Here is a 56,348-nt window from a genome sequence, read left to right on the forward strand (position 1 = left end):
CGCCGGGGAACTGCTCCAGGCGGTCCGGCGCGCCCACGCCCGCGAGGTCGTCCTGCTGCCCAACGACGCCGACCTGCGGCACACCGCCGCCGCGGCCGCCGAACAGGCGCGCGGCGAGGGCGTACGCGTCGCCCTGATCCCCACCCGCTCCCCGGTCCAGGGCATCGCGGCGCTGGCCGTCCACGAGTCCGGCCGGCGCTTTGACGAGGACGTCGTCGCCATGACCGCCGCCGCCGGCGCCACCCGCTATGCGGAGCTGGTCGTCGCCGAGCGCCAGTCCTGGACCATGGCGGGCGTCTGCCAGGCCGGCGACGCACTCGGCCTGATCGACGGCGACGTGGCCGTCATCGGCGCCGAGCTCGCCCGGACCGCCGAGACCGTGCTGGACCGGATGCTCGCGGCCGGCGGCGAGATGGTCACCCTCGTCCTGGGCGCCGACGTCCCCGACGCCGTCGCCGAGCGCCTGCAGCGGCACGTCCGCGACGGCCACCTCGCCGTGGACACCGTCGTCTACCGGGGCGAGCAGCAGTCCCCGCGGCTGCTCATCGGCATCGAATAGGCGCCGACGGGCACCGAATGGGCCCGGTTGTCACAGGCGTGGTGTGCAATGGAACGCGTGCCCGCGCTCGAAACTGCAGTCCCCTGGGGGATGACCCCCAGACCCCCAGCCGGAAACCCGTGCCGCCGGGCCTGGAGGCAAAGTGCTGGATGAATCCCTGAAGAAGACTCTCGGCGGCAACACCGCGAAGGTGATGGCCGAGCACCTCGACCTGCACACGGTCGGCGACCTGCTGCACCACTACCCGCGCCGCTACGCGGAGCGCGGCGAGCTGACCCGGCTCGCCGACCTGCCGCTGGACGAGCACGTCACGGTCGTCGCGCAGGTCAGCGACGCCCGCGTGCTGAAGTTCAACAACGGCAAGGGGCAGCGCCTGGAGGTCACGCTCACCGACGGCAGCGGACGGCTGCAACTGGTCTTCTTCGGCCGGTCGATCTACCACCACCAAAAGGAGCTTGTCCCGGGCCGCCGCGGCATGTTCGCGGGCAAGGTCGGCACCTTCCGCAACATCCGCCAGCTGTCCCACCCCGCCTACGAGATGCTCGGCAAGGACAGCGGCGCGGACGCCGTCGAGGCGTGGGCCAACCAGCTCATCCCGCTCTACCCGGCCTGCTCGCAGATGGAGTCCTGGAAGGTCTCCAACGCCGTCGACGTGGTGCTGGCCTCCATGGAGGCCACCGGCTGGCAGAGCGTCGTGGACCCGCTGCCGGAGGCGCTGCGCACGGGCCGCGGCCTGCTCCCGCTGCCGGAGGCCCTGCGCAAGGTGCACCGCCCGCGCACCAAGGCCGAGATCGAGGACGCCCGGTCCCGGCTGAAGTGGGACGAGGCGTTCGTCCTGCAGGTGGCCCTCGCCCGCCGCCGCCACGCCGACTCCCAGCTGCCGGCCGTGCCCCGCAAGCCCCTGGCGGGCGGCCTGCTCGACGCCTTCGACGCCAAGCTGCCCTTCACGCTCACCGACGGCCAGCGCAAGGTCTCCGCCGAGATCTTCGACGACCTGGCCACCGAGCACCCCATGCACCGCCTGCTGCAGGGCGAGGTCGGCTCGGGCAAGACCCTGGTCGCCCTGCGCGCCATGCTCGGCGTCGTCGACGCCGGCGGCCAGGCCGCCATGCTCGCCCCCACCGAAGTCCTCGCCCAGCAGCACCACCGCTCCATCACCGAGATGATGGGCGAGCTCGCCGAGGGCGGCATGCTCGGCGGCGCCGAACAGGGCACCAAGGTCGTCCTGCTCACCGGCTCCATGGGCACCGCCGCCCGCCGGCAGGCGCTGCTCGACCTCGTCACGGGCGAGGCCGGCATCGTTGTCGGCACGCACGCCCTCATCGAGGACAAGGTGCAGTTCCATGACCTGGCCCTGGTCGTGGTGGACGAGCAGCACCGCTTCGGCGTGGAGCAGCGCGACGCGCTGCGCTCCAAGGGCAAGCAACCCCCGCACCTGCTGGTGATGACCGCGACGCCCATCCCGCGCACGGTCGCCATGACCGTCTTCGGCGACCTGGAGACGTCCGTGCTGGACCAGCTCCCGGCCGGCCGCTCGCCGATCGCCACCCACGTGGTGCCCGCCAGGGACAAGCCGCACTTCCTCGCCCGTACCTGGGAGCGGGTGCGCGAGGAGATCGAGGGCGGCCACCAGGCGTACGTGGTGTGCCCGCGCATCGGCGACGAGGAGGAGCCGAAGAAGAAGCAGGCCGGGGAGGACGCCGAGCGGCGTCCGCCGCTGGCCGTCCTGGAGATCGCCGAGCAGCTCGGCGCCGGGCCGCTGGCGGGCCTGCGCGTGGAGGTGCTGCACGGGCGGATGCAGCCCGACGCGAAGGACGACGTCATGCGCCGCTTCGCGGCCGGCGGGATCGACGTCCTGGTCGCCACGACCGTCATCGAGGTGGGCGTGAACGTGCCCAACTCCACGGTCATGGTGATCATGGACGCGGACCGGTTCGGCGTCTCCCAGCTGCACCAGCTGCGCGGCCGGGTCGGCCGCGGCTCGGCGCCGGGGCTGTGCCTGCTGGTCACCGAGGCGTTCGAGGCCAGCCCGGCGCGGGCCCGGCTGGACGCGGTGGCCAGGACGCTGGACGGCTTCGAGCTGTCCCGCATCGACCTGGAGCAGCGCCGCGAGGGCGACGTGCTCGGCCAGGCGCAGTCCGGCGTCCGCTCCAGCCTGCGGATGCTCACCGTCATCGACGACGAGGAGGTCATCACGGCCGCCCGCGAGGAGGCCACGGCGATCGTGGCGGCCGACCCGGAGCTGGCCGGACTGCCCGCCCTGCGCACCGCGTTGGACGCGCTGCTGGACAAGGAGCGGGAGGAATTCCTCGACAAGGGATGAGTCCCGGCCGCACCCGCGCGGCCGCCGCGGCGCCGACGCCATACGCTGAAGGGGCGGCGGCCACCGCCGCCCGACACCACCCGACACCGCGCCACCCCACCGCGAAGGACCCAAGACCCCATGACCCGCGTGATCGCCGGCGCCGCCGGCGGACGCCGCCTGGCCGTGCCGCCCGGCACCGGCACCCGTCCGACCTCCGACCGGGCGCGTGAGGGCCTGTTCTCCACCTGGGAGTCCCTCCTCGGCACCCTGGACGGCACCCGCGTGCTGGACCTCTACGGCGGCTCGGGCGCGGTCGGGCTGGAGGCCCTCTCGCGCGGCGCCGCGCACGTCCTGCTGGTCGAGGCGGACGCCCGTGCGGTGCGGGTCATCCGGGAGAACGTCCGGGCGATCGGCCTGCCGGGCGCCGAGGTGCGCAGCGGCAAGGCCGAGGCGGCCATCGCCGGCCCGCCGCCGGCCGGCCCGTACGACGTGGTCTTCCTCGACCCGCCCTACGTCGTGAGCGACGACGCTCTCCGCGAGATCCTGATCACACTGCGCACCGGGGGCTGGCTCTCGGACGACGCGCTGGTCACCGTGGAGCGCAGCACCAGGGGCGGGGCCTTCGACTGGCCGGACGGCTTCGACGCACTGAGGGCCCGTCGTTACGGCGAGGGGACGCTTTGGTACGGTCGCGCCGCCTCGGCGTGCACTGCCGACACCCCGTCAGGCACGTCATGAATGGACCGGAGAGCGAGGAACCACCGTTGCGCCGCGCCGTCTGTCCGGGGTCGTTCGACCCCGTCACCAATGGACACCTCGACATCATCGCCCGCGCGTCCAAGCTGTACGACGTCGTGCACGTGGCCGTGATGATCAACAAGTCGAAGCAGGGCCTGTTCACCGTCGACGAGCGGATAGAGCTGCTGCGGCAGGTCACCGCCGAGTACGGCAACGTGCGGGTCGAGTCCTTCCACGGCCTTCTCGTCGACTTCTGCAAGCAGCGTGACATCCCCGCCATCGTCAAGGGCCTGCGGGCGGTCAGCGACTTCGACTACGAGCTGCAGATGGCCCAGATGAACAACGGGCTCTCGGGCGTCGAGACCCTGTTCATCCCCACCAACCCCACCTACAGCTTCCTCTCCTCCAGCCTCGTCAAGGAGGTCGCGACCTGGGGTGGCGACGTCTCCCACCTGGTGCCGCCGCTGGTGCTGGAGGCGCTCAAGGAGCGGCTGGGACAGCCGTAAGCATCTGACGCGTCGTCAGTAGCTGCGGGGCGCCTCCGGCGGCCGTACAGTCGTCTCGTTCGTTACGTCGGCCGGAAGGCCCCCCGGATTCCAAGAAGGCGGCGACCGTCAAGGTGGACGTCCAGAAGAAGCTCGACGAGATCGTCACGACCGTCGCCGGTGCCCGTGCCCTGCCCATGTCGGCCTCCTGCGTCCTGAACCGGGCCGAGCTGCTCGCCCTGCTCGAGGAGGTGCGCGGCGCCCTGCCCGGCTCGCTCGCCCAGGCGCGGGAGGTCATCGGCGGCCGGGAGCAGCTCGTGGCGGACGCCCGCGAGGAGGCCGAGCGCATCCTGGAGTCGGCCCGCGCCCAGCGCGGCACCCTGATCTCCGACACCGAGGTCGCCCGCCAGTCCCAGGAGGAGGCCGACCGCATCCTCGCCGAGGCCCGCCGGGAGGCGGCGCGGATCCGCGCGGAGGCCGACGACTACGTCGACAGCAAGCTCGCCAACTTCGAGGTCGTCCTCACCAAGACCATCGGCTCCGTCGACCGGGGCCGCGAGAAGCTGCTCGGCCTGCCCGGCGCGGACGCCGCGGGGGACGACGGGGACGCCCCGGAGCGCAGCGCCGACCCCACGGCCCAGCGCCACCGCGCCGACGAGTACGTCGACGCCAAGCTGGGCGCGGTCTCGGCGGTGCTGGCCAAGACGCTGGAGGCCGTCGGGCGGGGCCGCGAGAAGCTGCTCGGGGCCCGGCCCGCCGACGAGCTGGGGGCCCACATGGCCGCCCAGGACGGCCTCGGCGCCGGCCGCCCCACGAGCGACACCGAATACCTGGCCGAGCTGGCCGCGCCGCAGGAGGCGCCACAGCCCTTCTCCGCGCCCCAGGAACACCGCCGGCCCCAGCAGCCCGCCTGGGACGACTACGCCGCCCCCGCCCCGGCCTACGCCGCGCAACAGGACCCCTACGGCTACCCCCCGCAGCAGGCCGCCCCCTACCCGCCCCAGGCCGACCCGTACGCCGTCCAGGGCGGCTACCCGCAGCCCGATCCGTACGCCTGGCAGCCCCAGGACGGCGGGCACGGCTACGGCGCCCCGGGGGGCTACGGCGAGTCGCAGCAGTACTCCCCGACGCAGCAGCCCCAGCACGCCCAGCAGGGACATCAGGGGCAGCAGCCGCAGGGCGGGGCACTCGACGAGACCAGCCTCTTCGACACCTCGATGATCGACCTCGATCAGCTCAGGCGGTACGAGCAGGGGCGCTGAGCCCCTCCCGCCACCGCCCCACCGCCGGTCACCGGGGTGCGGATTGGGTCCAGGGCGGGCCGTCCAGTATCCTGGCTCTTCGGTCGCGTGTACGTCCGCGATCCAGGCTGCCCTCCGTGCGTCAGAGCCCGGGGGTCGTCGTCACCGCAGCGTAGAAAGCAGGAAGCCCTGAACGCCCGCCTTGATCCCCGTAACCCTCTCGTGTTCGACACACGCGAGCTGGGCCGGCGACCCGGCGCGCTGAAGCGGGTCTCCCGCTCGATCCCCGCCCCCCAGGACCTCGGCATCGAGGTCATCGGTGTGGCCGAGGGCGCCGCGGTGGAGCTGGACCTCCGGCTGGAGTCGGTCATGGAAGGGGTGCTCGTCACAGGCACCGCCCGTGCGCCGCTCACCGGGGAGTGCGTAAGGTGTCTGGAGCCGCTGGAGCGAGAGCTCGAAGCGGACTTCCAGGAGATGTTCTCCTACCCCGACGCCGACGCCCGGGGCCGCCTCGCGGCCGCGGACGACGACGCCGAGGACGACGAGGAGGACATGCTCTTCCTCGAGGACGACATGTTCGACCTCGAACCCGTGCTGCGGGACGCGGTGGTGCTCTCACTGCCGCTGCAGCCGGTGTGCCAGGAAGACTGCCCTGGCCTGTGCTCCGAGTGCGGGGCACGGCTGGCGGACGACCCGGACCACCACCACGACGCCGTCGACATCCGTTGGGCGGCACTGCAGGGACTCGCCGGTTCCGACCAGGACGGCGAGAAGGAAAACGCACCCCGTGCCAACGGGGATGACTCACAGGAGAAGTAGCCGTGGCTGTTCCGAAGCGGAAGATGTCGCGCAGCAACACGCGCCACCGCCGGTCGCAGTGGAAGGCTGCGGTCCCCACCCTGGTGGCATGCGCTAGCTGCCACGAGCCGAAGCTGCAGCACATCGCGTGCCCGAGCTGCGGCACCTACAACAAGCGCCAGGTCATCGCGGTCTGATCGGCGGGTGACAGGCTTCATGTCAGATGCCACTACGCCGTCCCGCAGCCGCGGGAATGGATCGGCGCCGGCGGACACGGCCTCGTCTCACACGCTTCTGGAAGGGCGGCTCGGGTACACACTCGAGACCGCCCTTCTGGTGCGTGCGCTGACGCACCGGTCCTACGCGTACGAGAACGGCGGTCTTCCCACCAACGAGCGGCTGGAGTTCCTCGGGGACTCCGTCCTGGGTCTGGTGGTCACGGACACCCTGTACCGCATCCACCCCGACCTGCCCGAGGGCCAGCTGGCCAAGCTGCGGGCCGCGGTGGTCAACTCGCGGGCGCTGGCGGAGGTCGGCCGCGGCCTGGACCTCGGCTCCTTCATCCGGCTGGGCCGGGGCGAAGAGGGCACGGGCGGCCGGGACAAGGCGTCGATCCTCGCGGACACCCTGGAAGCGGTCATCGGTGCGGTCTATCTCGACCAGGGCCTGGAGGCCGCGGCCGAGCTGGTGCACCGGCTTTTCGATCCGCTGATCGAGAAGTCCTCGAACCTCGGCGCCGGCCTGGACTGGAAGACCAGCCTTCAGGAGCTGACCGCCACCGAGGGGCTCGGCGTTCCGGAGTACCTGGTCTCCGAGACCGGTCCCGACCACGAGAAGACCTTCACGGCTGCTGCCCGCGTCGGTGGTGTCGCGTACGGCACCGGCACCGGCCGCAGCAAGAAGGAAGCGGAGCAGCAGGCGGCGGAGTCCGCCTGGCGCGCCATCAACAGCGCGGCGGAAGCCCGCGTGGCGGCCGAGAAGGCCGCCGCCGAATCCGGTGTGGTGCCGGAGGACGACAAGCCCTCCGACAGCGTGCCGGGTACGGCGAGCTGAACCCGGAGCCGGCCCGCGGTGCGTACGCGCACCGCGGGCCGGCCCATTTTCTCTTCCCGTCTTTACCCCGGAAGGAACGCCGTGCCCGAGCTGCCCGAGGTCGAGGTCGTCCGCAGTGGCCTGGAGCGCTGGGTCTGCGGGCGCACGGTCGCCGCGGTGGAGGTCCTGCACCCCCGGGCCGTGCGCCGCCACCTCGCGGGCCCGGACGACTTCGCCGCACAACTGACCGGGCACCGCCTCGGCCTCGCCCGGCGGCGCGGCAAGTACCTCTGGCTGCCCGTCGAGCCGCCCACGGGCGCGGCCGGACCGCCGGCCCGCGCCGTCCTCGCCCACCTCGGCATGAGCGGTCAGCTGCTCGTCCAGCCCCAGGGCTCGCCCGACGAGAAGCACCTGCGCATCCGCGTCCGCTTCGCCGACGCCCAGGCCACCGAGCTCCGCTTCGTCGATCAGCGCACCTTCGGTGGGCTCTCCCTGCACGACGCGGTGCCCGGGGACAGCGAGGGCCTGCCCGACGTCATCGCGCACATCGCCCGCGACCCCCTCGACCCCGCCTTCGACGACGACGCCTTCCATGCCGCGCTGCGCCGGCGCCGTACGACGATCAAGCGGGCGCTGCTCGACCAGTCGCTGATCAGCGGCGTGGGAAACATCTACGCCGACGAGGCGCTGTGGCGCACCCGGCTGCACTACGACCGGCCGACGGCGGGCCTGACCCGGCCGCGCACGGCCGAGCTGCTCACCCACATCCGCGAGGTCTTGAACGAGGCCCTCGCCGCCGGCGGTACCAGCTTCGACGCCCTCTACGTCAATGTGAACGGCGAGTCGGGCTACTTCGACCGCTCGCTGGACGCCTATGGGCGCCAGGACGAGCCCTGCCGCCGCTGCGGCACCGCCATCCGCCGCCGCGCCTGGATGAACCGCTCCAGCTACTTCTGCCCGCGCTGCCAGCGCCCGCCGCGCGTCGCCGCCTGAGCCGGGCCGCGGTCAGCGGTCCCCGGCGTCGTAGCGCTCCTGGGCGGCGAGGATGTCCGGCATCCGGACCTCCAAGAGTTCGATCAGCTCCATCAACCGCCCGCTGATCTCCTGCCCCAGCGGCGTCAGCCGGTAGTCCACGCGCGGGGGATTGGTCGGCTGGGCCTCGCGGTGCACGAGTCCGTCGCGCTCCAGGGCGTGCAGCGTCTGGGAGAGCATCTTCTCGCTGACGCCGTCGACGCGGCGGCGCAGCTCGTTGAAGCGCAGCGTGTCCTCGCGCAGCGCGCCGAGCGTCAGGCTGCCCCAGCGTCCGGTGACATGCCCGAGGGTCTCGCGCGACGGGCAGGCGCGCGCGAAGACGTCGAAGGGCAGCTGCGCCTCGGCCCCGCTGTCGCCCGCTCCGTCGGTGATGCCGTCGGTCCTGGTCATAGCAACACCATACTCCCGCACAGCGCTGTCCGCAGGGTTGCGCTTTCCAAAAGTTAGTGCTCTCCTTTAGTCATCGCACGCCCCGCCCATCACTCGAGGAGCATCCCGCCGTGACCACGCCTGTCGTCTCCATCGCCTACCACTCGGGCTACGGCCACACCGCCGTCCTCGCCGAGGCCGTCCGGACCGGCGCCGCCGAGGCCGGCGCGACCGTCAGCCTGATCAACGTCGCCGAGATCACCGACGCCCAGTGGGAGCAGCTCGACGCCTCCGACGCGATCATCTTCGGCTCGCCCACCTACATGGGCACCGCCTCCGCCGCCTTCCATGCCTTCGCCGAGGCGACGGCACAGCGCTGGGCCACCCGCGCCTGGCAGGACAAGATCGCGGCAGGCTTCACCAACTCCTCCTCCAAGAGCGGCGACAAGCTGAACACCCTGCAGTACTTCACGGTCTTCGCCGCCCAGCACGGCATGCACTGGATCGGGATGGGCGGCCTCCCCGGCTGGAACAGCTCCACGGCCTCCGAGGACGACATCAACCGCCTCGGCTTCTTCCTCGGCTCCGCCGCCCAGACCGACAACGACGCGAGCCCGGAGGGCGTGCACAAGGCCGACATAGCCACGGCCGAGGTCCTCGGCCGCCGCATCGCCGAGCAGGCGCGCGTCTACGTGGCGGGCCGCGCCGCCCTCTGACGCACCCCGCCTGTCACCACCCCGCCCCGGCCGGACGGCATCGATCCCGTCCGGCCGGGGCGGCGGCGTTCAGTAGCCGAAGTCCTGTGTCCAGTAAGGCCCGTTCCCGCCGTGGTGCACTCCGACGCCGATGCTCCTGTAGTCGCAGTTGAGGATGTTCGCCCGATGGCCGCTGCTGCGCATCCAGGCGTCCATCACCGTGTGCGCGTCCGGGTGGCCGCGTGCGATGTTCTCCCCGCCCAGGTTCTTGACGCCGCGTTTGGCGGCCCGGTCCCACGGCGTCCGGCCCTCCGGGTCGGTGTGGTCGAAGAACCCCCGCCGGGCCATGTCGTCGCTGAAGGACTGGGCGAGGCGATTGAGCTTGCCGCTCGCCCGCAGCGGACGGCAGCCCGCCTTCGCCCGCTCGGCGTTGACCAGGGACAGCACCAAGTGCGCCGCTGTCGACCGGGGATCGGCCAGCGTGCCGCGCACATGCGCCGTGCCGTCGTCGGCGGCGACCGCGGCCGCCGCCGCGGAGTGCGGCTTCGCCGCCGTGCGGGCCGGCCGCGAAACGGGGGCGCCGTGCCGTGGGCCGGCGGCGGTGAACCCGTCGTCCGTCGGAGTGGGGTCCGCCGACGGCGGCGCCGAGGACGGGGCGGACGGCGGGCGCTCGGCCCCCCGGCTCGCCGGTACGGACTCGCGCAGGCCGGCCTGGTCCACGCCGCCCGCGCGCACCGCCCGGGCCCGCTGCTCGGGCTGCTCGCGCTGGTCCGCCGGGGCGGCGGCCGGGCGCGAGCGCTGCTCGGAAGCCTCGGGCGGGCCGTCGGCCCGCACCTGTCCACTCGTGCCGGCGCCGGGGGAGTGCCCGGCGCCGCCGCCGGCCGAGAAGACCCCGGCGGGCAGCAGGCCGGAGACCACCGCGACCGCGCCCATGGCCACGGCGGCGGACGCGCCGAGCAGGCCCGTGCGCCGGCCGGGCGGCACCGACTTGGCGCCCTTCGTCGCCGTGGCCGTCTTACCGGCCTTACCGGTCTTGCCGGCCTTCCCCGCCGCGCCCGCTCTGCTCCGCTTGGCGCGGTGCGGGCTCCTGTGCCGTCCGACACCGGTGGGGCCGGAGCGGACGACGGGGATGGGCTGGGTTACTGCTTCGGCCGGATCCTCGAGCTCGAACACTTCGGCCGACTCGCTCGTGAGGGGTGCCCGGGCTTTCCGGGCATTCGCCACCGCTTCATCAGCGGTCGCGCGGGCAGAGCGTCGATGGCGACCCATCCGCTGCCTTCCTTACGTGTTCGGCGTGAAAGTGCGTCACTCGTACGGGGGAGCCTTATTTGGGCGCGACTGTACGGCACGGCGTGCCGGGTCGAAGTGCTGCTTATGTAATTGGCCGGTTAACGTGCAGACATGAACGAAGATGTCCGCCTCACTGCGTGGGTCCGTGGTCAAGTGCAAGGTGTCGGCTTCCGTTGGTTCACCCGGGCCAACGCATTGCGCATCGGGGAGCTGATCGGCTTCGCCTCCAACCTCGCCGACGGCCGGGTCCAGGTCGTCGCCGAGGGGCCCCGCCAGGGCTGCGAACAATTGCTCGACTGGCTCCGCGAGGGCGACACGCCCGGCCGCGTGGACGGTGTCACCGAGATCTGGGACACACCCAGGGGTGGATATGACGGCTTCGAGATCCGCTGACCGCATGACCGGGAAATCGGATTCCGGCTCGATTCCGAAGGCCGGTGGCGGGGGGTGACCTGGGAACGCATATGCCATTGGCCTATGCGTTCATGGGAAATCGCCTGATGGTTGCCAACTCGGCCGCATCGTGCAAGGCTGCCTCTCAACGGATGATCTCTACGCCCCTCGGGCCCCGGAAGCGGAATGCGGCGCGGATTACCCAGCGCGCACCCCGGGACGCCCGCGGATACGGGGTGTGATCGTGTTGACCGTCAAACCATTTGGTGAGACTCTGGAAGCCCCGCGCACCTTAGCTGTTTGGCATTGAAACACCGCAGTAGTGATGGCAGACACCGCGGGTGCGAATCCCTCACGACCCACACCGCTACGGTCGGTCACTCAGTGTGGAGGACCATCCATCATGGCAAAGGCGCTTCTCGGTTACGTCGGCGGCTCCGACCCCCGAGTCCTCTCCGAGATGCGACGGCTCCAGCAGCGTGTCCAGGACCTCGAATCCGAGCTCATTCGGATGCAGGCCGAGAATGACGCGCTGGCTGCCGCCGCTCACCACGGTGACTCGCTGCTCGACAGCATCGACGTATCCAAGGCGGAGCCTGCGCTCGCCTGATCGCGTGCCCTGCCCCGGGGGCCCGGTCGGGCTGCACTGTCAGCCGCTTGAGAGTTGCAGTTGCAAGGGACGCTTCGGCGTCCCTTCGTCGTTTCCGGAGAATCGCCAGATTTCCCCCGTCGCCTCCTACGGATGATGTGCCCGGCACGTTCCCGGGTGAAACCGAGATGAACGGTAGAGTCCTACCGCGTGCACCTCAAGAGCCTGACCCTGCGCGGGTTCAAATCCTTCGCCTCCGCCACCACCCTGCGCTTCGAACCCGGCATCACCTGCGTCGTGGGCCCCAACGGCTCCGGAAAGTCCAATGTCGTCGACGCCCTTTCCTGGGTCATGGGCGAGCAGGGCGCCAAGTCGCTGCGCGGCGGCAAGATGGAGGACGTCATCTTCGCCGGGACGACCGGCCGCCCCCCGCTGGGCCGCGCCGAGGTCTCCCTGACCATCGACAACTCCGACGGCGCGCTCCCCATCGACTACGCCGAAGTCACCATCACGCGGATCATGTTCCGCAACGGCGGCAGCGAATACCAGATCAACGGGGACACCTGCCGGCTCCTGGACATCCAGGAACTGCTCTCCGACTCCGGCATCGGCCGCGAGATGCACGTCATCGTCGGCCAGGGCCAGCTCGACTCCGTCCTGCACGCCGACCCCATGGGCCGCCGCGCCTTCATCGAGGAGGCCGCCGGCGTCCTCAAGCACCGCAAGCGCAAGGAGAAGGCGCTGCGGAAGCTCGACGCGATGCGCGCCAACCTCGCCCGCGTCCAGGACCTCACCGACGAGCTGCGGCGCCAGCTCAAGCCGCTCGGCCGACAGGCCGCCGTGGCCCGCCGGGCCGCCGTCATCCAGGCCGACCTGCGCGACGCCCGGCTGCGCCTGCTCGCCGACGACCTGGTCGCCCTGCGCGAGGCCCTGCGCACCGAGATCGCCGACGAAGCCGCGCTCAAGAGCCGCAAGGAGGCCGCCGAGGCCGAGCTGCGCGCCGCCGCCCAGCGCGAGGCGGCACTGGAGGAGCAGGTCCGCGAGCTGACCCCGCGCCTGGCCCGGGCCCAGCAGACCTGGTACGAACTCTCCCGCCTGGCCGAGCGGGTGCGCGGCACGGTCAGCCTCGCGGACGCCCGCGTCGTCAGCGCGACCACCACCCCCGACGAGGAGCGGCGCGGCCGCGACCCCGAGGACCTCGAGCGCGAGGCCGCCCGCGTCCGCGAACAGGAAGCGGAACTCGAAGCCGCCCTGGAGGCCGCGAGCCGGGCCCTGGAGGACACCGCCGAGCACCGCGCCGACCTCGAGCGCCGCCTCGCCGAGGAGGAGCGCCGCCTGCGGGACGCCGCCCGCGCCATCGCCGACCGCCGCGAACAGCTCGCCCGGCTGCACGGCCAGGTCACCGCGGCCCGCGGCCGGGCCGCCTCGGCCGAGGCCGAGATCGGCCGGCTCGCGGCCGCCCGCGACGAGGCCGCCGAACGGGCCGCGGCCGCCCAGGAGGAGTACGAACGCCGGCAGGCCGAGGCCGACGGCGCCGACGCGGACGACGCCGAGCTGACCGGACGTCACGAGAGCGCCAAGGCCGCCCTCGCCGACGCCACGGCCGCCCTCGACGCCGCCCGGGAGGAGGCGACCGAAGCCGAGCGCCGCCGGGCGGCGATCACCGCCCGTCACGACGCCCTGGCCCTCGGCCTGCGCCGCAAGGACGGCACGGGTGCTCTCCTGTCCGCGAAGGAACGATTGGGCGGACTCCTCGGCCCGGCCGCGGAACTCCTGTCCGTCACACCGGGTTACGAGCTTCCCGTCGCCGCCGCGCTCGGCGCCGCGGCCGACGCGCTCGCCGTCACGGGCCCCTCCGCCGCCGCCGAGGCGCTGCGCCTGCTGAAGAAGGAGGACGCCGGCCGCGCGGTCCTGCTGCTCACCGGGGCGCCCGAGGAGACACCGGAGCCGCCCGGCCCGCACCGCACCGCCGCCGAACTCGTGCGGGCCCCCCTCGAACTGCGGCCCGCCGTGCGCCGGCTGCTGCGCGGCATCGTGGTCGTCGACACCCTCGAGGACGCCGAGGACCTCGTCACCTCGTACCCCGCGCTGACGGCCGTCACCGCCGAAGGCGACCTGCTCGGCGCGCACTTCGCCCAGGGCGGCTCCAGCGGGGCGCCCAGCCTGCTGGAGGTGACGGCGGCCGTCGACGAGGCGGCGGCCGAGCTGACGGCGCTCGACGCGCGGTGCGCCGCGTTGAACGCCGCCCGGCGCGAGGCCGAGGAGCGCCGCGCCCGCTGCGCCGCGCTCGTCGAGGAGCTGGCGGCCCGGCGCAGCGCCGCCGACCGGGACAGGTCGCAGGCCGCCCAGGCCCTCGGCCGGCTCGCCGGCGCGGCCCGGGCGGCCGCCGGCGAGGCCGAGCGGACGGCCGCGGCCGCCGAGCGCGCCCGGGAGGCTCTGGCCCGCGCCACCGAGGAGGCCGAGGAGCTCGCCGAGCGCCTGGCGGCGGCCCAGGAGCGGAGCCTCGACGCCGAGGACGGCGCGGACGAGCCCGATACGTCCGTACGCGACCGCCTCGCCGCCGACGGGGCCAACGCGCGGCAGACCGAGATGGAGGCCCGGCTCCAGGTCCGTACGCACGAGGAGCGTGTGAAGGCCCTCGCCGGCCGGGCGGACGCGCTGGACCGGGCGGCCCGCGCCGAGCGCGAGGCGCGCGAACGCGCCGAGCGGCGCCGCACCCGGTTGCGTCACGAGGCCGAGGTCGCATCGGCTGTCGCCGCCGGTGCCCGGCAGCTGCTGGCCCACGTCGAGGTCTCGCTCGTACGGGCCGACGAGGAACGGCAGGCGGCGGAGGCGGCCAAGGGCGAGCGGGAGAACGAACTCGTCGCCGAGCGGAACCGGGCGCGCGAGCTCAAGAGCGAGCTCGACAAGCTGACGGACTCCGTGCACCGCGGCGAGGTGCTGGGCGCGGAGAAGCGGCTGCGGATCGAACAGCTGGAGGCCAGGGCGCTCGAGGAGCTGGGCGTCGAGCCCACGGCCCTGATCGTCGAATACGGCCCCGACCAGCCCGTACCCCCCTCGCCCCCGGCGGAGGGCGAGGAACTGCCCGAGGACCCGGACCACCCCCGCAACCGGCCCGTCCCCTACGACCGCGCCGAGCAGGAGAAGCGCCTGCGGCAGGCCGAGCGCGCCTACCAGCAGCTGGGCAAGGTCAACCCGCTCGCCCTGGAGGAGTTCGCGGCGCTGGAGGAGCGCCACAAGTTCCTCTCGGAGCAGCTCGAAGACCTGAAGAAGACCCGGGCGGACCTGCTGCAGGTGGTGAAGGACGTCGACAAGCGGGTGGAGGAGGTCTTCACCGCGGCGTACCACGACACGGCCCGTGAGTTCGAGGGCGTCTTCTCCCGCCTCTTCCCCGGCGGCGAGGGCCGCCTGGTCCTCACCGACCCGGACGACATGCTGGCCACCGGCGTGGACGTGGAGGCCCGCCCGCCGGGCAAGAAGGTCAAGCGCCTGTCCCTGCTCTCCGGCGGGGAACGCTCCCTGACCGCGGTGGCCCTGCTCGTGGCGATCTTCAAGGCCCGCCCGAGCCCGTTCTACGTCATGGACGAGGTCGAGGCGGCGCTGGACGACACCAACCTCCAGCGGCTGATCGGGATCATGCGGGAGCTCCAGGAGAGCTCCCAGCTCATCGTGATCACTCACCAGAAGAGGACGATGGAGGTCGCCGACGCCCTTTACGGAGTGTCGATGCAGGGCGACGGAGTGTCGAAGGTGATCAGTCAGCGCCTCGGTTAAACCAAGATCACTTCAAGTGTTGAACTCAACCTGGTCAAAAGCTGGGACAAACATCTTCGTCACGTTCTATTGACTTCGAAAAATGAAGACGTAGGGTCTCCCACGTTGCTTACGCCTTCAAGTGGTGGGCGCTTTGATCTTGTGCCCCACTGGAATGGCCACCCCCTCACCCCGGCAACGTGGCCGGGCCCCAGGAGTACACGTTGACCAGCACTGCGACGGCGCCGGGGACGGAGGGCCGCAAGGCCCAGCCCGACCACCTCGGCCATGTCATCTTCATCACCGCGGCCGCGGCCATGGGTGGCTTCCTCTTCGGCTACGACAGCTCCGTGATCAACGGCGCCGTCGAGGGCATCCGCGGGAAGTACGACATCGGTTCCGCCGCCCTGGCCCAGGTCATCGCCATCGCGCTGATCGGCTGCGCCATCGGTGCCGCCACCGCGGGCCGCCTCGCGGACCGCATCGGCCGCATCCGCGTCATGCAGATCTCCGCGACGCTGTTCACCATCAGCGCCGTCGGCTCGGCCCTCCCCTTCGCCCTGTGGGACCTCGCCTTCTGGCGCGTCCTCGGCGGCATAGCGATCGGCATGGCCTCGGTCATCGGCCCGGCCTACATCGCCGAGGTCTCCCCGCCCGCCTACCGCGGCCGTCTCGGCGCGTTCCAGCAGGCCGCGATCGTCATCGGCATCGCCGTCTCGCAGCTGGTCAACTGGGGCATCCTCAACATCGCCGACGGCGACCAGCGCGGTGAGCTCATGGGCATCGAGGCCTGGCAGGTCATGCTCGGTGTCATGGTGATCCCGGCCGTCCTCTACGGCCTGCTGTCCTTCGCGATCCCCGAGTCGCCCCGCTTCCTGATCTCGGTCGGCAAGACCGACAAGGCCAAGAAGGTCCTGGCCGACGTCGAGGGTCACACCGTCGACCTCGACAAGCGCGTCGAGGAGATCGAGCTCGCCATGAAGAGCGAGCAGAAGTCCACCTTCAAGGACCTGCTCGGCGGCCGCTTCGGCCTCCTGCCGATCGTCTGGGTCGGCATCGGCCTCTCCGTCTTCCAGCAGTTCGTCGGCATCAACGTCGCGTTCTACTACTCCTCGACGCTGTGGCAGTCGGTGGGTGTGAACCCGGAGAGCTCGTTCTTCTACAGCTTCACCACCTCGATCATCAACATCGTCGGTACCGTGATCGCGATGGTCCTGGTGGACCGCATCGGCCGCAAGCCGCTCGCGCTCGTCGGCTCCGTGGGCATGGCCCTCTCCCTGGCCCTCGAGGCCTGGGCCTTCGCCTCCAAGACGGTGGACGGCACCCTGCCGACCACCCAGGGCACCGTGGCCCTGATCGCGGCCCACGCCTTCGTCCTCTTCTTCGCCCTCTCCTGGGGCGTCGTGGTCTGGGTCTTCCTGGGCGAGATGTTCCCCAACCGCATCCGCGCCGCGGCGCTCGGTGTCGCCGCGGCCGCCCAGTGGGTCGCGAACTGGGCCATCACGGCCAGCTTCCCGAGCCTGGCGGACTGGAACCTCTCGGGTGCGTACGTCATTTACACGGTCTTCGCCGTGCTCTCGATTCCCTTCGTGCTCAAGTTCGTGAAGGAGACCAAGGGCAAGGCGCTGGAGGAGATGGGCTAACCCCCCCGCCGCCCCTCTCCTCGAAAGGGCGCTGCCCCCGGCTCCGGCCGGGGGCAGCGCCCTTTCTTTGTGCGCGGCACGGCTGCGGCGCGCGGCCCGGTGGGCGGCGTTTGTGCCCACCCGTTCCGCCCTGCGGAACGATTGCCCACAAACGGGCGGTACGGCCGCCCACAAACGGGCGGTACGGCTGGCCGCCCCCGGCCCACAGCGCGGCGCGCAAAACGAAGAGGGCCCCCGACAGGGGGCCCTCTCCACATCCAAAGTCAGCGGTCAGCGTCAGCGCTTACGCGGCAACCTTCTCGCGCTCGGCGTCGGCGGACTCAGTGGCCGCCTCGCCCTCCCGGGGGACCGGCAGGACAGCCATCATGACCGCCGAGATCACGATCGTCGCCGCCCAGCCCAGGCCGTACTTGCCGATGAACGTGCCGGACAGCGGCCCGCTGAACCAGTCGCACTTCGTGAAGCAGATGCCCGCCGCCAGCGCCACGGTCCACGCCGTCATCGCCTGCCAGCAGAAGCCGCCCACGTACCAGTACCGGCTCGTACGGCCCGTGTCCATCAGCCCCTCGGCGTCGTACCGGACGGCACGCGCCCGACGTCGTGCCATGTCCACCGCGTAGACGCCGATCCAGGCGGAGAAGGAGACGGCCAGCAGGATCAGGAACGTGATGAAGGAGCTGAGGAAGCTCTCCGCGACGAGCATCAGCAGCAGACCGCCCACGAGGGAGATCAGCGCGTTGATGCTGACGGCCATCGCCCGCGGCAGCTTGACGCCCATGGTCTGGGCGGTGAAGCCGGCCGAGTACATCGACAGGCTGTTGATCAGCAGCATGCCCACGATCGCGGTGACCAGGTACGGAACCGCCAGCCACGTCGGCAGGATGTCGCCGAGGAAGGACACCGGGTCGGGCGCGTCGGCGAGCTCGGGCGTGGCCACGGCCATCACGGCACCCATGAGGACCATCGGCACCATCACCAGGCCGGCACCCGAGACCGTCGCACCGACGATCTTCTTGCCGGACGCCGCGTGCGGCAGGTAGCGCGCGAAGTCGGGCCCGGTGGGGACCCAGCTGATGCCACCGGCGGCGATCGTGCCGATGCCGGCGATCATCATCGCCGTCGTGCCCGCGGGCTTGGAGAAGACGTCGTCCCACGAGATGTTGGCGATCAGGTAGCCGAGCACCAGCACGCTGAAGACGCCGAAGAGGTACGTCGACCACTTGTTGCACACGTTGAGCGCCTTGCGCCCCATGCCGCTCACCAGGAACGTGCAGGCGACGAAGACGAACAGCGTGACCACGATCAGCACGGTGTTGCTCTTCACGCCGAAGAGCAGGTCCAGAACGGTCAGCACCGCGTACGCGCCGGTGACCGCGTTGATCGTCTCCCAGCCGAAGCGGGCGACCCAGAGGATCGAGCCCGGGAAGAGGTTGCCGCGCACACCGAAGGTCGCACGGGAGAGCATCGCGCCGGGGGCGCCGCCCCACTTGCCGGAGACCGACAACACGCCGACCAGGCCGAACGACACGACCGCGGCGCACGCCGCGACGATCAGGACCTGCCAGAAGTTCAGGGCGTTGAAGACCACCAGCGACGCGCCCATGGTGAGCAGCAGCACGCTGATGTTGGCGGCGACCCAGGTCGGGAAGAGCTCCCGGACCCGGCCGTGCCGCTCGTTGTCGGGTACGGGCTCGATGCCGCGGGTTTCTATCGCGCCGTCGACGCCTTCGGCGTCGGAGGCGGTACTGGACACGTTGGCGCCGTTGGCAGCGTTGTCCATGTGAGGGGCCATGTCGGGGGGCTCCGTGCGGGGTGAAGCAGGGCGGGAGGCCGGCCTGGGCAGAAAGGGACGTTGGGACTCTACGCGCGTCGCGCGGCCCCACGCCATCGTACTTTGCTCTAACTTTGGTCGGTTAGTGCCATTAGTCCTCGTGGCAACATCCAAAAACCAGCCACCCACACCCCCTCGAATCCAGCCGCGGGCCGGCTCCGGACATGCCCCGAAATGCCACGGCGGCGTCCGTGCCACTCGGTGTCCGATACTGGGTGCGTTATGGACATCGTCATCCTTGCTGTAGTCATCGCTGTGGTCGCGCTCGGCGCGATCAGCGGGCTCGTGGTCAGCAGCCGCAAGAAGAAGCAGCTGCCCCCCGCTCCGCCGAGCAGCCCGTCCGTCACCGCGCCGCCCGCCGAGCCGCACGTCGGCGAGGAGGCCGAGACCCCGCGCGCGGAACCGCGCCGCACCGTAGAAGAAGTAGAGCTCCCCGAGGCGCCCGCCGCGGAGGAGACCGCTCCCGTCGTCGAGCCGGAGACCGCGGCCGAGGCCGCCGCGGCACCGGCCGCGCCCGAGATCGAGGTCCCGGAGCCCACCGCCGGCCGCCTCGTGCGGCTGCGCGCCCGCCTCTCCCGCTCGCAGAACTCCCTCGGCAAGGGTCTGCTGACCCTGCTCTCCCGCGAGCACCTCGACGAGGACACCTGGGAGGAGATCGAGGACACCCTGCTCACCGCCGACGTCGGCGTCGCGCCGACGCAGGAACTGGTGGAGCGGCTGCGCGAGCGGGTGAAGGTGCTCGGCACCCGCACGCCCGACGAGCTGCGCGCCCTGCTCCGCGAGGAGCTGCTGACCCTCATCGGCCCGGACTTCGACCGCAGCGTCCACACCGAGCCGGGTGTGGGCGTGAACGGCGAGGAGAAGCCCGGCGTCGTCATGGTCGTCGGCGTCAACGGCACCGGCAAGACCACCACCACGGGCAAGCTCGCCCGTGTGCTCGTCGCCGACGGCAAGTCCGTCGTCCTGGGCGCGGCGGACACCTTCCGCGCCGCCGCCGCCGATCAGCTCCAGACCTGGGGCGAGCGCGTGGGCGCCCGTACGGTCCGCGGCCCCGAGGGCGGCGACCCGGCGTCGATCGCCTTCGACGCGGTCAAGGAGGGCATCGCCGAGAACGCGGACGTCGTGCTCGTCGACACCGCCGGCCGGCTGCACACCAAGACCGGGCTCATGGACGAGCTCGGCAAGGTCAAGCGCGTCGTGGAGAAGCACGGCTCGGTCGACGAGGTGCTGCTGGTCCTCGACGCCACCACCGGCCAGAACGGCCTGGTGCAGGCGCGCGTCTTCGCCGAGGTCGTGAACATCACCGGCATCGTCCTCACCAAGCTCGACGGCACCGCCAAGGGCGGCATCGTCGTGGCGGTCCAGCGCGAACTGGGCGTGCCGGTCAAGCTCGTGGGCCTGGGCGAGGGCGCGGACGACCTGGCGCCCTTCGAGCCCGAGGCGTTCGTGGACGCCCTCATCGGCGACTGACGGCCCCGGCGGCCGGAAGGGACGCGCGGAGGAACGACAGGAGAAAGGGCCCCCGCCGCAGGTGCAGCTGCGGCGGGGGCCCTTTCGCACACGGGGCCGGCGGGCGTGCTCAGCCGGCGCCCGCGGACCGGTGGCACACGTACGCCAGCGTCCCCAGCAGCAGCCGGGCCTCCGGCGGGCGGCCCGCCGTGTCCAGCGCCGGCGGCAGCAGCCAGCGCATCGGGCCCAGGCCCGCGTAGTCCGACGGCGGCGCCGTGATGTGATCGCCATGGCCCAGACCACGCAGATCGAGCCGGGCGTCGTCCCAGCCCATGCGGTACAGGAGCTGGGGGAGTTCGGCGGCGGCGCCGGGAGCCACGAAGAACAGCGCGCGGCCGTGCGGGGTGAGGGCCACGGGGCCCAGCGGCACCCCCATCCGCTCCAGCCGCGCCAGCGCGTGCCGGCCCGCCGCCTCCGCGACCTCCAGTACGTCGAACGTGCGCCCCACGGGCAGCAGTACGGCCGCGCCGGGCACCTCGGACCAGGCCGCCGCCGCCTCGTCCAGCGTGGAGCCGGCCTTGACGGGCGGGGCGAACGAGAGCGGGTGCGCCCCGGGCGCGGGGCAGTCGGCGGCGCCGCACGAGCAGCTGACCCGGCTGCCGCGCGAGGCCCGGGCGCCGGGAACGACGTCCCACCCCCACAGGCCGGTGTACTCCGCGACCGTCGTCACGGACTCGGACGCGCGGCCCCGACGCCGAGAGCTCGAGCGCAGATCCCGGATGCCGCCGATTGTGAAGCCCATGCCCCCTCCAACGGGTCGTGCTCGCAGTTGGTTACGTGTCGGAGTGTCTCGGACACGGACCGTTGCCGACCCATGCCCCGAGGCGGCGCGACGGTGCGCGAGCGGTGGTGAGCCACAAGTCGCGCGCCGTGGCGCGCACCTCTTCACCTTCTCGCTGGTTTCCTCACGTTCGTTCCGTGTCAAGTCAATCGCGATGTGGGCGGAAGGAGTTCATTCATTGGGGTGGCGAATGGTGGCGTTTACTGGACTGCCCTCGCGTGACCGGTGATCGTAGGATTACTTTCGGTACATGGGCCCTGCCGGACAAGCGGCCGCAATACGCGGCAAGCTGTTGGCGGTTCACGCGTAGACGTGCGGACGCACGCTATGGATGTGGTTGCACGCGTGGATGTTGATGCACGTCATGGACGCAGACGCGTAGACGCAGAGTTTCGGATGGGGGCGTTCCCGTGGGCGGCAATGTCAGTGGTACCGGTGGTGCCGACAGGGCTGATAAGGCCGAGAAGCGCCCCAACGAGCAGCTGAACTCGTGGTTCATGCGCAGCGGATGGTCGAAGGGCGAGCTGGCCCGGCAGGTGAACCGCAGGGCGCGCCAGCTGGGTGCCCATCACATCAGCACCGACACCTCCCGCGTACGCCGCTGGCTGGACGGTGAGCAGCCGCGCGAGCCGATTCCGAAAATCCTCTCCGAGCTGTTCTCCGAGCGCTTCGGCTGCGTGGTGGGCGTCGAGGACATCGGGCTGCGCGCCGCGCACCAGTCACCGTCCGTGTCGGGCGTGGACCTGCCCTGGGCGGCTCCGCAGACCGTCGAGCTGCTGAGCGAGTTCTCCCGCAGCGACCTGATGCTGGCGCGCCGCGGCTTCCTCGGGACCTCGCTCGCCCTGTCCGCCGGGCCCGCCCTCATCGAGCCCATGCAGCGCTGGCTGGTGCCCGGCCCCACGGGCCGCGAGAGGGCGGGCACGTCGGACCGGGAGCGGCCCCGCCGCTCCCGGCTCTCCGCCCCGGAGCTGGAGCTGCTGGAGTCCACGGCCGTGATGTTCCGGCAGTGGGACGCCCAGTGCGGCGGCGGCCTGCGCCGCAAGGCCGTGGTGGGACAGCTCCACGAGGTCACCGACCTGCTGCAGGAACCGCAGCCCGAGGACACCTCCCGGCGGCTGTTCCAGGTCGCCGCCGAGCTGTCCCAGCTCGCCGGATGGATGAGCTACGACATCGGGCTGCACCCCACCGCCCAGAAGTACTTCGTCCTGGCCCTGCACGCCGCCAAGGAGGCCGGCAACCGCCCCCTGGGCTCGTACATCCTCTCCAGCATGAGCCGCCAGATGATCCACCTGGGCCGCCCGGACGACGCCCTGGAGCTCATCCACCTCGGGCAGTACGGATCGCGCGAGACGGCCACCCCGCGGACGCAGGCCATGTTGTATGCGATGGAGGCCCGCGCGTACGCCAACATGGGCCAGCCCGCGAAGGTCAAGCGCGCGGTGAGCATGGCCGAGGACTGCTTCGGCGACTGCGAGCCGGGCGACGGCGATCCCGACTGGATCCGGTTCTTCTCCGAAGCCGAGCTCAACGCCGAGAACGCCCACTCCTTCCGCGACCTCGCCTATGTGGCCGGCCGCAGCCCCACCTACGCCTCGCTGGCGCGCCCGAAGATGGAGCGGGCCGTCGAGCTGTTCGAGCAGGACAACGAACACCAGCGTTCGTACGCGCTCAACCTCATCGGCATGGCCACCGTGCACCTGCTGGAGCGCGAGCCGGAAGAGGGCGCCGTCCTGGCCGGGAAGGCGCTGAGGATCGCCAAGCAGGTGCGGTCCGAGCGGGTCAGCAACCGCCTGCGCAAGACCGTCGACAACGCCGTCCGTGAATTCGGCGAGGTCGCCGAGGTCGTACAGCTGACCGAGCAACTCGCCGTCCATCTGCCGGAATCCGCCGAGTCCGCCCACGCGGTCTGAAAAAGCCGTCCGGCCCCTTTGCCCGGCCGCGGTGTCCCTCCCGTACAGCCCGACTCGGCCCCCCACGCCAGGTCACTCCGGAGGGCCGCCGCGGTCGGTTTCCTCTGCCCGGGAGCCGCGTTAACGCACGGCGCGGGCCGCGATCCCGCCGTTCATCCGGGCGTAACACGTCCCCTCTCATCGTCACCGGCGCGAAACAACCCGTGGCACCGGCTGAAACCGTGCCGCGCGAGCCTCGTGGCGACACCGGCCCACTGGGAAGACCGGCCCGCACGGGGGCCCGGGCCGCGGCCACGAGGAGACATCGACATTGAATGGCGCAGATACCGCATTCGTATTGATCAGTGCCGCGCTCGTGATGCTGATGACACCGGCCCTGGCCTTCTTCTACGGCGGCATGGTGCGGGTCAAGAGCGCACTCAACATGCTGATGATGTCCTTCATCTCGCTCGGCATCGTCAGCGTCCTGTGGGTGCTCTTCGGCTACTCGCTCGCGTTCGGCGATGACATCGGCGCCGGGCTCCTGGGCAACCTCGACCACGTCGGCTTCCAGGGCATCAGCCCCGAGACCCTCACCGGCGGCAAGGAGGGCATCCCGGTCCTGGCCTTCGCCCTCTTCCAGCTGATGTTCGCCGTCCTCACCCCCGCCCTGATGAGCGGTGCCCTCGCGGACCGCGTGAAATTCAGCGCCTGGGCGCTGTTCATCACGCTCTGGGTGACGATCGTCTACTTCCCCGTCGCCCACTGGGTCTGGCAGGCCGACGGCTGGCTCTTCAAGCTCAAGGTGATCGACTTCGCCGGCGGCACCGCCGTCCACATCAACGCGGGCATCGGCGCGCTGGCCGCCGTCCTCGTCGTCGGCAAGCGCATCGGCTTCAAGAAGGACCCCATGCGCCCCCACAACCTGCCGCTGGTGATCCTCGGCGCGGGGCTGCTGTGGTTCGGCTGGTTCGGCTTCAACGCCGGCTCGGCGCTCGCCGCCAACGGCGTCGCCGCCAACATGGCCATGAACACCCAGGTCGCCACGGGCGCGGCCATGCTCGGCTGGCTCGCCTACGAGCGCGTCAGGCATGGCGCGTTCACCACCCTGGGCGCCGCCTCCGGCGCCGTCGCGGGGCTGGTCGCCATCACCCCGGCCGGCGCGGCCGTCAACGCCTTCGGCGCCATCCTCATCGGCCTCGTCGCCGGCGCCGTCTGCTCCTGGGCCGTCGGATGGAAGTTCAAGCTCGGCTTCGACGACTCCCTCGACGTCGTCGGCGTCCACCTCGTCGGCGGCATCATCGGCACCCTGCTCGTCGGCCTCCTGGCCACCGGCGGCGTCGGCGGCCCGACCCAGCTCGGCCGCCAGGCCGTCGGGGCGTTCTCCGTCCTGGCCTACTCCTTCACCGTCTCCTGGCTGCTCGCCAAACTCGTCGACAAGCTGATCGGCTTCCGGGCGAGCGAGGAGGACGAGCTCAGCGGCGTCGACCAGGCCTACCACGCCGAAAGCGCGTACGACTTCAGCGCCGTGGGCGGCGCCGCGGCCGGCCGCGGCGCGACGCCCGCCCCCGCGCAGCAGACCCGGAACAAGAAGGTGGACGCATGAAGCTCATCACCGCGGTCGTCAAGCCGCACCGGTTCGAGGACGTCAAGAAGGCGCTGCAGGCCTTCGGCGTCAAGGGCCTGACCGTCACACAGGCCAGCGGCTACGGACGCCAGCGCGGCCACACCGAGGTCTACCGGGGCGCCGAGTACGAGATCGACCTCGTGCCCAAGATCCGCGTCGAGATCCTCGCCGAGGACGCCGACGCCGACGACATCATCGACGTCGTCGTCGCGGCCGCCCGCACCGACAAGATCGGCGACGGCAAGGTGTGGGTCGTCCCCGTCGAGACGGTCGTCCGCGTCCGCACCGACGAGCGCGGCGCCGACGCGCTCTGAGCACCCGGGAAGGGGCCTGACATGACGCGCACCGAGGCCGCCGCCACCGACCCGGACGCCGGCGGCTACGCCGCGGCCCGGCTGCGGCTCCTGCACGAGGAGTCCCTGTCCGGACCGCCGTTGCGGGCGGGGCTCGCCCGGCTCACCGACCGGTGGCTGAGCGGCCTCCTGGGCCCCTCCCAGGGCGTCGCGCTCGTGGCCGTCGGCGGCTACGGGCGCGGCGAGCTCTCCCCGCGCAGCGACCTCGACGTCCTCCTCCTGCACGACGGCAGGACCGGCGCCCCCGGCATCGCCGCCGTCGCCGACCGCGTCTGGTACCCCGTCTGGGACATGGGCCTGGCCCTCGACCACTCCGTACGCACCCCCGCCGAGGCCCGCAAGACCGCCTCCGGCGACCTCAAGGCCCACCTCGGCCTCCTCGACGCCCGCCACATCGCCGGCGACGCGGCGTTGACCCGCGCCCTGCGCACCGCCGCCTACGAGGACTGGCGCGCCCAGGCCCCGGCCCGGCTGCCCGAGTTGCGCGAGCTGTGCGAGGAACGCGCCCGGCGCCAGGGCGAGCTGCGGTTCCTGCTGGAGCCCGACCTGAAGGAGGCGCGCGGCGGACTGCGCGACGCCACCGCCCTGCGCGCCGTCGCCGCCTCCTGGCTCGCCGACGCCCCCCGCGAGGGCCTCGAACACGCCCGTTCCCTCCTCCTGGACACCCGCGACGCCCTCCACCTGACCACCGGCCGGGCCACCGACCGGCTCGCCCTGCAGGAACAGGCCGAGGTCGCCGCCGGCCTCGGCCTCGCCGACGCCGACGCGCTGCTGCGCGGGGTGTACGAGGCCGCCCGCACCGTCTCCTACGCCGCCGACGTCACCTGGCGCGAGGTGGGCCGGGTGCTGCGGGCCCGGTCCGGCCGGCCCCGGCTGCGCCGCATCCTCGGCGGCCGCGGTGGCCGGGGCGGCTTCGTCGAGCCCGAGCGGATCCCGCTCGCCGAAGGCGTCGTCGAACAGGACGGCGAGGTCGTCCTGGCCCGTACCGCACGCCCCGACCGCGACCCGGTCCTGCCCCTGCGCGCGGCCGCGGCCGCCGCCCAGGCGGGGCTGCCGCTGTCACGGCACGCCGTGCGGCGCATGGCCGGCGCCGCCCCCCTGCCCCTGCCGTGGCCCGCGGAGGCCCGCGAACAGCTCGTCACCCTCCTCGGGTCGGGCGAGTCGACCGTGGCCGTCTGGGAGGCCCTGGAGGCCGAGGGCCTGGTCTCCCGGCTGCTGCCCGAGTGGGAACACGTGCGCTGCCGGCCGCAGCGCAACCCCGTGCACCGCTGGACCGTCGACCGGCACCTGATCGAGACGGCCGTCCGCGCCTCGGCCCTCACCCGCCGCGTCGGCCGCCCCGACCTGCTGCTCATCGCCGCACTCCTGCACGACCTCGGCAAGGGACGCCCCGGCGACCACAGTGCCGCGGGCGAGGCCCTCGCCCGCGACATCGCCCCCCGCCTCGGCCTCGACACCGCCGACACCGACGTCCTCGCCACGCTCGTACGCCACCACCTCCTTCTCGCCGAGACCGCCACCCGCCGCGACCTCGACGACCCCGCCACCATCCGGACGGTCACGGACGCGGTCGGCCGCGCCACGACCCTGGAGCTGCTGCACGCGCTGACCGAGGCCGACGCCCTCGCCACGGGACCGGCCGCGTGGAGCGCCTGGCGGGCCTCGCTGGTGGCCGAGCTGGTCCGGCGCGCGGCCGCGGCCCTGGCCGGGGAGCCGGTGGCGGACCACGCGGAGCCGGCGGCGCCGACGGCCCGGGAGGAGGCACTGGCGGCCGAGGCGCTGCGCACGGCCGGTCCGGTGGTGGCCCTGAGCCCGCCCTCCGAGAGCGTCGGCGACACCCTGGAGCTGACTGTCGCCATCCCCGACCAGCCCGGCGTGCTGCCGGCGACGGCCGGCGTCCTCGCCCTGCACCGCCTGACGGTCCGCACGGCGGAGCTGCGCGGCCTGGGCGGCGCCCTGCTGCTGAACTGGCGGGTGGCGGCCGAGTACGGCGCGCCCCCCGAGGCCGCGCTGCTGCGCGGCGACCTCGTACGGGCCCTGGACGGCTCGCTGGACATCGCCGGGCGCCTGGCCGAGCGCGAGGCCGCCTACGGCCGGCGGCGCAGGGGAGTGGCGCACGCGCCGGCGCGGGTGGCGGTCGCGACCGGGGGCTCGAAGATCGCCACGGTCCTGGAGGTACGGGCCCACGACGCCCCCGGCCTGCTGCACCGCATCGGCCGGGCCCTGGACGAGGCGCGGGTCCGGGTGCGCAGCGCGCACGTGAGCACGCTGGGGGCGAACGTGGTGGACGCCTTCTATGTGACGGACGTGGGTGGGGCCCCGCTGGGGGAGGGGGAGGCGGTGGCGGTGGCGCGGCGCGTGGAGGAGGCGTTGGACCGGGCGGCGGGGTGAGAGCCCGCCGCCCTCGCACGACGGGCGCCGAGGTGGCGCCCCTCGTCTATTTCGCCGGATTCGGCAGGCGAGGACGTCGCGCTTGCCGGGCCGGATACCCTGGGTGCGACTGACCCGCCCCCGACCCGAGGATCTGCGACCGCCGTGTTCGACACTCTTTCCGATCGCCTCGCAGCGACTTTCAAGAACCTTCGCGGCAAGGGGCGCCTCAGCGAGGCGGACATCGATGCCACGGCACGCGAGATCCGCATCGCCCTTCTCGAGGCCGACGTGGCGCTGCCCGTCGTCCGCGCGTTCATCAAGCAGGTCAAGGAACGGGCGATGGGCGCCGAGGTTTCCAGGGCCCTGAATCCCGCTCAAACAGTCATCAAGATCGTCAACGAGGAGCTCATCGGCATCCTCGGCGGCGAGACCCGCCGCCTGCGCTTCGCCAAGACCGCGCCGACCGTCATCATGCTCGCCGGTCTGCAGGGTGCCGGTAAGACCACGCTGGCCGGAAAGCTCGGTCACTGGCTCAAGGGCCAGGGCCACGCCCCGCTGCTCGTCGCGTGCGACCTCCAGCGTCCCAACGCCGTCAACCAGCTCGGCGTCGTCGCCGAGCGCGCCGCCGTCGGCTTCTACGGGCCCCAGCCCGGCAACGGCGTGGGCGACCCGGTGCAGGTGGCCAAGGACTCGATCGAGTACGCCCGTACCAAGCAATACGACATCGTCATCGTCGACACCGCCGGCCGCCTCGGCATCGACGCCGAGATGATGCAGCAGGCCGCGGACATCCGTGACGCCGTCTCGCCCGACGAGATCCTCTTCGTCGTCGACGCGATGATCGGTCAGGACGCGGTCAACACCGCCGAGGCCTTCCGCGACGGCGTCGGCTTCGACGGCGTGGTGCTCTCCAAGCTCGACGGCGACGCCCGCGGTGGTGCCGCGCTGTCGGTCGCGCACGTGACCGGCAAGCAGATCATGTTCGCCTCCAACGGCGAGAAGCTGGACGACTTCGACGCGTTCCACCCGGACCGCATGGCGTCCCGCATCCTCGGCATGGGCGACATGCTCAGCCTCATCGAGAAGGCCGAGCAGACCTTCAGCCAGGACGAGGCCGAGAAGATGGCGGCCAAGCTGGCGAAGGGGCCCAAGGAGTTCACGCTCGACGACTTCCTGTCCCAGATGGAGCAGGTCCGCAAGATGGGCAGCATCTCCAAGCTGCTCGGCATGCTGCCCGGCATGGGGCAGATCAAGGACCAGATCAACAACCTCGACGAGCGCGACGTCGACCGCACCGCCGCGATCATCAAGTCGATGACCCCGGGCGAGCGCCAGGACCCGACGATCATCAACGGCTCGCGCCGTGCCCGTATCGCCAAGGGTTCCGGTGTGGACGTCAGCGCCGTGAAGAACCTCGTCGAGCGCTTCTTCGAGGCCCGCAAGATGATGTCGCGCATGGCCCAGGGCGGCGGCATGCCGGGCATGCCCGGCATCCCGGGCATGGGCGGCGGCCCCGGCAAGAAGAAGAAGCAGGTCAAGCAGGCCAAGGGCAAGCGCCAGAGCGGCAACCCGATGAAGCGCAAGGCCGAGGAGCAGGCCGCGGCCGCCCGCCGCGAGCAGGCGCAGGCCGCCAACCCGCTGGGCCTGCCGCCCGGCGGCCAGGACGCCCAGAACTTCGAACTCCCCGACGAGTTCAAGAAGTTCATGGGCTGACCGAGCCCGTGTGACAGCCCCCTCGGCCCGGCCGTGGGGGCTGTCGGCGTCATGGGCGTGCGTACGGGGCGGGGGGTCAGACCCGCGCTATCAGATAGCGGAAGACGTTCGGCATCCACACCGTCCCGTCGCCCCGCAGGTACGGGTGGAGCGCCTCGGTCAGCTCCTTGACGACCTGCTCCTCGTCCGTTGCCCGGGCCGCCGCGTCGAAGGCGCCCGTGGACAGCAGGCCGCGGACGGCGCTGCCGAGGTCGGCGTAGCCGTACGGGCAGGCGACCCGGCCCGAGCCGTCCGGGGCGAGCCCGGCCTCGCGGGCGATGTTCTCCAGGTCGTCGCGGCCGCTGAGGCGCCAGCGGGCGGGGGCGCACATCGGATCGGCCAGGCGCGCGGCCACCCGGAGCGCCCCGGACGCGGCACAGCGCTCCTGCGGGCCCCAGCCGGCGAGGACGACGGCGGAGCCGGGCTCGGCGCAGGCGGCGGCGCGGGAGAGGGCCTCGGCCAGGCCGTGGGAGCCGGCGCCCGCGCAGAAGAGCGGGTCGAAGGCGGTCACGAGGTTGAAGGGCGGGCCGTCGGGGTCGAGCACGGTTTCCGGGCCGCCGATGCCGAGGCGGGTGCCGCGGCCGGCGGCGCCCTCCGGCATCAGGCGTTCGCGGGCCAGCTCCAGTCGGCGGCCGTCCGGGTCGACGCCGCACACCGCGGCGCCGCGGTGTGCGGCCATCAGCAGGGCGAGGCCGGATCCGCAGCCCAGGCTCAGCAGCCGGGTGCCGGGTCCGGCCTCCAGGCGCTCGTACACCGCTTCGTAAAGCGGAACCAGCATCCGTTCCTGGATTTCCGCCCAGTCGCGGGCCCGTGAAGCGGGCGAGGTCGGGGACGGCCGGTGCCGCCGCACGAGCGTTGGTGTCATCGAATGCGCCCCAATCCGCCGGGTGAGGTGTCCTGGTCCTGGTCCGTGGTCCCGCCCCCATGAAGTGCTGCCGAGTGCTGCCGTGCGCGCGTTGCGGTGAAGAACCCCCCGATGCCAGAGAACTCCGCTTCAGGCCGGGAGTCCAGGGGGAAGGCACGAGAACGTTCCCGTATGCCCACGATGGCATGTGCCGGGCGTCATCGCATGAAATGGAACGGCCCTGGCAGCGCCCCACGGCCAGGTGACGGGGCGGGAAAGCGGGGGTGCCGGGAGGACGGATTCACACTCGGCCTGACGGGCCCCGTACCATTCGCAGCATGGCAAAGGCTCCCATTCTCACCCCCCAGGCGGAAGACTTCCCGCGCTGGTACCAGGACTTGATCAACAAGGCCGAGCTGGCCGACAACGGCCCGGTGCGCGGCACCATGGTCATCCGACCGTACGGCTACGGGCTCTGGGAGCGCATGCAGCAGGAGATGGACGCCCGGATCAAGGACGCGGGCGCCTCCAACGCGTACTTCCCGCTGTTCATTCCGCAGTCCTACCTCACCAAGGAGGCGGAGCACGTCGAGGGCTTCGCCCCCGAGCTCGCGGTCGTCACGCACGGCGGCGGCAAGGAGCTGGAGGAGCCGGTCGTCGTCCGGCCGACGTCCGAGACGATCATCAACGAGTACTTCTCGAAGTGGGTGCAGAGCTACCGCGACCTGCCCCTGCTGATCAATCAGTGGGCGAACGTGGTCCGTTGGGAGATGCGTCCGCGCGTCTTTCTCCGTACGAGCGAATTCCTCTGGCAGGAGGGCCACACCGCCCACGCCACGTACGAGGACGCCCGTGACTACGCGGCCCGTATCCACCGGGACGTCTACTACGACTTCATGGTGAACGTCCTGGGCATCGACGTGGTGCTCGGCCGCAAGACGCCCAAGGAGCGTTTCGCGGGCGCCATCAACACCCTCACCCTCGAGGGCATGATGGGCGACGGAAAGGCGCTGCAGATGGGCACCAGCCACGAGCTGGGCCAGAACTTCGCCAAGGCGTTCAACACCTCCTACCTGTCGAAGGGCGGGCAGCAGGAGCTGGTGTGGCAGACGTCCTGGGGCGTCTCGACCCGCATGGTCGGCGGTCTGATCATGTCGCACGGCGACGACAGCGGTCTGCGCGTCCCGCCGCGGCTGGCGCCCGTCCAGGCCGTGGTCCTGGCGATCAAGGGTGACGAGGCCGTGCTGGCCAAGGTCCGCGAGATCGGCGACGTCCTCAAGGCCGCCGGTGTCCGGGTCCAGGTCGACGACCGCACCGACACCCCCTTCGGCCGCCGCGCCGTGGACTGGGAGCTCAAGGGCGTCCCCGTCCGCATCGAGATCGGCCCGCGCGACCTGGAGAACGGCACGGCCATGCTGGCCCGCCGCATTCCGGGCGGCAAGGAGCCGGTGCGCATCGACGAGCTGGCCGCGCTGCTGCCGAAGGTCCTGGAGGAGGACCAGGCGCAGCTGCTGCGCGAGTCGCGTGAGCGCCGTGAGTCCCGTACGACGGATGTGAAGACCATCGAGGAGGCCGCCGAGGCGGCCGCCGCCGGCGGCTGGGCGCGCATCCCGTGGGCGACGCTGGGCGCGGAGGGCGAGGCCAAGCTGGCCGAGCAGGCCGTGACCGTGCGCTGCCTGGTGGCCGAGGACGGCTCGGTGCCGGAGTCGGACGACGCCCCGGGCGCCGTGGCGCTCGTCGCCCGCGCCTACTGATCCCCACGCTGATCCCCCCGCTGATCCTCACGCGGTCCCGCCCCCGGTCGTGCGCTCAGGCGCACGGCCGGGGGTTTCGCGCTCCGGCGTGCGCCGGGGTTTGTGTGCGAGCTTCGCACTTACTGATGCGTCAGTACGTCCCGGCTTGCGAACTGGTGCGCGGCTAATCCGCCTTCTCCGTAGTTCTGCGCACCCGCCCTCCTCAGGACGTATGAGGCGGGAAACTGACTGGTACGTGCAAATTATTTGGGATGGCCCGGTATCGGAACACCGGGCTGTGCCCGCTCGTTGTCACGACGTGAGCACGACACCACCTGTTCTCGCCGCAGAGCTGGCGCAGGCGTGGGCCGACATTCAGCGGTTCCACCCCGAGCTGCCGGATCTAGCCGCGCCCGAATCGTTGATCGGGGAGTCGTCGTCCGCCTGCGGCGCCGAGCTCTCCTTCGAAAGGCTGCTGCACGAGGCAGTGCACGGCATCGCGGCCGCCCGCGGTGTCCGGGACACCTCTCGTGCCGGCCGCTATCACAACCGCCGGTTCCTGGCGATCGCCGAGGAGCTCGGGCTCGACCACAGCGAGGAACCGCATCCCAGCAGCGGCTTCTCGCTCGTCGTGCTCAATCCGGAGGCGCGCAAGCGCTACCGCCCGACGATCGACAGACTCCAGCGCGCCCTGAAGGCGCACACGGTCGCCACGACCGCTGACACCTCGCGCACGTTCCGCGGGCCGGCGGCACGGCACGGCTCCTCCGGCGGCGGAGTCCGGGTGAAGGCGGTGTGCCAGTGCGGGCGTAACGTGCGCGTCGTTCCGTCCGTGCTCGCCCAGGCGCCGATCATGTGCGGTGGCTGCGGCCAGCCGTTCCGGATCCCCGAGGCCGTCTCGGTCGGCTGAGCGGAGCGGTCGCCGGCAGGGTTCGGCGGCCGCGCGGCGGTGTGGCACAATGGGTCGCTGTACTCGACAGTCGCACAGGACCCCTCTCTCCTCCGGCTGACGCGTCCATCGGGCACCCCGAGTACCGCAAACCCCACGTGGCATCTCGTTGTGCCCAACCACGTCAAGACCAGGAGACACCACTCCAGTGGCAGTCAAGATCAAGCTGAAGCGTCTGGGCAAGATCCGTTCGCCTCACTACCGCATCGTCGTCGCCGACTCCCGTACCCGCCGTGACGGCCGGGCCATCGAGGAGATCGGCCTGTACCACCCGGTGCAGAACCCCTCGCGCATCGAGGTCGACAGCGAGCGTGCCCAGTACTGGCTGAGCGTCGGCGCGCAGCCGACCGAGCCCGTCCTGGCCATCCTCAAGGTCACCGGCGACTGGCAGAAGTTCAAGGGTCTGCCCGCCCCGGCCCCGATGCTCGTCGCCGAGCCGAAGAAGGACCACAGCGGTCTCTTCGAGGCCGTCGTGAACGCCGCCGACGCGTCGAAGGGTGAGGCCATCACCCCGAAGGCGAAGAAGTCGGAGAAGAAGGACGAGGCCGCTGAGGCTGAGTCCGCTGAGTCGACCGAGGCCTGAGCATGCTCGAGGAGGCTCTCGAGCACCTCGTCAAGGGCATCGTCGACAACCCCGATGACGTCCAGGTAGCCTCGCGCAACCTGCGTCGCGGGCGTGTGCTGGAGGTCCGGGTCCACCCCGATGACCTCGGCAAGGTGATCGGCCGCAACGGCCGCACCGCGCGTGCACTGCGCACCGTCGTGGGCGCCCTCGGCGGCCGCGGCATCCGCGTCGACCTCGTCGACGTCGACCAGGTCTGACCTGTGCGACCCGGCCGCCACCGCGCACGCGGCGGCGGCCGTCGGTCGTGAGGTCGCTCGACCGATGGTTGCGAGACACTGAGAGCCGGGGGCATCGCGCCCCCGGCTCTCTGTCTTTTCCGCAACCCTTCTCACCTTCTCAACGGAGTCACAGCGTGCAGCTCGTAGTCGGCAGGATCGGCCGCGCCCATGGGATCAAGGGCGAGGTCACGGTTGAGGTGCGCACGGACGAGCCCGAGCTGCGGCTCGGACCCGGCGCCGTGCTGGCCACCGACCCCGCGGGGGTGGGGCCGCTGACCATCGAGACCGGTCGCGTACACAGCGGACGGCTGCTGCTGCGCTTCGCCGGCGTCAGCGACCGCAACGCCGCCGAAGCGCTGCGCAACACCCTGCTGATCGCCGAGGTGGACCCGGACGAGACTCCCGAGGACCCCGAGGAGTTCTACGACCACCAGCTGATGGACCTCGACGTCATCACCGTCGACGGCACGGCCGTCGGCCGGATCACGGAGATCTCCCACCTGCCGTCCCAGGACCTCTTCATCGTCGAGCGGCCGGACGGCAGCGAGGTGATGATCCCCTTCGTCTCCGAGATCGTCACCGAGATCGACCTGGAGGGGCAGGTCGCGGTCGTCGACCCGCCGCGCGGGCTGCTCGACGATGCCCAGGCCGAGGTCGCCAGCTCGCGCGACGAGGCGGAAGACTCCGGTGACGAGGCGGAAGCCTCCCGTGACGAGGACGCCGGCTCCCGTGACGCGGACGCCGGCTCCCGTGACAAGGACGCGGAGGGCGACGCCTGATGCGCCTCGACGTCGTCACGATCTTCCCCGAGTACCTCGAGCCGCTGAACGTCTCGCTCGTCGGCAAGGCCCGCGCCCGCGGTCAGCTGGACGTACGCGTCCACGACCTGCGGGAGTGGACGCACGACAAGCACAACACCGTCGACGACACCCCCTACGGCGGCGGCCCCGGCATGGTCATGAAGCCCGAGCCGTGGGGCGAGGCGCTGGATTCGATCATCGAGTCGGGGGAGGGCGAGGACCGTCCGGTGATCGTCGTTCCGACGCCCAGCGGCAAGCCCTTCACCCAGGAGCTCGCCGTCGAGCTCTCCGGGAAGCCGTGGCTGGTCTTCACCCCCGCCCGTTACGAGGGCATCGACCGCCGCGTCATCGAGGAGTACGGCGACCGCCTCGACGTGCGCGAGGTCTCCATCGGCGACTATGTGCTGGCCGGCGGCGAGGCTCCGGTGCTGGTCATGGTCGAGGCCATCGCCCGCCTGCTCCCCGGTGTGCTCGGCAACGCCGAGTCGCACCGCGACGACTCCTTCGCCCCCGGCGCCATGGCCGACCTGCTCGAAGGGCCCGTCTACACCAAGCCGCCGCAGTGGCGCGGCCGGGGCATCCCGGACGTCCTGCTCAGCGGCCACCACGGCAAGATCGCCCGCTGGCGCCGCGACGAGGCGTTCCGGCGTACGACCGCGAACCGGCCGGATCTGATCGAACGGGCCGACCCCGCCGCCTTCGACAAGAAGGACCGCGAAATGCTCTCGATCCTGGGCTGGGCGCCGGGCGAGGACGGCCGATTTGGGCGTCTGGGTCCGGTCGTGGAAGAATAAGCCGTTGCCTTGCGTCCGGCGCACGCCCCTGCCACAGGGGGAACGACGTCCGCCCGGCGCTTTCGGCACCATCATCACTTTCGGCACGAATTCCGCTGATGACCTGTGGCATCGGCGAGGAAGCAGACGCTCATGTCCTCCCTGCTCGACAACGTCAACGGCGCGTCCCTGCGCACCGACGTCCCGGCCTTCCGCCCCGGCGACACCGTGAACGTCCACGTTCGCGTCATCGAGGGCAACCGCTCCCGCATCCAGCAGTTCAAGGGTGTCGTCATCCGCCGCCAGGGCGCGGGCGTCAGCGAGACCTTCACGGTCCGCAAGGTCTCCTTCTCCGTCGGCGTCGAGCGCACCTTCCCGGTGCACAGCCCGATCTTCGAGAAGATCGAGCTCGTGACCCGCGGTGACGTCCGTCGCGCCAAGCTGTACTACCTCCGTGAGCTGCGCGGCAAGGCCGCGAAGATCAAGGAGAAGCGCGACAACTGAGCTTCTCACCGGCGTCCGGGACCGGCCGGATAGGCTTTCGGCCCGATGGACACCGACGACGCACAGCTCGCACAGCTTCCGGAGCGCGACCGCTCTCCCAACCCCGACGAGGGGGCGGGACAGTGGTCGCGCTCCGCGCGTTTTCCCGCCCGTGCGCGGCGGTGGCTGGCCGGGGGCGGCCCACTGCGCCGGGCCGGGCTGTTGCTGATCGTCTGTTTGGTCTTCCTGCTTCTGGTCAGCAGCTACGTTGTGCAGCCCTTTCTGATCCCCAGCGGATCGATGAAGAGCACCTTTCAGATCGGCGACCGGGTGCTGGTCAACAAGCTCGCCTACCGCTTCGGCGGCGAGCCGCGCCGTGGCGATGTGATCGTCTTCGACGGCACCGACTCGTTCGTCCAGACCAGGCCGGCCGAGAACCCGGTGGCCGCGCTGGTGCGCGCGGGCGCCTCGTCCGTCGGCCTGATGCGGCCGGCGGCGACCGACTACATCAAGCGCGTGGTGGGCACCGGCGGCGACCGCGTCCGGTGCTGTGACAAGCGCGGGAGGCTGGAGGTCAACGGCCGGCCGGTGCTGGAGGACTATCTCTTCCCGGGGGACGAACCTTCCCAAGTGCCGTTCGACATCGTGGTGCCGGAGGGCAAGCTATGGGTCATGGGTGACCATCGCAGTGACTCCCGTGACTCCCGTGACCACTTGGGCGAGCCCGGGGGTGGCACCGTCCCGCTGGACCACGTCATCGGGCGCGCCGACTGGATCGGCTGGCCACTGGGCCGGATGACCGCGCTGAAGCGTCCGGACGCCTTCGCCGACGTACCGGACCCTGGCGATCCGGGCCAGGGTGCGGGCGGGGGGCACCTCGGCGGCGGCCCGCATGGGTAGCCGGGGGCGTACGGAAGCGCGGGCGGGCACGCAGGCCCGCACGGGCGCCGGTGCCCATGCCCGTACGGGGGGTGCGGGTGCCCATGCGGGGACGGGCGCGGGTGCGCGGATCCGAACGGACGCGGGTGCCTCCGCGCCGACCACGGACGCCAATTCCGTCGCCGGTACGGCTCCGGTCGGCGGTCGCGGGCGGTCCGGGGCGGGCCCGGCGTCGCCGCCCCCGCCCGGTGGCCGGGCGGCCCGGCGGAAGGCGGCACTGCGGATCAAGCGGCGACGGCGGCGCCGGTCGGCGGCCAAGGAGGTGCCGATCCTCATAGGCGTCGCCCTGCTGATCGCCCTGGTGCTCAAGACCTTTCTCGTGCAGGCGTTCGTCATCCCCTCGGGCTCGATGGAACAGACCATCCAGATCGGCGACCGGGTGCTGGTGGACAAGCTGACGCCGTGGTTCGGGACCCGGCCGCAGCGGGGCGATGTGGTGGTCTTCAAGGACCCGGGCGGCTGGCTGGACGGGGAGCAGTCGTACACGGGCCGGGACCCGGTGGGGATCAAACAGGCGAAGCAGCTGCTGGCCTTCATCGGCCTGTTGCCCTCGGCCGACGAGCAGGACCTGATCAAACGTGTGGTCGGTACCGGCGGGGATACGGTCAAGTGCTGTGACAACGACGGCAGGATCATGGTCAACGGGACACCCCTGATCGAGCCGTACGTCCATCCGGGCAATCCGCCCTCGCAGCTGAAGTTCGAGGTGAAGGTGCCGGCCGGCCGGCTTTTCGTGATGGGGGACCACCGCTCGGACTCCGCGGACTCGCGCTATCACCTGGACGAGCCGGGGCAGGGCACGATCGCGGAAGACCTGGTGGTGGGGCGTGCGGTGGTCGTCGCGTGGCCGGTGGGGCACTGGAAGCGGCTGTCGGAACCGGACCCCTTCGCTTCGGTGCGGGACGCGCCGCGGACGGGGACGCGAGCGGACGCTTCGCCGCATAGTGTGTCCTCCACGGATCAAGAAGGGTTGATCCGGCTCCCGACCCCTGCGGAACTCCCGCTCGTTATGGGAGTGGTGGGCCTGCGTCTTTTGTGCGACAGGCGGCAGCGTGGAGTAAGGAGTGGATGTGGGGGATTTGGCGGTCGGCGCGCGTTCCGGTCACGGAGAGCCCGAGAAGCGGCCCGGGCGGACGGATGAGCAGCTCGGGCAGTCGTCCGGAGAGTCCGCAGGCGTCGCGCCCGAGGAGGCCAGGTCCCAGGCGACCGACGGACCCGCCGGCGCGGAACCGGGCGCCGCGCCCGTGACGCCCGAGGCGGGCGCCGGGGGCGCGGGCGAGGCGGAGCCGCGCAGGAACGAGCCGAAGAAGCAACGATCCTTCTGGAAGGAACTGCCGATCCTCGTCGGCATCGCCCTGCTGCTCGCGCTGCTCATCAAGACGTTCCTGGTGCAGGCGTTCTCGATTCCCTCCGAGTCGATGCAGAACACCCTCCAGCGCGGTGACCGGGTGCTGGTGGACAAGCTGACGCCGTGGTTCGGGTCGAAACCCGAGCGCGGCGAGGTCGTGGTCTTCCACGATCCGGGCGGCTGGCTGGGCGAGAGCGCCACCGCCGACCAGGGGCCGGTGGCCGGCGCCGTCCAGAAGGTGCTCAGCTTCATCGGTCTGATGCCCTCCGCCGAGGAGAAGGACCTGATCAAGCGGGTCATCGCGGTCGGCGGCGACACGGTGGAGTGCAAGGGCAACAACGAACCGGTGACGGTCAACGGCAAGGCGCTGAACGAGCCGTACATCTTCCCGGGCAACACGCCCTGCGGTGACAAGCCCTTCGGGCCGATCAAGGTTCCGGACGGCCGGATCTGGGTGATGGGCGACCACCGCCAGGACTCCCTCGACTCGCGCTACCACCAGGACCTCGACAGGTTCCAGGGCACGGTCTCCGAGGACGAGGTCGTCGGACGTGCGATTGTCGTCGCCTGGCCGGTGAACCGCTGGTCCACGCTGCCGGTGCCGTCCACCTTCGACCAGCAGGGGCTGAGCGCGGCGGCCGCCGTGGCGCCGCCCGCGCTCGGGCTCGCGGGCGCGGTGCCGCTGGTGCTCTGGCGCCGCAGCCGCGGCCGGCGCGCCCTGGAGACGAAGGCCGTGCCGAGGGGCTGACTGACGTCCCTACCGCCGGGTAGTGTGCGATTCCGTGCCTCCGGGCATTCGGAATCCGATCTTCCATATGGGTGCGGTCCGTGCCCTGTGGATCCTGACGCGGCGCGGGGGACGGACATGGGCGACAGAGAGCGTGACGACGACGGCCACGGCCGCGCGGGCAGAGTACTGTCCGGGCTGGCCGTGGCCGTCGGTTGTGTGCTCTTCCTCGGCTCCTTCGCCTGGGCCGCGTTCCTGTACCGCCCCTTCACCGTCCCGACCGACTCCATGGCGCCCACCATCGGGCGCGGCGACCGGATACTCGCCCAGCGCATACAGGGCGGCGAGGTGCGGCGCGGGGACATCGTCGTCTTCGAGGACCGCGTCTGGGGAAACTCCCCGATGATCAAGCGGGTCGTCGGCATCGGCGGCGACACGATCGAGTGCTGCGACCGGCAGGGCCGGCTGACGATCAACGGTCAGGCCGTCGACGAGCCCTACCTCCGGGGCCCCGGCCCGGCCTCGCCCAGCGGCTTCTCCGCCACCGTGCCCCCGGACCGGCTCTTCCTCCTGGGCGACCACCGCACCGCCTCGGTGGACTCCCGCACCCATATGACCGACGGCGGCCAGGGCACGGTGCCGCGCTCCGCGGTACGGGCGCGCGTGGACGCCACGGCCTGGCCGCTGTCCGACTGGGGCATGTTCGAGCCGCCCGGTTCGTTCGCCGCCCTGCCCGGCGGTACGTCCCGGCCCGGGCCGCTGCCGCTGATCGTGACGTGCGCCGTCGTGGGTGCGGTGCTCATCCTGGGAGGTGCGGCGTACGGGCCGCTGGCGCGGCGGCTCGCGGGCCGCGGGAAGGCGGAGGTGCCCCATGGCTGACCCCTGTGCGAGCGAGGGCGGCCTGCGCCGGGCCGCGCGGGTGATCCTGCTCGACCCCGCCGACCGCGTGCTGCTCATGCATGGCTTCGAGCCCGGCGACCCGTCGCTGACGTGGTGGTTCACCCCGGGCGGCGGGCTGGAGGGCGGCGAGAGCTGGGAGGAGGCGGCGCGCCGGGAGCTGGCGGAGGAGACCGGGATCACGGACATCGAGCTGGGCCCGGTGCTGTGGACGCGGACCTGCTCCTTCCCCTTCGACGGGCGGCGCTGGGACCAGGACGAACGGTATTACCTCGCCCGTACCGAGCAGACGCCCGCCTGGACCGGGGGCGAGACGGAGCTGGAGCGGCGCAGTGTCACGGGACTGCGTTGGTGGACCTGCGAAGAACTGTTCGCCGCCCGTGAGACGGTGTATCCGACCAGACTCGCCGAGCTGCTGCGTACGCTGCTCGACGAGGGACCCCCGAGTACGCCGGTGCTCCTGGAGACTGAGCGCGCCTGACGCACAATGGGGGGACGCACGGCTGAAGGGGAACATGCCATGAGCGCCGAGGACCTCGAAAAGTACGAGACCGAGATGGAGCTGAAGCTCTACCGGGAGTACCGCGACGTCGTCGGTCTGTTCAAATATGTGATCGAGACCGAGCGGCGCTTCTATCTCACGAACGACTACGAGATGCAGGTGCACTCCGTCCAGGGCGAGGTCTTCTTCGAGGTCTCGATGGCCGACGCGTGGGTGTGGGACATGTACCGGCCCGCGCGCTTCGTGAAGCAGGTGCGGGTGCTCACGTTCAAGGACGTGAACATCGAGGAGCTCAACAAGAGCGACCTGGACCTTCCGGGGACGTGAGGGGTGTGGCTTTCCGGTCTTCCGGTCTCCCGGGTTTCCGGGCTTCCGGGTTTCTGGGATTCCGGGCGTCTGAGCGTCTGAGCGGTGTCCTCGCGGGCGTATGCGCCTGGCGTTGCACGTGTGGGTGACGAGGTTGTCCACATCCGGTCGGTTGTCCACCAAGATCCCATAGCGGTCGGTTCCGGGGCCATAGTCGGCCCCGGAGGTGGTGGCGATGAACGCCCGAGGGGGACTGGGCCGCTACGGGGAGAACCTGGCGGTACGGCGGCTGACCGAGGCCGGGATGAGCGTGCTGGCCCGCAACTGGCGGTGCCGGGCGGGCGAGATCGACGTCGTGGCGCTGGACGGCGACGTCCTGGTCATCTGTGAGGTCAAGACCCGGAGACAGGGGTCGTACGAACATCCCATGGCGGCGGTCCGGGCCGGCAAGGCCGACCGGCTGCGGCTGCTCGCCGGCCACTGGCTGACGCGGCACGGCGGGGCGCCGCCGGGCGGCGTGCGCATCGATGTGGTGGGTGTGGTGGTGCCCGACCGCGGCGCGCCCGTCGTCGAGCACGTCAAGGGGGTGGCCTGATGGGCTTCGCCCGTACGTGCTCGGTGACCCTGGTCGGGGTCGAAGGGGTGGTGGTCGAGGTCCAGGCGGACCTCGAGCCGGGGGTGGCCGCCTTCACGCTGGTGGGGCTGCCCGACAAGAGCCTGGTCGAGAGCCGGGACCGGGTGCGCGCCGCGGTGGTGAACTCCGGGGCCCAGTGGCCGCAGAAGAAGCTGACCGTGGGGCTGAGCCCGGCGTCGGTGCCCAAGAGCGGTTCGGGGTTCGACCTCGCGGTGGCCGTCGCCGTCCTCGGCGCCGCCGAGTGCGTCGACCCCGCGGCCATCGCCGACCTGGTGATGATCGGCGAGCTGGGCCTGGACGGCAGGGTCCGGCCGGTGCGGGGCGTCCTCCCGGCCGTCCTCGCCGCCGCCGACGCCGGCTATCAGCAGGTCGTCGTGCCCGAACAGACCGCGGCGGAGGCCGCCCTGGTGCCCGGCGTCTCGGTGCTCGGGGTGCGCAGCCTGAGCCAGTTCATCGCCCTGCTCACCGACGCCCCCGTCCCGCAGGAGGAACCACCCGAGGAGGGGCGCCCCGACGCCATGCTGGCCGGCCTGATGGTGCCCGGCGCGGGCGTGGGCAGCGGCCTGGCCACGGATGCCAGGGCCACGGGAGCGGGCAGCGGGCCCGACCTCGCCGACGTGGCGGGGCAGCACACCGCGCGGCTCGCCCTGGAGGTCGCCGCCGCCGGGCGCCACCACCTGCTGCTGTCCGGGCCGCCGGGCGCGGGCAAGACCATGCTGGCGGAGCGGCTGCCGGCCATCCTCCCGCCGCTCAGCCGCCAGGAGTCCCTCGAGGTGACCGCGGTCCATTCGGTGGCCGGCATGCTGCCCCCGGGCCAGCCGTTGGTCGCGACCGCCCCCTACTGCGCGCCGCACCACTCCGCGACGATGCAGTCCCTGGTCGGCGGCGGCAACGGCCTGCCCAGACCCGGGGCGGTCTCGCTCGCCCACCGCGGAATCCTCTTTCTGGATGAAGCACCTGAATTCAGCACCAAGGCCCTGGACGCGCTGCGCCAGCCGCTGGAGTCGGGCCATGTGGTGGTGGCCCGCACCGCCGGCGTGGTGCGGCTGCCGGCGAGATTCCTGATGGTCCTCGCCGCCAACCCCTGCCCCTGCGGGCGGCACACCCTGCGCGGGGCGGGCTGCGAATGCCCGGCGTCGGTGATCCGCAGATATCAGGCCCGGCTCTCGGGTCCCTTACTGGACCGGGTGGACCTGAGGGTGGAGGTCGAATCCGTCCAGCGGGCCGACCTCATGGGCCAGGGCGGCCGGGGCGAGACGACGGCGGCGGTCGCCGAGCGCGTCGCCCGGGCCCGGGAGCGGGCCGCCGCACGGCTGGCGGGCACGCCCTGGACCGCGAACAGCGAGGTGCCCGGTCACGAGCTGCGCACCCGCTGGCGGGCCGCGCCCGGAGCGCTCGCCGCCGCCGAGCGCGACCTGGAGCGCGGCCTGCTGACGGCCCGTGGGCTGGACCGGGTGCTGCGGGTCTCCTGGACCCTCGCTGACCTCGCCGGACACGACCGCCCCGACGCCGCCGACGTGGCGCTGGCCCTGGAGCTGCGCACCGGCATCGCCAGGGGCGCCCCGCTGCCCGTCCCCCGGCAGGCCGCCGTCCCCTCCCCGGTGGCTTCCCCGGTGCCTGTTCCGGTCGCGGTGGGGGAGCGCGGGTGACGGGCGGGGGAGTGAGCGAGGAGGAGCGGCTGGCGCGGGCGGCGCTCACGCGGCTGACCGAGCCGGGGGACGAGAGTGTCGGCCGCTGGCTGGGGCGGATGGGGGCCGTGGGGCTGGTGCGCGGGCTGACGGGGGCGGGGCCGCCGCCCGAGGGGGCCGGGGAGGACCGGCTGGCAGGGTGCCGGGCCCGGGCCCGGACCCTCGACCCCGGCGGCGACCTCGCGACCGTCGCCCGGCTCGGCGGACGCTTCCTGTGCCCGGGGGATGCCGAGTGGCCCGGGCAGCTCGACGACCTGGGCGACGCCCGGCCCGTCGGCCTGTGGGTGCGGGGCAGCCCGAACGTACGGCTGTGGGCGCTGCGGTCCGTCGCCGTGGTGGGTGCCCGGGCCTGCACCGACTACGGCTCCCGCGTCGCCGCGCTCCTCGGCTCGGGGCTCGCCGAACGCGGCTGGGTGGTCGTATCCGGCGCGGCGTACGGGGTGGACGGCGCGGCCCACCGGGGGGCGCTGGCCGCGGGCGGGGCGACGGTGGCCGTGCTGGCCTCGGGGATCGACGTGCCCTATCCGCGCGGCCATGCCGAGTTGATCGGGCGCATCGCGGAACAGGGGCTGATCCTCGCGGAGTTGCCGCCCGGCGGGCACCCCACACGCAGCCGCTTCGTGCTGCGCAACCGAGTCATCGCGGCCCTGACGCGCGGGACGGTGGTGGTGGAGGCGCAGTACCGCAGTGGATCGCTCGTCACGGCGCGCCGGGCGCGCGAGCTGGGCCGGCAGACGATGGGCGTGCCCGGGCCGGTGACCTCCGGGCTCTCGTCGGGGGTGCATGAACTGCTGCGGGAGGGTGCGTGTCTGGTGACCGATGCGGACGAGATCGTCGAGCTGGTCGGCAGCATGGGGGAGCTCGCCCCGCCGCGGCGCGGGCCGGTCGTGGCCCGGGACCTGCTGGACGCCGGGGCCGCGCGGGCACTGGAGGCGGTGCCGGGACGCGGTGGCGGGGACCTCGGCCTCATCGCCCGCGACGCCGGGATGGGCAGGGAGCACACGCTCGCCCGTCTGTACGAACTCCAGGCGCTGGGGTTCGTGGAACGGCTGGGCGATCGCTGGCAGTTGGCTGACGCCGCGTCAACATCCGGCACCCCCAAGCCCCCCGGACGGCGCCCCCCTGTGCGGCGAGGCGGTGCTTGACCTGGGGTGATCGGGTGAAAGGGTTAAGGCGGTGACCGCGGCGGCCGATACGGCGGGCTCCGTGCGGCCGGCGGGCACCCCCAGTGGCCGTCACGCGGAAGCGGCCCGCGGAAGGTGTCCGCCCCGCGGAAAGTATCCGTGTATATCGAAGGGGTCTCCTCGCTCACCGCAGCGTCGCGGTCACGCTACGCTCACGGAATCCATCCATTCGTACCACCCGATCCACGTCCACAGCAGAACGGCTCAAGACGACGCATGCCCCAGCACACCTCCGGGTCCGACCGCGCGGCGGCACCGCCCGCAGCGCGCGGCGCCGTGCGCCCTCCCGCACCCTCGACGCTCGATGAGCTGTGGCGGTCGTACAAGGCCTCGGGCGACGACCGGCTGCGGGAACAGTTGATCCTCCACTACTCACCCCTGGTGAAGTACGTGGCGGGGCGCGTCAGCGTCGGGCTGCCGCCCAATGTCGAGCAGGCCGACTTCGTCTCCTCCGGCATCTTCGGCCTCATCGACGCCATCGAGAAGTTCGACCCCGCCCGCTCCATCAAGTTCGAGACCTATGCGATCACCCGCATCCGGGGCGCGATGATCGACGAACTGAGGGCGCTGGACTGGATCCCGCGCTCGGTCCGGCAGAAGGCGCGCGCTGTGGAGCGTGCCTACGCCACCCTCGAGGCCGAGCTGCGCCGGACGCCCACCGAGGCGGAGGTGGCCGCCGAGATGGGGGTCGGCCTCGACGAACTGCACGCCGTCTTCAGCCAGTTGTCGCTGGCCAACGTGGTGGCGCTGGAAGAGCTGCTGCACGTGGGCGGCGAGGGCGGCGACCGGCTGAGCCTGATGGACACCCTCGAGGACACCGCGGCCGACGACCCCGTCGAGGTCGCCGAGGACCACGAGCTGCGCAGACTCCTCGCCCGGGCCATCAACACCCTCCCCGAGCGGGAGAAGACCGTGGTCACCCTCTACTACTACGAGGGCCTCACCCTCGCCGAGATCGGCCACGTCCTCGGCGTCACGGAGAGCAGGGTCAGCCAGATCCACACCAAGTCGGTCCTCCAGCTCAGGGCCAAGCTCGCCGACGTGGGCCGCTAAGCCGTGGCGGTGTCCGCCGAATGTCTGCTGAATCGTCCCTCCTGCGTCGTCCCCGGCAGGGCCTGTCCGTAAAGTGGGACCGTGCCCAGGATTCGAGCGGCCTCAGTGGCCGAGCACCGGACGATGCAGCGCGGCGCCCTGCTGGACGCCGCCCGCTCCCTGCTGTCCGAAGGCGGAACGGAGGCCCTGACCTTCCCCGCCCTCGCCGAGCGCACGGGACTCGCGCGGTCCTCGGTCTATGAGTACTTCCGCTCCCGGGCCGCCGTGGTGGAGGAGCTGTGCGCCGTCGACTTCCCCGTCTGGGCGGCGGAGGTCGAGGCGGCCATGGAGCGCGCCGACACGCCGGAGGGGAAGATCGAGGCGTATGTGCGGCAGCAGCTGGCGCTCGTCGGCGACCGCCGCCACCGCGCCGTCGTCGCCATCTCCGCCGGCGAGCTGGACGCCGGCGCCCGCGAGAAGATCCGCGCCGCGCACGGCGGCCTGGTGACCATGGTCGGGGACGCTCTCATGGCCCTGGGCCACGACCAGCCGCGCCTGACGGCGATGCTGCTGCAGGGCGTCGTGGACGCCGCCGTGCGCCGCATCGAGCTCGGCGCGGCGGAGGAGCCCGAGCGGATCACGGAGGCGGCGGTCGCCATGGCCCTGGGCGGCGTGCGCGGCTGACACCGCCATCGCGCCGAGCGGCCCGGACAGCGGCAGCAGCCGCGAGGGCGGACGGCGCAGCATCCACGGCGGCAGCAGACTCAGCGGGTCCAGATAGCCGGCACCGCGCCGCAGCCCCCAGTGCAGACACCCCGCCGCGCAGTGGGCCGCCCCGGCCTCCAGCACCCCCACCACCTCACCCGCCGCCACGGCCCGGCCCTCGCGCACCGTGGCCCGCACAGGCTCGTACGTCGTGCGCAGCGGCGGGTCGCCCGTGCCGGCCAGCTCGACGGAGACCACCCCGCGCCCGGCGACCGTGCCCGCGAAGGAGACCGTCCCCGGGGCGGCGGCCCGCACCGGGGCGCCCGGCCGGGCCGCCAGATCCACCCCGCGGTGGCCCGCCGCCCAGGGCGCCGGAGGCGGCTCCCAGGCGCGCAGGACCAGGGGCCGGGCGCCCCGCGCTCCCCCGACCGGCCAGGCGCGGTCGGCGCCCGGCACCGCGGGCCCCTCGCGCGCCGGCCCCGGCGGCGCGGGCGGCCCTGATACGGCAGGGGCGCATGTGAACCATGTGATGAGCAGGGGCAGCATCCAGAGCAGGAGTGCTCGCACGGTCGTACGCGGTCGTCGCATGGCGTCACCCTGGCCGTGATCGCCCGATCGCGGGGATCTTGACCCGGATCTGTGGACTACTCGCCGGTTGTGGACAACGCCGTCACCCGGGCCTTCTCCGGTCCCGTACACTTCTCATGGCGATCCGGGTCACCGGGTCGACTTCGCACGCCCCGCCACCGGCGCGTCAGACCCTCTCGGGCAGCACGGTGGCCGTGTCTCTCGGTCCATGGAACGGCTCTCGCAAGGGCTCCGTCCACGGCAGGCGCGTCGGGGCGTCAGGAGCGGCGGCCGCCCGGCCGTCGTGTAACCGAGTATGCAAGGAGCGCGGCCATGGCCGTCGTCACGATGCGGGAGCTGCTGGAGAGCGGCGTCCACTTCGGTCACCAGACCCGTCGTTGGAACCCGAAGATGAAGCGTTTCATCTTCACGGAGCGCAACGGCATCTACATCATCGACCTGCTCCAGTCGCTGTCGTACATCGACCGCGCCTACGAGTTCGTCAAGGAGACCGTCGCGCACGGCGGCTCCATCATGTTCGTCGGTACGAAGAAGCAGGCCCAGGAGGCCATCGCCGAGCAGGCGACCCGTGTCGGCATGCCCTACGTCAACCAGCGCTGGCTGGGCGGCATGCTCACCAACTTCTCGACCGTCTACAAGCGCCTGCAGCGCCTGAAGGAGCTCGAGCTCATCGACTTCGAGGATGTGGCCGCCTCCGGCCTCACCAAGAAGGAGCTCCTGGTCCTCTCCCGCGAGAAGGCCAAGCTCGAGAAGACCCTCGGCGGTATCCGCGAGATGCAGAAGGTGCCCAGCGCCGTCTGGATCGTGGACACCAAGAAGGAGCACATCGCCGTCGGTGAGGCGCGCAAGCTGCGCATCCCCGTCGTCGCGATCCTCGACACCAACTGCGACCCCGACGAGGTCGACTACAAGATCCCGGGCAACGACGACGCCATCCGCTCCGTCACGCTGCTCACCCGTGTGATCGCCGACGCCGTCGCCGAGGGCCTCATCGCCCGCTCCGGTGCCGCCACCGGTGACGCGAAGGCCGACAAGGCCGCCGGCGAGCCGCTGGCCGAGTGGGAGCGCGACCTGCTCGAGGGCGAGAAGAAGGCCGACGAGAAGCCGGCCGAGGCCGCTGCCGAGGCCCCGGCCGCCGAGGCCCCGGCCGCCGAGGCCGAGAAGCCGGCCGCGGACGCCGAGCAGGCCTGACGTCCTGCCGTACCGACGGCGGGGGCGTGAGCTCCCGCCGTCGGTTGGTGGATCCACTGTCGGACCCCGTCAGCGGGACGGGGACCGCCAGGTGTGGTGACCTCAAGACGGACCAGCCTTGCCAGTGACGCCCGAAGGCCCTGGCAGGGCGTAGTGCAGAAGAAGGATTGAAGGATGGCGAACTTCACCGCCGCTGACGTCAAGAAGCTCCGCGAGCTCACGGGCGCCGGCATGATGGACTGCAAGAAGGCGCTCGACGAGGCCGAGGGCAACCTCGAGAAGGCCGTCGAGATCGTCCGCGTCAAGGGCCTGAAGGGCGTGGCCAAGCGCGAGAGCCGCACCACCGAGAACGGTGCCGTCGTCTCCGTCATCGCCGAGGACAACACCTCCGGTGTCATCGTCGAGCTGAAGTGCGAGACGGACTTCGTCGCCAAGGGCGAGAAGTTCATCGCCGTCGCCGAGGCCCTGGCCGCCCACGTGGCCAAGAGCGCCCCCGCCGACGTCGAGGCCCTGATGGCGTCCGAGATCGAGGCCGGCAAGACCGTCCAGGCGTTCGTGGACGAGGCCAACGCCACCCTCGGTGAGAAGATCGTCGTCGACCGCTTCGCGCAGTTCGCCGACGGCTACGTCTCCGCGTACATGCACCGCACCGCCGCGGACCTGCCCCCGCAGGTCGGCGTCCTGGTCGAGCTGGACAAGGAGAACGCCGAGGTCGCCAAGGACGTCGCGCAGCACATCGCCGCGTTCGCGCCGAAGTTCCTCTCCCGCGAGGAGATCCCGGCCGACGTCGTCGAGAACGAGCGCCGCGTCGCCGAGGCCACCGCTCGCGAGGAGGGCAAGCCCGAGGCCGCCCTGCCGAAGATCGTCGAGGGTCGCGTCACCGGCTTCTTCAAGGAGAGCGTCCTGCTGGACCAGGCGTTCGCCAAGGACAACAAGAAGACCGTCCAGAAGATCCTGGACGAGGCCGGTGTCACGCTGAAGCGCTTCGCCCGCATCCGCGTCGGCGCCTGAGCCTCGCAGGACAGCGAATGACCCGCGACCCGCTAGGGTCGTATGCAGCCGACCGTCCACCGGCCGGCCGCTGATGTGACGAGGAGGCCATTGCCGCACAGGAACCGAAAGGATCCATCCGGCAATGGCCTTCTTCGTATGTGCACGAGGAGAACTCCAATGAACCAGGGCGCGGACACCAAGCAGGCCGCCGACGACAAGAGCGCCGACCAGGGCAAGCCCCGTCGGTTCCTGCTGAAACTGTCAGGTGAGGCCTTCGCCGGTGGCGGCGGACTGGGCGTCGACCCCGACGTCGTGCACGCCATCGCCCGCGAGATCGCGGCCGTGGTCCGCGAGGGCTACGAGATCGCCGTGGTCATCGGCGGCGGCAACTTCTTCCGCGGCGCCGAGCTTCAGCAGCGCGGCATGGACCGGGCCCGCTCGGACTACATGGGCATGCTCGGCACCGTGATGAACAGCCTCGCCCTCCAGGACTTCCTGGCCAAGGAAGGCGTCGAGACGCGGGTCCAGACCGGCATCACCATGGGCCAGGTCGCCGAGCCGTTCATCCCGCTGCGCGCCGTGCGCCACCTGGAGAAGGGCCGCGTCGTGATCTTCGGCGCGGGCATGGGCATGCCCTACTTCTCCACCGACACCACCGCTGCCCAGCGCGCCCTCGAGGTCCACGCCGAGGCGATCCTCATGGGCAAGAACGGCGTCGACGGGGTCTACGACTCCGACCCCAAGAAGAACCCCGACGCGGTGAAGTTCGACGCGCTGGAGTACAGCGAGGTGCTCGCCCGCGGCCTCAAGGTCGCCGACGCCACCGCCATCAGCCTGTGCATGGACAACAAGCTGCCGATCCTGGTCTTCGAGCTGCTGGCCGAGGGCAACATCGCGCGTGCGGTGAAGGGTGAGAAGATCGGCACGCTCGTGAGCGACCAGGCCACGCGGGCCTGAGCCCGCACCGCCGCCCGTACCGCGCACCGAAGGGGCACGGGCGGCAACTCCGTGCCGTGGGAAGACCACGGCACGGGGATGGACAACTGCCTGCCGGTCGGACACCGTGCAGGAGAAGACGCGCGCAGGGGCGAGGCTCTGCTTACTGATAACACCAGGAGCAAGTGGTGATCGAAGAGATCCTCCTCGAGGCCGAGGAGAAGATGGAGAAGGCCGTTGTGGTCGCCAAGGAGGACTTCGCGGCGATCCGCACCGGGCGTGCGCACCCGGCGATGTTCAACAAGATCGTGGCGGACTACTACGGTGCGCTGACGCCCATCAACCAGCTGGCGTCGTTCTCGGTGCCCGAGCCGCGCATGGCCGTGGTCACGCCGTTCGACAAGACCGCGCTGCGCAACATCGAGCAGGCGATCCGCGACTCGGACCTCGGCGTCAACCCGAGCAACGACGGCAACATCATCCGGGTGACGTTCCCGGAGCTGACCGAGCAGCGTCGCAAGGAGTACGTCAAGGTCGCCAAGACCAAGGCCGAGGACGCCAAGGTCTCGATCCGCTCCATCCGCCGCAAGGCCAAGGACCAGCTCGACAAGCTGGTCAAGGACAAGGAGTCCGGCGAGGACGAGGTCCGCCGCGCCGAGAAGGAGCTCGACGACACCACCGCGAAGTACGTCGCGCAGGTGGACGAGCTGCTCAAGCACAAGGAAGCCGAGCTGCTCGAGGTCTGATGAACGACGCATCCTGGGGAGCCCCGCCACGCGCCTGGGGGTCCACCGACCAGGGACCCGCCCCGGCGGGTCCCCTGCACGACGCGGGCGTCGCGGCGCAGACTCGGCCCATGCCCATTGTGCCCGGAGCAGGCGGATACCAGGACGACGGAGCCGACCGTGAGCAGGGGGCCGCCCACATCGGTGGCCCCCTGTTCCGCGATGAACAGGAGCCCGACATCCGGCCGCAGGAGCCTGCCTCCCCTCAGGGGGCGAAGGCGAAGAAGAGCGCGGGCCGGGATCTGCGTGCCGCGATAGGGGTCGGGGTCGGCCTCGGCGCGGTGATCCTCGCCTCCCTGTTCATCTACAAGCCCGTCTTCCTCGGCGTGATCGTTCTCGCCGTGGTGGTCGGGCTGTGGGAGCTGACCTCCCGGCTCGCCGAGCGCAAGGCCATCAGGGCACCCCTGGTGCCGCTGGCCATCGGCGGCGCCGCGATGACCGTCGCGGGCTATGTCAACGGCCCCGAGGGCGCGTGGGTGGCCATGGCCTTCACCGCGCTCGCCGTGCTGGTGTGGCGGATGACCGAGCCGCCGGACGACTACCTCAAGGACGTCACCGCCGGCATCTTCGCGGCGTTCTACGTGCCGTTCCTCGCCACCTTCGTGGCGCTGATGCTCGCGGCGGAGGACGGCGCCTGGCGGGTGCTGACCTTCCTCATCCTGACGGTCGTCAGCGACACCGGGGCCTACGCGGTGGGCTGGCGGTTCGGCAAGCACAAGCTCGCCCCGCGCATCAGCCCCGGCAAGACCCGTGAGGGACTCCTCGGCGCCGTGGCGTTCGCGATGGTGGCGGGCGCCCTGTGCATGCACTTCCTGATCGACGACGGCGTGTGGTGGGAGGGGCTGCTGCTCGGCCTCGCGGTCGCCGTCAGCGCCACCCTGGGCGATCTCGGCGAGTCGATGATCAAGCGGGACCTGGGCATCAAGGACATGGGCGCCCTGCTGCCCGGCCACGGAGGGATCATGGACCGGCTGGACTCGCTGCTGCCGACGGCGCCGGTGGTGTGGCTGCTGATGGTGGTGTTCGTGGGCTCCGCCTAGATCGATCAGGGCCCGGGAGCGGGCCAGGTACCCTGGAAGGGCTCGTCGCTGCGCGGCGGGCCCTTTTCCGGCCCCGCGCACGCGGGGGTGCCCCCTTCAGAAACCTCCGGGTTCCGGCATGTCCTGCCGCTGGCTCCGCGATCGCGGAGATCATCCGCTCTCGTCGCAATGAGGAGTTTTCGCTCATGGCCCCCGCGCCTGGAGAACTGACGTTCGTCGCCCCCCGCGGGGCCAAGCTGCCCCCGCGGCACCTTGCCGACCTCACCCCCGCCGAGCGCCGCGAGGCCGTCGCCGCGATCGGCGAGAAGCCGTTCCGCGCCAAGCAGCTCTCCCAGCACTACTTCGCCCGGTACGCGCACGACCCGGCGTCCTGGACGGACATCCCGGCCGCCGCCCGCGAGAAGCTCGCGGGCGAGCTGCTGCCGGACCTGATGAGCGTCGTGCGGCACATCTCGTGCGACAGCGACACCACCCGCAAGACCCTGTGGCGCCTGCACGACGGCAAGCTCGTCGAGTCCGTGCTGATGCGCTACCCCGACCGGGTCACCATGTGCATCAGCTCCCAGGCGGGCTGCGGCATGAACTGCCCGTTCTGCGCCACCGGCCAGGCGGGCCTGGACCGCAACCTGTCGACGGCCGAGATCGTGCACCAGATCGTCGACGGCATGCGCGCCCTGCGCGACGGCGAGGTCCCCGGCGGCCCCGCGCGCCTGTCCAACATCGTCTTCATGGGCATGGGCGAGCCGCTGGCGAACTACAAGCGCGTCGTCGGTGCCATCCGCCGGCTCACCGACCCCGAGCCCGACGGCCTGGGCCTGTCCCAGCGCGGCATCACCGTCTCCACGGTGGGCCTGGTCCCGGCGATGCACCGCTTCGCCGACGAGGGCTTCAAGTGCCGGCTCGCCGTCTCGCTGCACGCGCCGGACGACGAGCTGCGCGACACCCTCGTGCCGGTCAACACCCGCTGGAAGGTCCGCGAGGTCCTCGACGCCGCCTGGGAGTACGCGGAGAAGTCCGGCCGCCGCATCTCCATCGAGTACGCCCTGATCCGCGACATCAACGACCAGGCGTGGCGCGGTGACCTGCTCGGCAGGCTCCTCAAGGGCAAGCGGGTGCACGTCAACCTCATCCCGCTCAACCCCACCCCCGGCTCGAAGTGGACGGCGTCCCGGCCGGAGGACGAGCGGGCCTTCGTCGAGGCGATCGCGGCCCACGGCGTGCCCGTGACCGTGCGGGACACACGCGGCCAGGAGATCGACGGGGCGTGCGGCCAGCTGGCCGCCACCGAGCGCTGATACTGTCCCTCTGCATCAGCTCGTACAAATGAACAATCCGACAGGGGAGCGCAGCAAGCGCTGAGAGTGCGGCACAGCCCGCAGACCCTCGGACCTGATCCGGGTCATACCGGCGTAGGGAGTCAGCACCACCATGAACACCAACCTTCGGCGTGCCCTCGGCGCGGCCGCCGTCGCCGCGCTCGGCCTGCCCGCGCTGGCCGCCTGCGGCGGATCGGACGACAAGGGCTCCGACGGGTCGAAGAGCAAGACGGTCACCCTCGTCTCGCACGATTCGTTCCTCGCCTCCGACGCCGTGCTGAAGGCGTTCACCGAGCAGACCGGCTACACCGTCAAGGTCCTCAAGAGCGGTGACGCCGGCCGGGCCGTCAACCAGGCGATCCTCTCCAAGAGCCACCCGCAGGGCGACGTCTTCTTCGGCGTCGACAACACCTTGCTCTCCCGCGCGCTCGACAACGGCCTGTTCACGCCGTACGAGGCCAAGGGCCTGGACCGCGTCCCGAAGGAGCTCCAGGCCGACGCCGCCGAGCACCGGGTCACGCCCGTCGACACCGGCGACATCTGCGTCAACTACGACCGCGCCTACTTCGCGGACCACAAGCTGGCCCCGCCGCGGTCCTTCGACGACCTGATCAAGCCGGAGTACAAGAACCTCCTGGTCACCGAGAACGCCGCGACCTCCTCGCCCGGTCTGGCCTTCCAGCTCGCCACCGTCGCCAAGTACGGCGACGACGGCTGGAAGGACTACTGGAAGAAGCTCAAGGACAACGGCGTCGAGGTCGTCGACGGCTGGGAGCAGGCCTACAACGACCGCTTCTCCGGCTCCGCCGCCGGCCGGAAGGCCAAGGGCGACAAGCCCCTGGTCGTCTCCTACGCCTCCAGCCCGCCCGCCGAGGTCCTCGGCGTGAAGCCGGCGCCCGAGGAGGGGCCGACCGGGGTGGCGACGGGCACCTGCTTCCGGCAGATCGAGTTCGCGGGCCTGCTCAAGGGCGCCAAGAACACCGAGGGCGGCAAGGCCCTGATCGACTTCCTGCTGAGCAGGACGTTCCAGGAGGACATGCCCCTCCAGATGTTCGTCAAGCCGGCCAACCAGGACGCCAGGCTGCCCGAGGTCTTCACCAAGTACGGCGCGCGGATCGACAAGCCCGAGACGCTCGCGCCCGAGAAGATCGCCAAGAACCGCGACCAGTGGGTCAAGGAATGGTCCTCGCTCGTCCTGAAGTAGGTCCCGAAGCGGTCCCCGCGGCAGGTTCCGGAGCCACGGCCCGGCAGGCCCCCCTGCCGGGCGGTCCCCGGCGGACGGCGACGCGGCTCGGTCTGATGGCCGTGCCGCTCGCCTTCTTCGGGCTCTTCTTCGCCTACCCCGTCGCCGCGATCGTCTCCCGGGGCCTGCGATCCGGCGGCCAGTGGCAGTTCGCCCGCATCGGCGAGGTCGTCACCGATCCCCGCATCGGCGACGTCCTGTGGTTCACCACCTGGCAGGCCGTCGCATCCACGGCCCTCACGCTGCTGCTCGCGCTCCCCGGCGCGTACGTCTTCGCGCGCTTCGACTTCCCCGGCAAGCAGCTGCTGCGGGCCGTGGTCACCGTCCCCTTCGTGCTGCCGACCGTCGTGGTCGGCTCGGCGTTCCTGGCGCTGCTGGGACGCGGGGGGCTGCTGGACGAGCTGTGGGGGGTGCGGCTGGACACCACGGTCTGGGCGATCCTCCTCGCCCACGTCTTCTTCAACTACGCCGTCGTCGTCCGCACCGTCGGCGGCCTGTGGGCCCAGCTCGACCCGCGCCAGGAGGAGGCGGCGCGCGTCCTGGGCGCCGGCCGCCTCGCCGCCTGGCGGCGGGTGACCCTGCCCGCGCTGGGCCCGGCCGTGGCGGCCGCCGCCCTGATGGTCTTCCTGTTCACCTTCACCTCCTTCGGCGTCGTCCAGATCCTCGGCGGACCGCACTACGCCACCCTCGAAGTGGAGATCTACCAGCAGACCGCGCAGCTGCTGGACCTGCCCACGGCCGCCGTCCTCACCCTCGTGCAGTTCGCCGCCGTGGCCGCGCTGCTGGGCGTGCACGCCTGGACCGTGCGGCGGCGGGAGGCGACGCTGCGGCTGGTGGACGCCTCCCGCACCGCCCGCCGCCCGCAGGGCGCCGCCCAGTGGGCGCTGCTGTGGTCCGTCCTGGCCGTCGTCGCGCTGCTCGTGCTCGTACCGCTCGTGGTGCTCGTCCTGCGCTCCTTCGACGGGCCCGACGGCTACGGCCCTGCCTTCTACCGCGCCCTGGCCTCGGCCGGCGAGAGCGACGGTACGTTCGTCGTCGCCCCCTGGGAGGCGATCGGCAACTCCCTGGCCTACGCGCTGGCCGCCACCGGCATCGCGGTGGTGGTGGGCGGGCTCGCCGCGGCGGCGCTCACCCGGCGCGAGGGCCGGCTCGTGCGGGGCTTCGACGCGCTGCTGATGCTGCCGCTGGGCACCTCCGCCGTGACCGTCGGCTTCGGCTTCCTGATCGCGCTGGACGAGCCTCCGCTGGACCTGCGCACCTCATGGATCCTGGTGCCGTTGGCCCAGGCCCTGGTGGGCGTGCCCTTCGTCGTACGGACCGTCCTGCCGGTGCTGCGCGCGGTGGACGCCCGGCTGCGGGAGGCGGCCGCCGTGCTCGGGGCCTCGCCGCTGCGGGCGTGGCGCGAGGTGGACCTGCCCCTGGTCGGGCGGGCGCTCGCGGTGGCGGCGGGCTTCGCGTTCGCCGTGTCGCTGGGCGAGTTCGGGGCCACCGTCTTCATCGCCCGGCCCGACAGCCCCACCCTTCCGGTGGCCGTGGCCCGGCTGCTCGGCCGGCCCGGCGAGCTCAATTACGGCCAGGCGATGGCCCTCAGCACGATCCTGATGCTGGTGTGCGCGGTGGCGCTGCTGGTACTGGAGCGCATCCGCACCGACCGTACGGGAGAGTTCTAGGTGTCCTTGCTACGACTCGAAGGGGTGACCGTCGGCTTCGGCGGGCGGCCCGCCCTGGACGCCGTCGACCTCGCCGTCGCCGAGCACGAGATCGTCTGTGTGCTCGGGCCGAGCGGCAGCGGCAAGTCCACGCTCCTGCGGGTGGTGGCCGGGCTGCAGCGGGCGGACGCCGGGCGGGTGTCCCTGGCGGGCAAGGACCAGGCCGGGGTGCCCACGCACCGGCGCGGCGTGGGCCTGATGTTCCAGGACCACCAGCTCTTCCCGCAGCGGGACGTGGCCGGCAACGTCGCCTTCGGCCTGCGCATGCGCGGCACGGGGCGGGCGGAGGCGGCGCGCCGGGTGGGTGAGCTGCTGGACCTGGTGGGCCTGCCGGGCGCGCAGAAGCGGTCGGTCGGCCAGCTGTCGGGCGGTGAGCAGCAGCGCGTCGCCCTGGCGCGGGCGCTGGCCCCCGAGCCGCGGCTGCTGATGCTGGACGAGCCGCTGGGGCAGCTGGACCGGGGCCTGCGGGAGCGGCTCGTGGTGGAGCTGCGGTCGCTGTTCGGCCGGCTGGGGACGACGGTGCTGGCGGTCACCCACGACCAGGGCGAGGCGTTCGCCCTCGCGGACCGGGTGGTGGTGATGCGCGACGGGCGGATCGCCCAGGCCGGCACGCCCCTGGAGGTCTGGCAGCGGCCGGCGTCGGAGTTCGTGGCGCGCTTCCTGGGCTTCGACAATGTGGTCGGGGCGACCGTGCGCGGCGGCTGCGCGGAGACCGTGTGGGGGAAGCTGCCGGTGCCGGGAGGTACGCCGGAGGGGGAGTGCCGGGTGCTGGTGCGGCCGGCGGGGGTTCGCCTGACGGCGCCGAAGGAGGGTCTGGCGTGTGTGGTGGAGGCCCGGACGTTCCGGGGGGACCACGTGATCGTGCGGCTCCGGCCGGAGGCCGGCCCCGAGCTCGAGGCGGCGTGCGCGCTCGCGGGGGCGCCGGGGGTGGGTGACCGGGTGGGTGCGGTCTTCGTGGTGGACGAGGTCGCTGTTCTCCCCTGACCCGCCCCTTCCCGTAACCGGGGGCTCCGCCCCCGGACCCCCGGTCCTCAATCGCCGGACGGGCTGGATTCCAGCCCGTCCGGCGGAGAACCTAGCCCACGGTGCTCGGTGTGGGCTCCTGCTCGGGAGCCGTCGAGGG

At 71.9% G+C, this 56,348-nt stretch carries 53 protein-coding genes, 1 pseudogene and 1 riboswitch (2 of these 55 only partly in view); of the genes and pseudogenes, 47 read left to right on the plus strand and 7 right to left on the minus strand.

Annotation, left to right across the window (positions count from 1 at the left end):
* From ABZ956_RS03660 to mutM, 9 genes are all read left to right on the plus strand, one after another.
* Nucleotides 1–559, plus strand: the 3' portion of a protein-coding gene (locus tag ABZ956_RS03660) for a DAK2 domain-containing protein (RefSeq protein WP_361886275.1). Its footprint begins 1,127 nt before the window's first position; only the last 559 of its 1,686 coding nucleotides appear in the window; its start codon lies off the left edge, out of view; its stop codon occupies nucleotides 557–559.
* Between the two features lie 142 nt (nucleotides 560–701).
* Entirely contained in the window at nucleotides 702–2,882 is a 2,181-nt protein-coding gene (recG, locus tag ABZ956_RS03665; RefSeq protein ID WP_361886278.1) for an ATP-dependent DNA helicase RecG, read from the plus strand.
* Nucleotides 2,883–3,002: 120 nt separating this feature from the next.
* Nucleotides 3,003–3,602 carry a 16S rRNA (guanine(966)-N(2))-methyltransferase RsmD gene (rsmD, locus tag ABZ956_RS03670; protein ID WP_361886281.1) on the plus strand — a complete coding sequence of 200 codons (600 nt, stop codon included), beginning with the start codon at nucleotides 3,003–3,005 and terminating at the stop codon, nucleotides 3,600–3,602.
* Nucleotides 3,599–4,108, plus strand: coding sequence for a pantetheine-phosphate adenylyltransferase (gene coaD, locus ABZ956_RS03675; RefSeq protein WP_361886284.1), 510 nt, complete (start codon nucleotides 3,599–3,601; stop codon nucleotides 4,106–4,108). The genes rsmD and coaD overlap by 4 nt, the downstream gene beginning before the upstream one ends.
* A 113-nt stretch (nucleotides 4,109–4,221) precedes the next feature.
* On the plus strand, nucleotides 4,222–5,349 hold the full coding sequence (locus ABZ956_RS03680) for a cell division initiation protein (protein ID WP_361886287.1): 1,128 nt from the start codon (nucleotides 4,222–4,224) through the stop codon (nucleotides 5,347–5,349).
* A gap of 201 nt (nucleotides 5,350–5,550) precedes the next feature.
* Complete coding sequence (locus ABZ956_RS03685) at nucleotides 5,551–6,147, plus strand: YceD family protein (RefSeq protein ID WP_361886290.1); 597 nt, start codon at nucleotides 5,551–5,553, stop codon at nucleotides 6,145–6,147.
* 2 nt (nucleotides 6,148–6,149) lie between these two features.
* The gene (gene rpmF, locus ABZ956_RS03690; protein ID WP_360915403.1) at nucleotides 6,150–6,323 is read left to right on the plus strand and encodes a 50S ribosomal protein L32; all 174 of its coding nucleotides are present in this window, start codon (nucleotides 6,150–6,152) and stop codon (nucleotides 6,321–6,323) included.
* Between the two features lie 19 nt (nucleotides 6,324–6,342).
* A complete protein-coding gene (rnc, locus tag ABZ956_RS03695) occupies nucleotides 6,343–7,179 on the plus strand; it encodes a ribonuclease III (RefSeq protein WP_361886293.1) in 837 nt (278 codons plus the stop codon).
* A gap of 81 nt (nucleotides 7,180–7,260) precedes the next feature.
* On the plus strand, nucleotides 7,261–8,151 hold the full coding sequence (gene mutM, locus ABZ956_RS03700; RefSeq protein WP_361886296.1) for a bifunctional DNA-formamidopyrimidine glycosylase/DNA-(apurinic or apyrimidinic site) lyase: 891 nt from the start codon (nucleotides 7,261–7,263) through the stop codon (nucleotides 8,149–8,151).
* Nucleotides 8,152–8,163: 12 nt separating this feature from the next.
* Here the strand turns inward: mutM and ABZ956_RS03705 are convergent, their stop codons facing one another.
* Entirely contained in the window at nucleotides 8,164–8,580 is a 417-nt protein-coding gene (locus tag ABZ956_RS03705) for a helix-turn-helix domain-containing protein (protein WP_361886298.1), read from the minus strand.
* A 110-nt stretch (nucleotides 8,581–8,690) separates the two neighbouring features.
* Between ABZ956_RS03705 and ABZ956_RS03710 the strand changes: the two genes are divergently transcribed.
* Nucleotides 8,691–9,275, plus strand: coding sequence for a flavodoxin family protein (locus ABZ956_RS03710; RefSeq protein WP_361886301.1), 585 nt, complete (start codon nucleotides 8,691–8,693; stop codon nucleotides 9,273–9,275).
* Nucleotides 9,276–9,344: 69 nt separating this feature from the next.
* Here ABZ956_RS03710 and ABZ956_RS03715 read toward each other — a convergent pair whose 3' ends face one another.
* Complete coding sequence (locus ABZ956_RS03715) at nucleotides 9,345–10,427, minus strand: CAP domain-containing protein (RefSeq protein WP_361886304.1); 1,083 nt, start codon at nucleotides 10,425–10,427, stop codon at nucleotides 9,345–9,347.
* Nucleotides 10,428–10,655: 228 nt separating this feature from the next.
* On the opposite strand from ABZ956_RS03715, the gene ABZ956_RS03720 reads away from it, so the two are divergent.
* The 4 genes from ABZ956_RS03720 (at nucleotide 10,656) to ABZ956_RS03735 (ending at nucleotide 16,922) form a co-directional block, all read left to right on the plus strand.
* Nucleotides 10,656–10,937: an acylphosphatase gene (locus ABZ956_RS03720; protein ID WP_361886307.1), complete on the plus strand. Its 282-nt coding sequence runs from the start codon at nucleotides 10,656–10,658 to the stop codon at nucleotides 10,935–10,937.
* A 403-nt stretch (nucleotides 10,938–11,340) separates the two neighbouring features.
* Nucleotides 11,341–11,547 (plus strand): hypothetical protein, encoded by a 207-nt coding sequence (locus ABZ956_RS03725; protein ID WP_361886309.1) that lies wholly within the window; start codon nucleotides 11,341–11,343, stop codon nucleotides 11,545–11,547.
* Between the two features lie 189 nt (nucleotides 11,548–11,736).
* Complete coding sequence (gene smc / locus ABZ956_RS03730) at nucleotides 11,737–15,300, plus strand: chromosome segregation protein SMC (protein WP_361886312.1); 3,564 nt, start codon at nucleotides 11,737–11,739, stop codon at nucleotides 15,298–15,300.
* 203 nt (nucleotides 15,301–15,503) lie between these two features.
* Entirely contained in the window at nucleotides 15,504–16,922 is a 1,419-nt protein-coding gene (locus tag ABZ956_RS03735) for a sugar porter family MFS transporter (RefSeq protein WP_361886315.1), read from the plus strand.
* A gap of 283 nt (nucleotides 16,923–17,205) precedes the next feature.
* Here the strand turns inward: ABZ956_RS03735 and ABZ956_RS03740 are convergent, their stop codons facing one another.
* Nucleotides 17,206–18,702 (minus strand): cytosine permease, encoded by a 1,497-nt coding sequence (locus ABZ956_RS03740; RefSeq protein ID WP_361886318.1) that lies wholly within the window; start codon nucleotides 18,700–18,702, stop codon nucleotides 17,206–17,208.
* A gap of 273 nt (nucleotides 18,703–18,975) precedes the next feature.
* On the opposite strand from ABZ956_RS03740, the gene ftsY reads away from it, so the two are divergent.
* Entirely contained in the window at nucleotides 18,976–20,223 is a 1,248-nt protein-coding gene (gene ftsY, locus ABZ956_RS03745; RefSeq protein WP_361886320.1) for a signal recognition particle-docking protein FtsY, read from the plus strand.
* A gap of 109 nt (nucleotides 20,224–20,332) precedes the next feature.
* Here ftsY and ABZ956_RS03750 read toward each other — a convergent pair whose 3' ends face one another.
* Nucleotides 20,333–21,004, minus strand: coding sequence for a bifunctional DNA primase/polymerase (locus ABZ956_RS03750; RefSeq protein WP_361886323.1), 672 nt, complete (start codon nucleotides 21,002–21,004; stop codon nucleotides 20,333–20,335).
* Between the two features lie 536 nt (nucleotides 21,005–21,540).
* Between ABZ956_RS03750 and ABZ956_RS03755 the strand changes: the two genes are divergently transcribed.
* From ABZ956_RS03755 to ffh, 5 genes are all read left to right on the plus strand, one after another.
* Nucleotides 21,541–22,953: a hypothetical protein gene (locus tag ABZ956_RS03755; protein ID WP_361886699.1), complete on the plus strand. Its 1,413-nt coding sequence runs from the start codon at nucleotides 21,541–21,543 to the stop codon at nucleotides 22,951–22,953.
* Between the two features lie 310 nt (nucleotides 22,954–23,263).
* Nucleotides 23,264–24,538, plus strand: coding sequence for an ammonium transporter (locus tag ABZ956_RS03760; RefSeq protein ID WP_361886326.1), 1,275 nt, complete (start codon nucleotides 23,264–23,266; stop codon nucleotides 24,536–24,538).
* Entirely contained in the window at nucleotides 24,535–24,873 is a 339-nt protein-coding gene (locus tag ABZ956_RS03765; protein WP_361886329.1) for a P-II family nitrogen regulator, read from the plus strand. Before ABZ956_RS03760 ends, ABZ956_RS03765 begins: the two co-directional genes overlap by 4 nt.
* A gap of 21 nt (nucleotides 24,874–24,894) precedes the next feature.
* Nucleotides 24,895–27,303, plus strand: a complete 2,409-nt coding sequence (locus tag ABZ956_RS03770; protein ID WP_361886332.1) for a [protein-PII] uridylyltransferase — start codon at nucleotides 24,895–24,897, stop codon at nucleotides 27,301–27,303.
* A gap of 144 nt (nucleotides 27,304–27,447) precedes the next feature.
* On the plus strand, nucleotides 27,448–28,998 hold the full coding sequence (gene ffh / locus ABZ956_RS03775) for a signal recognition particle protein (protein ID WP_361886335.1): 1,551 nt from the start codon (nucleotides 27,448–27,450) through the stop codon (nucleotides 28,996–28,998).
* Between the two features lie 76 nt (nucleotides 28,999–29,074).
* Here ffh and ABZ956_RS03780 read toward each other — a convergent pair whose 3' ends face one another.
* Nucleotides 29,075–29,902: a methyltransferase domain-containing protein gene (locus tag ABZ956_RS03780; RefSeq protein WP_361886338.1), complete on the minus strand. Its 828-nt coding sequence runs from the start codon at nucleotides 29,900–29,902 to the stop codon at nucleotides 29,075–29,077.
* Between the two features lie 317 nt (nucleotides 29,903–30,219).
* Between ABZ956_RS03780 and proS the strand changes: the two genes are divergently transcribed.
* The 18 genes from proS (at nucleotide 30,220) to ABZ956_RS03870 (ending at nucleotide 45,403) form a co-directional block, all read left to right on the plus strand.
* The gene (gene proS, locus ABZ956_RS03785; protein ID WP_361886341.1) at nucleotides 30,220–31,635 is read left to right on the plus strand and encodes a proline--tRNA ligase; all 1,416 of its coding nucleotides are present in this window, start codon (nucleotides 30,220–30,222) and stop codon (nucleotides 31,633–31,635) included.
* A 298-nt stretch (nucleotides 31,636–31,933) separates the two neighbouring features.
* A complete protein-coding gene (locus ABZ956_RS03790; RefSeq protein ID WP_360915459.1) occupies nucleotides 31,934–32,524 on the plus strand; it encodes a hypothetical protein in 591 nt (196 codons plus the stop codon).
* Nucleotides 32,525–32,711: 187 nt separating this feature from the next.
* Nucleotides 32,712–33,146 (plus strand): 30S ribosomal protein S16, encoded by a 435-nt coding sequence (gene rpsP, locus ABZ956_RS03795; RefSeq protein ID WP_360915462.1) that lies wholly within the window; start codon nucleotides 32,712–32,714, stop codon nucleotides 33,144–33,146.
* A 2-nt stretch (nucleotides 33,147–33,148) separates the two neighbouring features.
* A complete protein-coding gene (locus ABZ956_RS03800; RefSeq protein ID WP_360915465.1) occupies nucleotides 33,149–33,385 on the plus strand; it encodes an RNA-binding protein in 237 nt (78 codons plus the stop codon).
* Nucleotides 33,386–33,540: 155 nt separating this feature from the next.
* On the plus strand, nucleotides 33,541–34,185 hold the full coding sequence (rimM, locus tag ABZ956_RS03805) for a ribosome maturation factor RimM (RefSeq protein ID WP_361886345.1): 645 nt from the start codon (nucleotides 33,541–33,543) through the stop codon (nucleotides 34,183–34,185).
* Complete coding sequence (gene trmD / locus ABZ956_RS03810; protein WP_361886348.1) at nucleotides 34,185–35,000, plus strand: tRNA (guanosine(37)-N1)-methyltransferase TrmD; 816 nt, start codon at nucleotides 34,185–34,187, stop codon at nucleotides 34,998–35,000. The genes rimM and trmD overlap by 1 nt, the downstream gene beginning before the upstream one ends.
* A gap of 132 nt (nucleotides 35,001–35,132) precedes the next feature.
* Nucleotides 35,133–35,483, plus strand: a complete 351-nt coding sequence (rplS, locus tag ABZ956_RS03815) for a 50S ribosomal protein L19 (RefSeq protein ID WP_071961628.1) — start codon at nucleotides 35,133–35,135, stop codon at nucleotides 35,481–35,483.
* 45 nt (nucleotides 35,484–35,528) lie between these two features.
* On the plus strand, nucleotides 35,529–36,362 hold the full coding sequence (gene lepB / locus ABZ956_RS03820) for a signal peptidase I (protein WP_361886351.1): 834 nt from the start codon (nucleotides 35,529–35,531) through the stop codon (nucleotides 36,360–36,362).
* Nucleotides 36,355–37,542: a signal peptidase I gene (gene lepB / locus ABZ956_RS03825; RefSeq protein WP_361886354.1), complete on the plus strand. Its 1,188-nt coding sequence runs from the start codon at nucleotides 36,355–36,357 to the stop codon at nucleotides 37,540–37,542. The genes lepB (ABZ956_RS03820) and lepB (ABZ956_RS03825) overlap by 8 nt, the downstream gene beginning before the upstream one ends.
* Nucleotides 37,481–38,497 carry a signal peptidase I gene (lepB, locus tag ABZ956_RS03830; RefSeq protein WP_361886702.1) on the plus strand — a complete coding sequence of 339 codons (1,017 nt, stop codon included), beginning with the start codon at nucleotides 37,481–37,483 and terminating at the stop codon, nucleotides 38,495–38,497. Before lepB (ABZ956_RS03825) ends, lepB (ABZ956_RS03830) begins: the two co-directional genes overlap by 62 nt.
* A 117-nt stretch (nucleotides 38,498–38,614) precedes the next feature.
* The gene (gene lepB / locus ABZ956_RS03835; RefSeq protein ID WP_361886356.1) at nucleotides 38,615–39,355 is read left to right on the plus strand and encodes a signal peptidase I; all 741 of its coding nucleotides are present in this window, start codon (nucleotides 38,615–38,617) and stop codon (nucleotides 39,353–39,355) included.
* Nucleotides 39,348–39,854: an NUDIX hydrolase gene (locus ABZ956_RS03840; RefSeq protein WP_361886359.1), complete on the plus strand. Its 507-nt coding sequence runs from the start codon at nucleotides 39,348–39,350 to the stop codon at nucleotides 39,852–39,854. Before lepB (ABZ956_RS03835) ends, ABZ956_RS03840 begins: the two co-directional genes overlap by 8 nt.
* A gap of 39 nt (nucleotides 39,855–39,893) precedes the next feature.
* Entirely contained in the window at nucleotides 39,894–40,202 is a 309-nt protein-coding gene (locus tag ABZ956_RS03845; RefSeq protein WP_071965846.1) for a DUF2469 domain-containing protein, read from the plus strand.
* A gap of 214 nt (nucleotides 40,203–40,416) precedes the next feature.
* Nucleotides 40,417–40,776, plus strand: coding sequence for a YraN family protein (locus tag ABZ956_RS03850; protein WP_361886362.1), 360 nt, complete (start codon nucleotides 40,417–40,419; stop codon nucleotides 40,774–40,776).
* Nucleotides 40,776–42,464 (plus strand): ATP-binding protein, encoded by a 1,689-nt coding sequence (locus ABZ956_RS03855; RefSeq protein ID WP_361886365.1) that lies wholly within the window; start codon nucleotides 40,776–40,778, stop codon nucleotides 42,462–42,464. Before ABZ956_RS03850 ends, ABZ956_RS03855 begins: the two co-directional genes overlap by 1 nt.
* Complete coding sequence (gene dprA, locus ABZ956_RS03860) at nucleotides 42,461–43,648, plus strand: DNA-processing protein DprA (protein WP_361886368.1); 1,188 nt, start codon at nucleotides 42,461–42,463, stop codon at nucleotides 43,646–43,648. Before ABZ956_RS03855 ends, dprA begins: the two co-directional genes overlap by 4 nt.
* A gap of 255 nt (nucleotides 43,649–43,903) precedes the next feature.
* Complete coding sequence (gene whiG, locus ABZ956_RS03865; RefSeq protein WP_361886371.1) at nucleotides 43,904–44,740, plus strand: RNA polymerase sigma factor WhiG; 837 nt, start codon at nucleotides 43,904–43,906, stop codon at nucleotides 44,738–44,740.
* A gap of 123 nt (nucleotides 44,741–44,863) precedes the next feature.
* Nucleotides 44,864–45,403, plus strand: coding sequence for a helix-turn-helix domain-containing protein (locus ABZ956_RS03870; RefSeq protein WP_361886709.1), 540 nt, complete (start codon nucleotides 44,864–44,866; stop codon nucleotides 45,401–45,403).
* Nucleotides 45,404–45,424: 21 nt separating this feature from the next.
* Here the strand turns inward: ABZ956_RS03870 and ABZ956_RS03875 are convergent.
* Nucleotides 45,425–46,012, minus strand: a pseudogene (locus ABZ956_RS03875) (M23 family metallopeptidase); the annotation flags it as partial.
* Nucleotides 46,013–46,324: 312 nt separating this feature from the next.
* On the opposite strand from ABZ956_RS03875, the gene rpsB reads away from it, so the two are divergent.
* From rpsB to ABZ956_RS03920, 9 genes are all read left to right on the plus strand, one after another.
* Complete coding sequence (rpsB, locus tag ABZ956_RS03880) at nucleotides 46,325–47,203, plus strand: 30S ribosomal protein S2 (protein ID WP_361886374.1); 879 nt, start codon at nucleotides 46,325–46,327, stop codon at nucleotides 47,201–47,203.
* Nucleotides 47,204–47,377: 174 nt separating this feature from the next.
* Complete coding sequence (gene tsf, locus ABZ956_RS03885) at nucleotides 47,378–48,214, plus strand: translation elongation factor Ts (protein WP_361886377.1); 837 nt, start codon at nucleotides 47,378–47,380, stop codon at nucleotides 48,212–48,214.
* A 159-nt stretch (nucleotides 48,215–48,373) separates the two neighbouring features.
* Nucleotides 48,374–49,153, plus strand: coding sequence for a UMP kinase (gene pyrH / locus ABZ956_RS03890; protein WP_361886379.1), 780 nt, complete (start codon nucleotides 48,374–48,376; stop codon nucleotides 49,151–49,153).
* A gap of 167 nt (nucleotides 49,154–49,320) precedes the next feature.
* Nucleotides 49,321–49,878 carry a ribosome recycling factor gene (frr, locus tag ABZ956_RS03895; RefSeq protein WP_361886382.1) on the plus strand — a complete coding sequence of 186 codons (558 nt, stop codon included), beginning with the start codon at nucleotides 49,321–49,323 and terminating at the stop codon, nucleotides 49,876–49,878.
* Nucleotides 49,878–50,957 carry a phosphatidate cytidylyltransferase gene (locus ABZ956_RS03900; RefSeq protein ID WP_361886384.1) on the plus strand — a complete coding sequence of 360 codons (1,080 nt, stop codon included), beginning with the start codon at nucleotides 49,878–49,880 and terminating at the stop codon, nucleotides 50,955–50,957. The genes frr and ABZ956_RS03900 overlap by 1 nt, the downstream gene beginning before the upstream one ends.
* A 185-nt stretch (nucleotides 50,958–51,142) precedes the next feature.
* A complete protein-coding gene (gene rlmN, locus ABZ956_RS03905) occupies nucleotides 51,143–52,252 on the plus strand; it encodes a 23S rRNA (adenine(2503)-C(2))-methyltransferase RlmN (RefSeq protein ID WP_361886387.1) in 1,110 nt (369 codons plus the stop codon).
* Between the two features lie 32 nt (nucleotides 52,253–52,284).
* Nucleotides 52,285–52,390: riboswitch (TPP riboswitch) on the plus strand.
* Nucleotides 52,386–53,477 carry a thiamine ABC transporter substrate-binding protein gene (locus ABZ956_RS03910; RefSeq protein WP_361886390.1) on the plus strand — a complete coding sequence of 364 codons (1,092 nt, stop codon included), beginning with the start codon at nucleotides 52,386–52,388 and terminating at the stop codon, nucleotides 53,475–53,477. (Overlaps the previous riboswitch by 5 nt.)
* Nucleotides 53,478–53,572: 95 nt before the next feature.
* The gene (locus ABZ956_RS03915) at nucleotides 53,573–55,186 is read left to right on the plus strand and encodes an iron ABC transporter permease (RefSeq protein WP_361886393.1); all 1,614 of its coding nucleotides are present in this window, start codon (nucleotides 53,573–53,575) and stop codon (nucleotides 55,184–55,186) included.
* Nucleotides 55,187–56,209 (plus strand): ABC transporter ATP-binding protein, encoded by a 1,023-nt coding sequence (locus ABZ956_RS03920; RefSeq protein WP_361886396.1) that lies wholly within the window; start codon nucleotides 55,187–55,189, stop codon nucleotides 56,207–56,209.
* Between the two features lie 91 nt (nucleotides 56,210–56,300).
* Here ABZ956_RS03920 and ABZ956_RS03925 read toward each other — a convergent pair whose 3' ends face one another.
* Nucleotides 56,301–56,348, minus strand: the 3' end of a protein-coding gene (locus tag ABZ956_RS03925) for a hypothetical protein (protein ID WP_361886399.1). Its footprint extends 885 nt past the window's final position; only the last 48 of its 933 coding nucleotides appear in the window; its start codon lies beyond the right edge, outside the window; the stop codon is at nucleotides 56,301–56,303.

Source organism: Streptomyces sp. NPDC046261, from assembly GCF_040646235.1.
Taxonomy (GTDB): domain Bacteria; phylum Actinomycetota; class Actinomycetes; order Streptomycetales; family Streptomycetaceae; genus Streptomyces.

Excerpts from the sequence above, each read along its gene's own strand:
- ABZ956_RS03910 (WP_361886390.1), top strand. The coding sequence starts at position 52,386 with ATGAACACCAACCTTCGGCGTGCCCTCGGCGCGGCCGCCGTCGCCGCG.
- ABZ956_RS03870 (WP_361886709.1), top strand. The coding sequence starts at position 44,864 with ATGCAGCGCGGCGCCCTGCTGGACGCCGCCCGCTCCCTGCTGTCCGAA.
- lepB (WP_361886356.1), top strand. The coding sequence starts at position 38,615 with ATGGGCGACAGAGAGCGTGACGACGACGGCCACGGCCGCGCGGGCAGA.
- lepB (WP_361886354.1), top strand. The coding sequence starts at position 36,355 with ATGGGTAGCCGGGGGCGTACGGAAGCGCGGGCGGGCACGCAGGCCCGC.
- ABZ956_RS03850 (WP_361886362.1), top strand. The coding sequence starts at position 40,417 with ATGAACGCCCGAGGGGGACTGGGCCGCTACGGGGAGAACCTGGCGGTA.
- coaD (WP_361886284.1), top strand. The coding sequence starts at position 3,599 with ATGAATGGACCGGAGAGCGAGGAACCACCGTTGCGCCGCGCCGTCTGT.
- ABZ956_RS03740 (WP_361886318.1), bottom strand. The coding sequence starts at position 18,702 with ATGGACAACGCTGCCAACGGCGCCAACGTGTCCAGTACCGCCTCCGAC.
- ABZ956_RS03900 (WP_361886384.1), top strand. The coding sequence starts at position 49,878 with ATGAACGACGCATCCTGGGGAGCCCCGCCACGCGCCTGGGGGTCCACC.
- ABZ956_RS03855 (WP_361886365.1), top strand. The coding sequence starts at position 40,776 with ATGGGCTTCGCCCGTACGTGCTCGGTGACCCTGGTCGGGGTCGAAGGG.
- ABZ956_RS03780 (WP_361886338.1), bottom strand. The coding sequence starts at position 29,902 with ATGACACCAACGCTCGTGCGGCGGCACCGGCCGTCCCCGACCTCGCCC.
- ftsY (WP_361886320.1), top strand. The coding sequence starts at position 18,976 with ATGGACATCGTCATCCTTGCTGTAGTCATCGCTGTGGTCGCGCTCGGC.
- ABZ956_RS03765 (WP_361886329.1), top strand. The coding sequence starts at position 24,535 with ATGAAGCTCATCACCGCGGTCGTCAAGCCGCACCGGTTCGAGGACGTC.
- ABZ956_RS03770 (WP_361886332.1), top strand. The coding sequence starts at position 24,895 with ATGACGCGCACCGAGGCCGCCGCCACCGACCCGGACGCCGGCGGCTAC.
- ABZ956_RS03755 (WP_361886699.1), top strand. The coding sequence starts at position 21,541 with ATGCGCAGCGGATGGTCGAAGGGCGAGCTGGCCCGGCAGGTGAACCGC.
- rpsB (WP_361886374.1), top strand. The coding sequence starts at position 46,325 with ATGGCCGTCGTCACGATGCGGGAGCTGCTGGAGAGCGGCGTCCACTTC.
- ABZ956_RS03725 (WP_361886309.1), top strand. The coding sequence starts at position 11,341 with ATGGCAAAGGCGCTTCTCGGTTACGTCGGCGGCTCCGACCCCCGAGTC.
- rsmD (WP_361886281.1), top strand. The coding sequence starts at position 3,003 with ATGACCCGCGTGATCGCCGGCGCCGCCGGCGGACGCCGCCTGGCCGTG.
- ABZ956_RS03845 (WP_071965846.1), top strand. The coding sequence starts at position 39,894 with ATGAGCGCCGAGGACCTCGAAAAGTACGAGACCGAGATGGAGCTGAAG.
- trmD (WP_361886348.1), top strand. The coding sequence starts at position 34,185 with ATGCGCCTCGACGTCGTCACGATCTTCCCCGAGTACCTCGAGCCGCTG.
- pyrH (WP_361886379.1), top strand. The coding sequence starts at position 48,374 with ATGAACCAGGGCGCGGACACCAAGCAGGCCGCCGACGACAAGAGCGCC.
- rnc (WP_361886293.1), top strand. The coding sequence starts at position 6,343 with ATGTCAGATGCCACTACGCCGTCCCGCAGCCGCGGGAATGGATCGGCG.
- tsf (WP_361886377.1), top strand. The coding sequence starts at position 47,378 with ATGGCGAACTTCACCGCCGCTGACGTCAAGAAGCTCCGCGAGCTCACG.
- whiG (WP_361886371.1), top strand. The coding sequence starts at position 43,904 with ATGCCCCAGCACACCTCCGGGTCCGACCGCGCGGCGGCACCGCCCGCA.
- proS (WP_361886341.1), top strand. The coding sequence starts at position 30,220 with ATGGCAAAGGCTCCCATTCTCACCCCCCAGGCGGAAGACTTCCCGCGC.
- ABZ956_RS03840 (WP_361886359.1), top strand. The coding sequence starts at position 39,348 with ATGGCTGACCCCTGTGCGAGCGAGGGCGGCCTGCGCCGGGCCGCGCGG.
- ABZ956_RS03800 (WP_360915465.1), top strand. The coding sequence starts at position 33,149 with ATGCTCGAGGAGGCTCTCGAGCACCTCGTCAAGGGCATCGTCGACAAC.
- ABZ956_RS03720 (WP_361886307.1), top strand. The coding sequence starts at position 10,656 with ATGAACGAAGATGTCCGCCTCACTGCGTGGGTCCGTGGTCAAGTGCAA.
- rlmN (WP_361886387.1), top strand. The coding sequence starts at position 51,143 with ATGGCCCCCGCGCCTGGAGAACTGACGTTCGTCGCCCCCCGCGGGGCC.
- ABZ956_RS03915 (WP_361886393.1), top strand. The coding sequence starts at position 53,573 with ATGGCCGTGCCGCTCGCCTTCTTCGGGCTCTTCTTCGCCTACCCCGTC.
- ABZ956_RS03750 (WP_361886323.1), bottom strand. The coding sequence starts at position 21,004 with ATGGGCTTCACAATCGGCGGCATCCGGGATCTGCGCTCGAGCTCTCGG.
- ABZ956_RS03705 (WP_361886298.1), bottom strand. The coding sequence starts at position 8,580 with ATGACCAGGACCGACGGCATCACCGACGGAGCGGGCGACAGCGGGGCC.
- lepB (WP_361886351.1), top strand. The coding sequence starts at position 35,529 with ATGGACACCGACGACGCACAGCTCGCACAGCTTCCGGAGCGCGACCGC.
- rplS (WP_071961628.1), top strand. The coding sequence starts at position 35,133 with ATGTCCTCCCTGCTCGACAACGTCAACGGCGCGTCCCTGCGCACCGAC.